Origin of the sequence: Streptomyces cyaneofuscatus, from assembly GCF_033109485.1 — a bacterium.
GTDB classification, from domain to species: Bacteria; Actinomycetota; Actinomycetes; order Streptomycetales; family Streptomycetaceae; genus Streptomyces; species Streptomyces cyaneofuscatus.
In genome coordinates, this window is the sequence record NZ_CP137002.1 from 115,344 (window position 1) to 171,558 (window position 56,215).

The 56,215-nt window shown below is 73.2% G+C and carries 50 protein-coding genes (2 of these 50 only partly in view); 30 read left to right on the top strand and 20 right to left on the bottom strand.

The genetic code is table 11. The annotated features are described in order from the left end of the window. The 6 genes from R2B67_RS00510 to R2B67_RS00535 all read left to right on the top strand — a co-directional run. Positions 1-1,134: the 3' end of a non-ribosomal peptide synthetase/type I polyketide synthase gene (locus R2B67_RS00510; RefSeq protein WP_317815838.1), read on the top strand. The gene continues 11,205 nt to the left of window position 1, outside the view; the window shows 1,134 of its 12,339 coding nt (coding positions 11,206-12,339); its start codon lies beyond the left edge, outside the window; it ends in the stop codon at positions 1,132-1,134. Positions 1,135-1,491: 357 nt separating this feature from the next. Then, positions 1,492-1,668, top strand: a complete 177-nt coding sequence (locus tag R2B67_RS00515) for a thiazolylpeptide-type bacteriocin (RefSeq protein ID WP_225994999.1) — start codon at positions 1,492-1,494, stop codon at positions 1,666-1,668. A 165-nt stretch (positions 1,669-1,833) separates the two neighbouring features. Continuing rightward, positions 1,834-4,629: a lantibiotic dehydratase family protein gene (locus R2B67_RS00520; RefSeq protein ID WP_317815839.1), complete on the top strand. Its 2,796-nt coding sequence runs from the start codon at positions 1,834-1,836 to the stop codon at positions 4,627-4,629. Continuing rightward, positions 4,626-6,545: a hypothetical protein gene (locus R2B67_RS00525; RefSeq protein WP_317815840.1), complete on the top strand. Its 1,920-nt coding sequence runs from the start codon at positions 4,626-4,628 to the stop codon at positions 6,543-6,545. The genes R2B67_RS00520 and R2B67_RS00525 overlap by 4 nt, the downstream gene beginning before the upstream one ends. Continuing rightward, positions 6,542-8,458, top strand: coding sequence for a TOMM precursor leader peptide-binding protein (locus R2B67_RS00530; protein ID WP_317815841.1), 1,917 nt, complete (start codon positions 6,542-6,544; stop codon positions 8,456-8,458). The genes R2B67_RS00525 and R2B67_RS00530 overlap by 4 nt, the downstream gene beginning before the upstream one ends. Positions 8,459-8,514: 56 nt before the next feature. Then, positions 8,515-10,257 carry a thiopeptide-type bacteriocin biosynthesis protein gene (locus R2B67_RS00535; RefSeq protein WP_317815842.1) on the top strand — a complete coding sequence of 581 codons (1,743 nt, stop codon included), beginning with the start codon at positions 8,515-8,517 and terminating at the stop codon, positions 10,255-10,257. A 13-nt stretch (positions 10,258-10,270) separates the two neighbouring features. Here R2B67_RS00535 and bla read toward each other — a convergent pair whose 3' ends face one another. After that, positions 10,271-11,227, bottom strand: coding sequence for a class A beta-lactamase (gene bla / locus R2B67_RS00540; protein ID WP_317815843.1), 957 nt, complete (start codon positions 11,225-11,227; stop codon positions 10,271-10,273). 208 nt (positions 11,228-11,435) lie between these two features. Between bla and R2B67_RS00545 the strand changes: the two genes are divergently transcribed. From R2B67_RS00545 to R2B67_RS00555, 3 genes are all read left to right on the top strand, one after another. Then, positions 11,436-12,332 carry a LysR family transcriptional regulator gene (locus tag R2B67_RS00545; protein WP_317815844.1) on the top strand — a complete coding sequence of 299 codons (897 nt, stop codon included), beginning with the start codon at positions 11,436-11,438 and terminating at the stop codon, positions 12,330-12,332. Beyond that, on the top strand, positions 12,329-13,243 hold the full coding sequence (locus R2B67_RS00550; protein ID WP_317815845.1) for a serine hydrolase: 915 nt from the start codon (positions 12,329-12,331) through the stop codon (positions 13,241-13,243). The genes R2B67_RS00545 and R2B67_RS00550 overlap by 4 nt, the downstream gene beginning before the upstream one ends. A gap of 64 nt (positions 13,244-13,307) precedes the next feature. Then, the gene (locus R2B67_RS00555) at positions 13,308-13,736 is read left to right on the top strand and encodes a pyridoxamine 5'-phosphate oxidase family protein (RefSeq protein WP_030565289.1); all 429 of its coding nucleotides are present in this window, start codon (positions 13,308-13,310) and stop codon (positions 13,734-13,736) included. Between the two features lie 72 nt (positions 13,737-13,808). Here R2B67_RS00555 and R2B67_RS00560 read toward each other — a convergent pair whose 3' ends face one another. Further along, positions 13,809-14,063, bottom strand: coding sequence for a hypothetical protein (locus R2B67_RS00560; protein ID WP_018512755.1), 255 nt, complete (start codon positions 14,061-14,063; stop codon positions 13,809-13,811). 309 nt (positions 14,064-14,372) lie between these two features. On the opposite strand from R2B67_RS00560, the gene R2B67_RS00565 reads away from it, so the two are divergent. The 3 genes from R2B67_RS00565 (at position 14,373) to R2B67_RS00575 (ending at position 18,537) form a co-directional block, all read left to right on the top strand. Further along, positions 14,373-16,583 (top strand): HelD family protein, encoded by a 2,211-nt coding sequence (locus R2B67_RS00565; protein WP_317824748.1) that lies wholly within the window; start codon positions 14,373-14,375, stop codon positions 16,581-16,583. A gap of 176 nt (positions 16,584-16,759) precedes the next feature. Continuing rightward, a complete protein-coding gene (locus tag R2B67_RS00570) occupies positions 16,760-17,641 on the top strand; it encodes an SIS domain-containing protein (protein WP_317815846.1) in 882 nt (293 codons plus the stop codon). A gap of 23 nt (positions 17,642-17,664) precedes the next feature. Continuing rightward, positions 17,665-18,537, top strand: a complete 873-nt coding sequence (locus R2B67_RS00575) for a class II fructose-bisphosphate aldolase (protein ID WP_317815847.1) — start codon at positions 17,665-17,667, stop codon at positions 18,535-18,537. On the opposite strand, the gene R2B67_RS00580 is transcribed toward R2B67_RS00575, so the two are convergent. From R2B67_RS00580 to R2B67_RS00605, 6 genes are all read right to left on the bottom strand, one after another. Continuing rightward, positions 18,534-20,000, bottom strand: coding sequence for an HAD-IA family hydrolase (locus R2B67_RS00580; protein WP_317815848.1), 1,467 nt, complete (start codon positions 19,998-20,000; stop codon positions 18,534-18,536). The genes R2B67_RS00575 and R2B67_RS00580 overlap by 4 nt on opposite strands. 21 nt (positions 20,001-20,021) lie before the next feature. After that, complete coding sequence (locus tag R2B67_RS00585) at positions 20,022-21,008, bottom strand: hydroxyacid dehydrogenase (protein ID WP_317824749.1); 987 nt, start codon at positions 21,006-21,008, stop codon at positions 20,022-20,024. A gap of 56 nt (positions 21,009-21,064) precedes the next feature. Continuing rightward, complete coding sequence (locus R2B67_RS00590; protein WP_317815849.1) at positions 21,065-21,985, bottom strand: carbohydrate ABC transporter permease; 921 nt, start codon at positions 21,983-21,985, stop codon at positions 21,065-21,067. Then, a complete protein-coding gene (locus tag R2B67_RS00595; RefSeq protein WP_398867774.1) occupies positions 21,982-22,968 on the bottom strand; it encodes a carbohydrate ABC transporter permease in 987 nt (328 codons plus the stop codon). The genes R2B67_RS00590 and R2B67_RS00595 overlap by 4 nt, the downstream gene beginning before the upstream one ends. Positions 22,969-23,074: 106 nt before the next feature. Beyond that, complete coding sequence (locus R2B67_RS00600) at positions 23,075-24,382, bottom strand: ABC transporter substrate-binding protein (RefSeq protein ID WP_317815850.1); 1,308 nt, start codon at positions 24,380-24,382, stop codon at positions 23,075-23,077. A 217-nt stretch (positions 24,383-24,599) separates the two neighbouring features. Next, entirely contained in the window at positions 24,600-25,700 is a 1,101-nt protein-coding gene (locus R2B67_RS00605) for a substrate-binding domain-containing protein (protein ID WP_317815851.1), read from the bottom strand. A gap of 286 nt (positions 25,701-25,986) precedes the next feature. Here R2B67_RS00605 and R2B67_RS00610 point away from each other — a divergent pair, with 286 nt between their 5' ends. The 3 genes from R2B67_RS00610 (at position 25,987) to R2B67_RS00620 (ending at position 29,902) form a co-directional block, all read left to right on the top strand. Then, complete coding sequence (locus R2B67_RS00610; protein WP_317815852.1) at positions 25,987-28,398, top strand: polysaccharide lyase 8 family protein; 2,412 nt, start codon at positions 25,987-25,989, stop codon at positions 28,396-28,398. A gap of 91 nt (positions 28,399-28,489) precedes the next feature. Then, on the top strand, positions 28,490-28,999 hold the full coding sequence (locus R2B67_RS00615) for a DinB family protein (protein ID WP_317815853.1): 510 nt from the start codon (positions 28,490-28,492) through the stop codon (positions 28,997-28,999). Positions 29,000-29,146: 147 nt separating this feature from the next. After that, positions 29,147-29,902, top strand: coding sequence for a transporter substrate-binding domain-containing protein (locus tag R2B67_RS00620; RefSeq protein WP_317815854.1), 756 nt, complete (start codon positions 29,147-29,149; stop codon positions 29,900-29,902). Positions 29,903-29,951: 49 nt separating this feature from the next. Here the strand turns inward: R2B67_RS00620 and R2B67_RS00625 are convergent, their stop codons facing one another. The 5 genes from R2B67_RS00625 to R2B67_RS00645 all read right to left on the bottom strand — a co-directional run bounded on the left by R2B67_RS00625 (position 29,952) and on the right by R2B67_RS00645 (position 32,665). Then, positions 29,952-30,119 (bottom strand): DUF6381 family protein, encoded by a 168-nt coding sequence (locus tag R2B67_RS00625; protein WP_202546251.1) that lies wholly within the window; start codon positions 30,117-30,119, stop codon positions 29,952-29,954. 145 nt (positions 30,120-30,264) lie between these two features. Next, a complete protein-coding gene (locus R2B67_RS00630) occupies positions 30,265-31,272 on the bottom strand; it encodes an iron-containing redox enzyme family protein (RefSeq protein WP_317815855.1) in 1,008 nt (335 codons plus the stop codon). Further along, a complete protein-coding gene (locus tag R2B67_RS00635) occupies positions 31,272-31,544 on the bottom strand; it encodes a CDGSH iron-sulfur domain-containing protein (protein ID WP_317815856.1) in 273 nt (90 codons plus the stop codon). The genes R2B67_RS00630 and R2B67_RS00635 overlap by 1 nt, the downstream gene beginning before the upstream one ends. Next, complete coding sequence (locus R2B67_RS00640; protein WP_317815857.1) at positions 31,528-32,217, bottom strand: HemK2/MTQ2 family protein methyltransferase; 690 nt, start codon at positions 32,215-32,217, stop codon at positions 31,528-31,530. The genes R2B67_RS00635 and R2B67_RS00640 overlap by 17 nt, the downstream gene beginning before the upstream one ends. 268 nt (positions 32,218-32,485) lie before the next feature. Beyond that, positions 32,486-32,665 carry a hypothetical protein gene (locus tag R2B67_RS00645; RefSeq protein WP_237329295.1) on the bottom strand — a complete coding sequence of 60 codons (180 nt, stop codon included), beginning with the start codon at positions 32,663-32,665 and terminating at the stop codon, positions 32,486-32,488. A 232-nt stretch (positions 32,666-32,897) separates the two neighbouring features. Between R2B67_RS00645 and R2B67_RS00650 the strand changes: the two genes are divergently transcribed. From R2B67_RS00650 to R2B67_RS00665, 4 genes are read left to right on the top strand one after another with little or no spacing between them, the layout of a single operon-like run. Then, positions 32,898-33,650 carry a (5-formylfuran-3-yl)methyl phosphate synthase gene (locus tag R2B67_RS00650; protein ID WP_018512775.1) on the top strand — a complete coding sequence of 251 codons (753 nt, stop codon included), beginning with the start codon at positions 32,898-32,900 and terminating at the stop codon, positions 33,648-33,650. Positions 33,651-33,658: 8 nt separating this feature from the next. Further along, positions 33,659-35,062, top strand: a complete 1,404-nt coding sequence (locus tag R2B67_RS00655) for an aldehyde dehydrogenase family protein (protein ID WP_317815858.1) — start codon at positions 33,659-33,661, stop codon at positions 35,060-35,062. Then, a complete protein-coding gene (locus R2B67_RS00660) occupies positions 35,059-36,147 on the top strand; it encodes an NAD(P)-dependent alcohol dehydrogenase (protein ID WP_317815859.1) in 1,089 nt (362 codons plus the stop codon). Before R2B67_RS00655 ends, R2B67_RS00660 begins: the two co-directional genes overlap by 4 nt. A 35-nt stretch (positions 36,148-36,182) precedes the next feature. Beyond that, positions 36,183-37,094 (top strand): class I SAM-dependent methyltransferase, encoded by a 912-nt coding sequence (locus R2B67_RS00665; RefSeq protein ID WP_109980778.1) that lies wholly within the window; start codon positions 36,183-36,185, stop codon positions 37,092-37,094. 33 nt (positions 37,095-37,127) lie between these two features. Here the strand turns inward: R2B67_RS00665 and R2B67_RS00670 are convergent, their stop codons facing one another. Further along, entirely contained in the window at positions 37,128-38,159 is a 1,032-nt protein-coding gene (locus R2B67_RS00670; protein WP_317815860.1) for a MerR family transcriptional regulator, read from the bottom strand. A gap of 3 nt (positions 38,160-38,162) precedes the next feature. Continuing rightward, entirely contained in the window at positions 38,163-38,834 is a 672-nt protein-coding gene (locus R2B67_RS00675; RefSeq protein WP_317815861.1) for a HEAT repeat domain-containing protein, read from the bottom strand. 231 nt (positions 38,835-39,065) lie between these two features. Here R2B67_RS00675 and R2B67_RS00680 point away from each other — a divergent pair, with 231 nt between their 5' ends. From R2B67_RS00680 to R2B67_RS00700, 5 genes are all read left to right on the top strand, one after another. Then, positions 39,066-40,994: an HtaA domain-containing protein gene (locus R2B67_RS00680; RefSeq protein WP_317815862.1), complete on the top strand. Its 1,929-nt coding sequence runs from the start codon at positions 39,066-39,068 to the stop codon at positions 40,992-40,994. A gap of 390 nt (positions 40,995-41,384) precedes the next feature. Then, on the top strand, positions 41,385-42,653 hold the full coding sequence (locus tag R2B67_RS00685; RefSeq protein ID WP_317815863.1) for a polyprenyl synthetase family protein: 1,269 nt from the start codon (positions 41,385-41,387) through the stop codon (positions 42,651-42,653). After that, positions 42,650-44,155: a phytoene desaturase gene (locus R2B67_RS00690; protein ID WP_317815864.1), complete on the top strand. Its 1,506-nt coding sequence runs from the start codon at positions 42,650-42,652 to the stop codon at positions 44,153-44,155. Before R2B67_RS00685 ends, R2B67_RS00690 begins: the two co-directional genes overlap by 4 nt. Further along, positions 44,152-45,198 carry a phytoene/squalene synthase family protein gene (locus tag R2B67_RS00695; protein WP_317815865.1) on the top strand — a complete coding sequence of 349 codons (1,047 nt, stop codon included), beginning with the start codon at positions 44,152-44,154 and terminating at the stop codon, positions 45,196-45,198. The genes R2B67_RS00690 and R2B67_RS00695 overlap by 4 nt, the downstream gene beginning before the upstream one ends. Beyond that, a complete protein-coding gene (locus R2B67_RS00700; RefSeq protein WP_317815866.1) occupies positions 45,195-46,229 on the top strand; it encodes a Rieske (2Fe-2S) protein in 1,035 nt (344 codons plus the stop codon). Before R2B67_RS00695 ends, R2B67_RS00700 begins: the two co-directional genes overlap by 4 nt. Positions 46,230-46,251: 22 nt before the next feature. On the opposite strand, the gene R2B67_RS00705 is transcribed toward R2B67_RS00700, so the two are convergent. The 4 genes from R2B67_RS00705 to R2B67_RS00720 all read right to left on the bottom strand — a co-directional run bounded on the left by R2B67_RS00705 (position 46,252) and on the right by R2B67_RS00720 (position 50,317). Beyond that, positions 46,252-47,841, bottom strand: coding sequence for an FAD-dependent oxidoreductase (locus R2B67_RS00705; protein WP_317815868.1), 1,590 nt, complete (start codon positions 47,839-47,841; stop codon positions 46,252-46,254). Next, a complete protein-coding gene (locus tag R2B67_RS00710; protein WP_317815869.1) occupies positions 47,841-48,557 on the bottom strand; it encodes a methyltransferase domain-containing protein in 717 nt (238 codons plus the stop codon). The genes R2B67_RS00705 and R2B67_RS00710 overlap by 1 nt, the downstream gene beginning before the upstream one ends. Further along, on the bottom strand, positions 48,554-49,774 hold the full coding sequence (locus tag R2B67_RS00715; RefSeq protein ID WP_317815870.1) for a lycopene cyclase family protein: 1,221 nt from the start codon (positions 49,772-49,774) through the stop codon (positions 48,554-48,556). The genes R2B67_RS00710 and R2B67_RS00715 overlap by 4 nt, the downstream gene beginning before the upstream one ends. 108 nt (positions 49,775-49,882) lie before the next feature. Continuing rightward, entirely contained in the window at positions 49,883-50,317 is a 435-nt protein-coding gene (locus tag R2B67_RS00720) for a hypothetical protein (protein WP_317815871.1), read from the bottom strand. Between the two features lie 171 nt (positions 50,318-50,488). Here R2B67_RS00720 and R2B67_RS00725 point away from each other — a divergent pair, with 171 nt between their 5' ends. Together R2B67_RS00725 and R2B67_RS00730 are read left to right on the top strand one after the other, a co-directional pair. Beyond that, positions 50,489-50,965, top strand: a complete 477-nt coding sequence (locus R2B67_RS00725) for a helix-turn-helix domain-containing protein (RefSeq protein WP_317815872.1) — start codon at positions 50,489-50,491, stop codon at positions 50,963-50,965. After that, a complete protein-coding gene (locus tag R2B67_RS00730; protein WP_317815873.1) occupies positions 50,958-51,323 on the top strand; it encodes a DUF4180 domain-containing protein in 366 nt (121 codons plus the stop codon). Before R2B67_RS00725 ends, R2B67_RS00730 begins: the two co-directional genes overlap by 8 nt. Positions 51,324-51,398: 75 nt before the next feature. On the opposite strand, the gene R2B67_RS00735 is transcribed toward R2B67_RS00730, so the two are convergent. Further along, positions 51,399-52,388, bottom strand: a complete 990-nt coding sequence (locus R2B67_RS00735) for a sporulation protein (protein ID WP_317815874.1) — start codon at positions 52,386-52,388, stop codon at positions 51,399-51,401. Between the two features lie 246 nt (positions 52,389-52,634). Here R2B67_RS00735 and R2B67_RS00740 point away from each other — a divergent pair, with 246 nt between their 5' ends. From R2B67_RS00740 to R2B67_RS00755, 4 genes are all read left to right on the top strand, one after another. After that, a complete protein-coding gene (locus R2B67_RS00740) occupies positions 52,635-53,972 on the top strand; it encodes a hemolysin family protein (RefSeq protein WP_317815875.1) in 1,338 nt (445 codons plus the stop codon). Beyond that, positions 53,969-54,985 carry a hemolysin family protein gene (locus R2B67_RS00745; RefSeq protein WP_109980764.1) on the top strand — a complete coding sequence of 339 codons (1,017 nt, stop codon included), beginning with the start codon at positions 53,969-53,971 and terminating at the stop codon, positions 54,983-54,985. Before R2B67_RS00740 ends, R2B67_RS00745 begins: the two co-directional genes overlap by 4 nt. A 106-nt stretch (positions 54,986-55,091) precedes the next feature. After that, complete coding sequence (locus tag R2B67_RS00750; protein WP_018512796.1) at positions 55,092-55,712, top strand: L-threonylcarbamoyladenylate synthase; 621 nt, start codon at positions 55,092-55,094, stop codon at positions 55,710-55,712. Positions 55,713-55,718: 6 nt separating this feature from the next. Then, on the top strand, positions 55,719-56,215 hold the 5' portion of the coding sequence (locus tag R2B67_RS00755) for a hypothetical protein (protein ID WP_317815876.1). Its footprint extends 136 nt past the window's final position; 497 of the gene's 633 nt are visible here — the first part of the coding sequence; the start codon lies at positions 55,719-55,721; its stop codon lies off the right edge, out of view.

The following is a 56,215-nucleotide window of genomic DNA, read 5'->3' on the forward strand; positions in this document are numbered from 1 at the left end:
GCCGCACTCGTCGGCTACCTGCCGTCCCCGTCCCACCTCGCCCGGCTGGCCCGCCTGCCGGAGGCGGCGCTGCCCCGCGAGGAGCTGCGGGCCCTGCTCTTCCCGGACGGGCGCCCACGGCTCCTCGAAACCCTGAGCACCCCGCTGGGGCGTTCGGGCTTCGTGTGCGCCCCCCTGTTCGCGGACGAACTGGCGCCAGGCTCCGGCCCTGCCCTCCTCCGGCACACCGCACGCGCCGTGGAACTCGCCTCGTCCTTCGGCGCCCGGTCCGTCTCGCTCGCCGGGATGATCCCTTCGCTCACCGGCTACGGCTTCGACGTCCTACGCGCCATCGGCGGCAGCGGAGCCACCACGGCCGTCACCACCGGCCATGCGGCGACCGTCGTCTCCGTCGTCAAGACCGTCCACGCCGCGCTCGACGCCACCGGGCAGGAACTGGAGTCCCTCACCGTCGCGTTCGTGGGGCTGGGCTCCATCGGTTCCTCCACCCTGGAGCTGCTGCTCGGCCAGGCGCAGACCCCGCCCGCCCGGCTCCTGCTGTGCGACGTGCCGGGCAGCGGGCCCCGCCTCAAGGAACTGGCCGAACGCCTCCGTGCACGCGGACTCGCCGACGACGTCGACGTACTCACATCGGACGAGGGGCTGCCCGACCCGGTGTACGGGGCACGCCTGATCGTCGCGGCGGTCAGCGGCGGCGGCACGCTCCTGGACGTCGACCGTCTCGAACCCGGTACGACGGTGGTCGACGACTCGTTCCCGCACTGCTTCGACACCGGGCGCGCCTTCGACCGGATGGACCGGGCGAGGGACGTCCTGGTCGTGGGCGGCGGCCTGCTGAGCATCGGGACCGTCGAACGGCGGGTGGCCGACGGCCTGCCGGCCGCCGCGGCGGCCGGGTACCTCGCCCAGCCCACGATCCCGGGCACCATCGCCTCCTGCCGGCTGGAGTCCCTGCTCCACGCGTCCGGAGCCGACGTGCCCCTCGTTCGCGGCACGGTCGACGCGGCCACCGGCCTGGCCTACTGGGCCGCGGCGGAAGCGGGCGGGACCGACGCGGCGCCGCTCCATCTGCTCACCCGCACCATCGACGCGGAGGTGGCCCGCCGGATCCGGCAAAGGGCATTCCCGGAATAAACGTAAGAAGTGTCTCTCCGCGCCCCTCCGGACGACAGAAAGATTCGGACGGAGGGGCTCCGGAAGGTCACCTTTGCCTTCCGGTATCGCCCGCTCCGGCGAGATCCGGCGCAGTCGCCGGTCCGTGCCCAGGCCGCAGTCTGGCCGGTTCCCGGAAGCAAACGCGCGGCCCACGCTCCAGCGGTCTACGCATGGTCATCCGTCGGTAATCGCGCTTTTGAGACATTTCTCTGCCGTCCCGATGGCTGAATACGGTGCTGCTCCGGGCTCCGCGCTCCGACCTACGCTGCCGAACCGGTGCACATCAGCACCATTTCTGCTCTCACAACCCCCGGAGCACCTATGTCACTTCCCGAGATGGCTACCTCATTCGATCTCGACGCGCTGGACCTCGGTGAGATCACCGTCACCGCGATGCGCGACACGGCGGGGATCGGCGAGTCCACGTACTCGCTGTCGTCCTCCTCCTCGACCTCGTGTCAGGGCTGCAGCGGTTGCAGCGTGCAGCCGCCGCTCCAGCTCGACACCGCGTGACACAGGAACTGTGAGGGCTTCCGCGGCACCGCCCGGCCCCGTTCGGCGGCGCGGTGCCGCGGAGGCCCGCTCGCATGCGAACCGGCGCGTCCCAACCGCCCGCCGGGCCCTGTCCACCGCCCATCCGACTGGAACGATGTGAAACCGCCCGTACCGGAACTCCTGATGCCCGTGACGCCCCTGGTCCCAGCGCATGACGGAACGCATGACGGGCACCCGGTCCCGCTCCCCCGGGTCGCCCCAGGCGCGCTGGTCCGTACAACCCTGCTGGGCCTGCCCGCCGAGCCCGCACCCGCCGCTGCCTTCCGGGCCGTGCTGGCCGAACTGGTGGTGCTGGAAGGCCGGCTCACGGCCCTGGCCCCCGCGCTCGGTGACGCCCTGTACGCGAGCCGGGCGGGCCATACGGAGGACTTCCACCGCGAGGTGGTGCTCCCGCTCCGGCGTGCGGTGCACAACGGGCGCGAGCCTCGGCCCGCCCTTCTCCGCCGTCTGGACGGCCTGGCCAGCCGGGTGCCCGAACTGCGCGCCTGGCTCGACGCACGCGGGCGCAGGGAGGACGTGCTCGCGGTCCTCCGGGCCGGTACGGACCCCGCCCTCGCCGCCGGCCGGTCGGTGCTCGCCGGGTTGTGCCGGGAGCCCTCGTTCCTCCGTGCCGCGTCGTTCACCAGCGCCGACCTGCTGCGGGCGGTGTTGCGGGCCGGGCACGGGCCGACGGACCGCAGGGCGCGGAAGGAGGAGGCCGGGGTGGCGCGGCACGCGGTGCGGGCGGTCGCCCGCACGACCCCGCTGTCCGCGTTCACGGCGGTCGGCTGGGGGGTGCTGCCGACCCCGTCGGCCGTGGACCGGGGTGACTTCTCCTGGAACGGGGCGGATCTGCCGGTCGGTTCGTCCCGCGCCGTGGTCCACGCCAACCGGACGCTGGTGGACACCCTGTTCGCGGCGCTGGCGGCGGACCCGCGCCGCCGCTCGACCCTGCCGCACCGCATGTGCAGCAGCCTGCGTGACTCCGGCGGGCGGGCCGCCTTCGCCCGCTCCCGTACGGCCTTCACCGCCTCGCGCTTCCTCGCGGTGGAGGACGACGAAGTCACCCTCGGTGCGGCGGAACCGCTTCGGCGGCTCGCCGCGCTGTGCGACCCCCCGGCGACGCTCGACACGCTGGCCGGGATGCTCGCGAGGGGAGGCTCCGCCGAACCGGACCCGGACCAGGTAGCCGCCGCCCCGGACCAGGTCGCCGCAGCACCGGACCAGGTCGCCGCCGCGACCGCCTTCCTCCGCCAGGTCTGCGACGCGGGGCTGCTCGTCCCGGTGGAGCCCTACGCCCCCCAGGACCCCGCCCCCCTCCCCCGGCTGGCCGGCTGGTTACGGAGCACCGGCGCACCGCATGACCGCGAACTGGCCCTCCGCATCGACGATCTCTCCGCCGCGACCGGTGAGTTCGGCACGGCGGAACCCGGCCGCCGCGCCGCCCTGCTCGCCACCCTCCGGGACCGCTGGGTGACGCTCCTCGCCGACCTGGGCCAGCCGGTGGGCCCCGACTCCACCCGTCTCACCGTCCTCAGCGAGGACGTCGTCATGCGGCAGCCGATCCGGCTGGACGGCTTCCTCGGCGCCGCCGACCACCGGGCACTGGGTGAACTGGCCTCCCTGTCCGAGGTGTTCGACCTCGGTCCGGCGGTACGCCGACAGGTACGGGACAGTTTCGTCGCCCGGTACGGGTCCGGCGGCGTCTGCCCGCACGTGTGGGACTTCGGCGCCGACGCCGACGAGGCCTGGCAGCGGGCCTCACGGGCCGCCGACGGGGGCGCTCCCGGCACGGACGGCGACGGGTCCACCGCCGCCGACGGCATCCGCCGACTCGCCGCGCTCCGGGCCGAGCTGGTGGAGGCCGTGCACCGGGCACACGCCGACAGCGGCGGCCCCGACGACGTCGTCCTGCCCGCCGGCCTGGTGGCTGGGCTCGGCTCCCGGATGCCGTCGTGGGCGACCCGGCGCCCGGTCTCGTACACCGGGTTCGTCCAGCGGGCGAGCAAGGGGGTGCTGTGCGTGAACCATGTGTACGGGGGGTGGGGGCGGTTCAGCAGCAGGTTCCTGGACTCCCTGGACCCCGGGGCCGCGCGGGTGGCGGCCACCGCCGTGTCCGACACGCTCGGCCCCGGTGCCGTGGTGGCTCAGGTGCGCCCGGTCAGCGGCTTCAACGCCAACCTGCATCCCCGGTTCGTCCCGGAGGAGATCGGACCGGACCGCTCGTACGCCTCCCTCGGCATGGACGACGTCGAACTCGTCCATGACCTGCACGGTGACGAGGTACGCGTCCGGGTCAAGGCCACCGGCGCGTGGGCCGATGTGCTCTACGCGGGGGTCTTCGCGCCGCTCCTGCTGCAGCCGAGGCTCGCACCTCTGCTGATGGACCATCCGCACGGCATCACCGATTTCGGCGCCCTGGTCCCCCGTCACCTCACCGCCGTACCGGGCGGAGACCTCGTACGCACCCCACGCCTGCGCCACCGACACCTCGTGCTGCGCCGGCGCCGGTGGGAGCTGGCGGGTCCCACGGTGACGGTGCTGCTCGCGGAGCTCGCGGCGGAGGGTGAGGTGCCGGTCGGGACGGTGGCGCGGTGGCGAGCTCTGCTCGGCGTCCCCGATCAGCTCTATCTGCATGCCGCGCCTCCGGCCCGGGGCGGGCGGGTGGACGAGGACCTCCTGAGCGCGCTCGACCGTCCCCGACCGCAGTACGTCGATCTCGGGGACGCGCTGCATCTGCGCTGCCTGGGCAAGTGGCTGGCCCGCCACCCCGGTGGGGCGGTCCTGGAGGAGGCGCTGCCCGCACCGGCCCGGGGCGAGGCGCACGCGGCGGTGGAGCTGGTGGTGGAGACCTACCGTGCCGGGCTCGGTGTGGGCGATGCCCGTGATGCCCAAGCCCATGCGACTGCCGGGTGGGCGAACCGAAGGGACGACCGATGACCGTCGATCAGGCGGGGCCGGACATGGCGACCTATCAGGAGGGTGAGCCGGACGCGCTGGATTCCCTGGGGCGGTGGACGTTACGCCCGGGGGTCTCGGTGACCGTCCTCCCCCACGGCGTACATCTGCGGGGCTGGATCACCAGCGTCACGCTGGAGGGCGGCGCCGGGCTGCCGGTGCTGTGGGGCCGTCTGGCCGAGGCGCTCGCGGGCGACGGGGGCGCGGAGCTGGTGCAGGCGGCCGTGGCGGGTTCGCCGCTGCGGGCCGCCCTGGTCACGGTGATCGGCCAGTTGCACGACCACGGTCTCCTGGTCGAGCGCCCGGCCGGGGAGAAGGGCGACGCGGCCGGTGAGAACGGCGATGCGGCCGGTCAGTGGCTCGGGGCGGTCGCCGACCGGCCCGAGGAAGCCGTGGCCGCCCTCATCCGCAGCCGGGTGCGGGTCCTTGCCGCGCGTCCGGACGGTCCGCTCGTCCGCGCCGCCGCACGGGCGCTGGACCGAGCCGGAGTCCGGGCGGCGACCGCAGAAGCGGCGGACCTGCCGGACGGGCAAGTCCTGCTCGTCGCCGCCGGGCCGGGCGAGCCCTCGCCCTTCGCGGCGGAACAGGACGCGGAGGAGAGGTCGGTGGTCGTCGGCCTGCGCCCGGGGGTCGGATTCGTCACCCCCGTGGGCAGCGCCAGGCAGGCACGGGCCGATGCCGACGGGCTGGCGGACAGGTTGCGCCGACGGGAGGCCCTTGGCGGGGCCGAGCATCCCGGTCTGCCCGCGCTCCTGGCCTCCTCGGCGGCGCAGCGGCTGGTGTGCGCGGTGGCCGGGCTCCGCGACCCGTCGGCCGAGGCGGGCGACGCGCGGCTGATCCCGGGGCTGCCGGCGGCACTGGTCGCGGAGCGGGAGCCGTTGCGGGGCGAGTACCGCACCTGGGTTGGCTCCGTGCTCGTGGACGCCGGCCGGGTCCGCCCGCGTGCTGACGTACGTACGCTGGCCGAGGCCCTGGCCCGTATTCCGGTGCTCACCGACCGCCTGGCCGGTGTCCTGGACGAGCCGGACCCCGGGGCGCTGCCCCAGCTCCCGGCGGCGTTGGTCCGCTCCTCGGTGGGGGGCGAGATCCTGGTGTCCGGTTCCGCCCGGGCGGACCTGGCCCGGCTGGAAGCGGTCTGCCGAGCGGCCGAACTCCTTCTGGGGAAGGGCGAATCGGGCCTGGAGGGGGAAGGGGGCCCGGTGGTCGGAGCGGGCGCCGTGCACGCGCGCGGGCGTGCGCTGCGGCGGGCGGGGGCGGTACAGCAGCAGGGCGCACGCTCCGGTGACACCGCAGGTCCGTTCGGTGGGGCCGCGCCCGTGCCCTGGAGCCCGGAGCCCGGACGCCATCCGCAGGCGCTGCACTGGTGGTCCGTCCTGGTCCGGCGGCTCGGGGTCGACGCGGACGTGGCGGTGTCGCGCCTCGATGCGGGCGGCGGCGGGGCCGTATTCCACGCAGAGGTCCAGGTCCAGGTCCAGGGACGTGCGGCAACGGGCGGCGTGCTCGGCACGGCCGTCGAGGCGTCGGCGGACGACGCCGTCGCCTTCGCCGCGCTCTCCGCCGTGGTCGAGGTCCAGGCGGCCGCCGACGCCCCGCAGGCCCGGCATCTGGTGACACCCAGCGGCGCGGTCGCCTCGCTCGCCCGGCCGGAGGCGACGGCCCCCTGGGAGGACGCGGGGTGGACGACGGCCTGGCTGGCGGAGTCGGCCGCCCGGGAACCGGAACTCCAGGAGGCCCTGGCCGCACTGACCGGGTGGTTCCCGCAGCCGTGGGAGCCGCCGGCCGACGCGCACGCCGACGTACGCGCGCTGTGGTCGGCGTTGCGTCAGTGCGGCTTCTCCGTGCTCTCCGCCCGGCCCGGTCACCGTACGCACCCCACCCTCACGGAAGGATCCCGGTGACCGCCGCAGACCCGCTCCGGCACGCCCTGGCCCAGGAGTTGCCCGCCACCACCGTGCTCGACGCTGCGGGCGCCCTGCGGCTCACCGAGGGCAGCGCCGTCGTCGTCCTGGACGCCTGGACCCTGGGGACGGCGGAGGAGCTGTCCCGGCACGGGCTGGCCCATCCGGTGACGCTCGTCCCCGTCCGGGGCGACGGGGCGCTGACGGTGGTGGGGCCGGTCCTGCGGCCCGGCGCACGGGGGTGTCTGGCGTGCGGCGAGTACCGGCGGCTGGCCACGATCGGCGGCCGGGTGCCGTGGCACAGCCCCAGCCTGCGGCTGGAGGGCCGCCCCTCCCCCGCGTTCACCGACGCGGTCGGTGTTCTGGCCGCCTCACTTCTGGACAGTGACGGGGCGGTCGTCCATGTCGTCCACAACGGCCGGGGCACCTGGTCGACGCACCGCTTCGAGCCCATCGGCGGGTGCGCGGTCTGCCTGCCACTGCCGCCCGACGGTGCCGAGGTCGCCGAGGCGGCCTTCGGCCCGGCCGCCCGCCGCGCCCCGAGACCGCCCGCCGACCCGGTGTCGCTGCGCGAGCCCAACTCCCGTACGGACGTGGCGGGTCTGCGGGAGGTGCTGTTCGACGAGCGGTTCGGCCCGGTCCACCAGATCCTGCGCACCGAGGAGTCCGTACACAGCCTGACCAGCGCGTATGTGACGTACGGCCGTCATATGCGAGACGGCGGCTACGGGCGGAGCAGCGACTTCGCGAGCAGTGAGCGCATCGCCCTGTTCGAGGGGGCGGAACGCCTGGCGTCGATGAGCCCCACCGGTCACCGGACCGTCCTGCGCGCCCCGTACGCCGAACTCGGCCCCGAACGGGCGGTGGACCCGGTGCGGCTGGGACTACCCGACCCCGCCCACCACGGTCACCCCGCATCGGCGACCGTGCCGTACACGCCGGACCTGGAACTGGACTGGGTGCACGGCTGGTCCCTGACCCGTGACCGGACGACGGCGGTGCCCGAGCACGTCGCCTACTGGGACGCGAGCCCGGGCCGGCCCCGGGTGGTGTACGAGTGCTCCAACGGGTGCGGGCTGGGCAACAGCCCGGCGGAGGCGGCGTTGTACGGGCTGTTCGAGGTCGCCGAGCGGGACGCGTTCCTGATGGCGTGGTACGCGCGCACCCCGCTGCGCCGGATCACCGTGCCGGCCGAGGACGCGGAGGTGGCGCACCTCGTGGACCGGGCGGCGCTCGCCGGCTACCGGGTGGCGCTGTTCGACGCGACGAACGACTTCCAGGTCCCTGCCGTCATCGCGGTCGCCCTGCACCGGGGCGAGCCGGCGACGGCGCCGGGGGCGTTCGTCGCCGCCGGGAGCCATCACCATCCGCTGGCCACGATCCGCTCCGCGCTCGCCGAGGTGGTGACCAATGTGATCAACGCCGTCCACCGGCACCGGGCCGAACCGGAGACGTTCGACCGGCGACGGCTGCTCCCGATGCTGGAGCGGCCCGAGCTGGTCACGACGCTCGCGGACCATGTGGCCGTCAACACCCTTCCGGAGGCCCGCCCCCGGCTGGACTTCCTGGACCCGGACGGCCCGGAGACGGACTGGCGGGACATCTGGCCCGGCGCGTCGGCACCACTTCCCGTACCGGATGTCACCGCCCTGCTGGAGCAGACCGTGACCCGGCTGGCCGGTCTCGGCCTGGAGGTCGTCGCCGTACCGCTGAGCGAGTCCGTGGTACGCGACCGGCTCGGGCTGCACACGGCGAAGATCGTGGTCCCGGGCTCGCTGCCGATGACGTTCGGTCATGTCAACCGGCGCACGCTCGGGCTCGACCGGCTGCTGGACGTGCCGCTCCGGCTGGGGCGCGTACCGCGCAGGGCCCGGCATGACGAACTGGCCCTGCATCCGCACCCGTTCCCGTGAGGAACTCCGCCTCCCCGCTGCCCGACCGACCGAACACCGGAACAGGAAGCCACCCCGTGACGACCGGATCCCCGGACACCTGGCTCAGCCTCCACTGCTTCCTGCGCTCCGCTCCCGAGGACGTCGACGCTTTCCTCACCGAGGACGTGGCCCCGCTCCTCGACGGGCTCGGGGCCGGCGACTGGTTCTTCATCCGCTACGACGAGGGCGGCCACCATCTGCGCCTCCGGGTGCGCGGGGCGCCGTCGGCTCGGGCCGCGTCCCTGCCGGAGGCTCTCGCGCGCCTGGCCGAGCGGGTGCCCGTCGCCGAGTCCGTACGTGGGCAGGACGTACGAGGGCAGGACGTGCGCGGGCACGACGCAAGCGGGCAGGCGGAGCACGCCGAGGTCCGCGTGGAGCCGTACGTTCCCGAAACCGCGCGCTACGGAGGGTCCGCGGCCCTGCCGGTGGCGGAAGAGGTGTTCATCCTGTCGAGCCGGGTGGCCGTGCGGGCCGTCCGGGACACTCCGCGCGGCAGTGCCCGGCTCGCCCTCGCCATCGATCTCGCGCATGCCACCGCTCTCGCCTGCGGCATGGACCGGCTGTCGGCGGCGCAGTGGCTACGGCGCCACGCCGCGAGCTGGCGGTGGGCGGAGGACGTGCCCTTGCTCGGCCCCCGGCACGTCCACGCGAAGGTCAACAGCGTCTACGCCCTGCAACGCGAGGTTCTCACGGGCCGGGCGCGGGACCTGCGGCGGGCGTTGGAGGAGGGCACGGCCCCCGGCGCGCCGGCCGACTGGTACGACGGTGTCCGCAAGGCCGACCGGGCGCTGCGCTCCGCCTCCCCGTCGGTGGGCCGCCCGTATGTCTGGGCGTCCCAGCTGCACATGCTCTTCAACCGGTTGGGCCTGGCGCCCGACGAGGAGCGGGCGGTCTGCCGGCTGGCCGCGCGCACGCTGCTGGACCGGGGGGAGCCGGCCTCGTACTTCCCGGACGACCACACCGCGCCCGACCGGCAGTACCTGGAGCGGAGCAAGTTCCACCTCGGGCGGGAGCAGGACTCGGCGCCACGTGACGTACGGGCCACCCGGACCGTCCGGGCCGTCCGGGCCGCCCCGGCCGAAGCGCCCGGCTCCTCGCGCGGCACCGAACTCCCGCTCCCCGCAGGCCCGTTCCCGGACACGGGTCTGCGGACGGTGATGAACAGCCGTGTCTCCCGGCGGGGTTCGCTCACCGGACCTCTGGACGCGGCCTCGCTCGGCACGCTGCTGTGGGGCGCGCACGCGTCCGGGCACGAGTCGGTGCACCGGTTCGCCGACGGTGGTGAACGGCTCATGCGCCACCGGCCGTATCCGAGCGCGGGCGCCCTCTACACCGCCGGGCTCCGGCTGATCGCGCTGGACGTCCACGGGCTGGCACCGGGCACCTACCAGTGCCTTCCGGACCGCCGGGCGCTGCGGTACATCGGCCCGGCGCCCGCCCTGGACGACATCAGGTCGTTGTCCTCGTACCTCTCGCGCGCCGACGACGACCCCGACGGCATCGTGCCGGACGCGCTGCCGGTTGTGCTCGGCCTCTACGTCGACCTGGGCCGGCTCCGGGAGCGCTACGGTCTCCGTGCTCTGCGCCTGGGCCTCCTGGAGGCGGGCCACCTGGCGCAGTCGCTCCTGCTCACCGCCACCGCGCTACGGCTGGGCACCACACCGCTCGGCGGGTTCCGGGACGACCTGGCCCACGAGATCTTCGGCCTCGACGACCTGGACCAGCCGCTCCAGTACGTCCTGCCGGTCGGCCGCCACCCGGAGATGCCCGTGCCGTAGAGCCCCGGGCCGCTCAGGCGAACGCGCCGAGGGCGACCTTCGCCGCTCCGGCGATCAGGGCGTCGTCGGTCTCGGCGTCCTTGGTGTCGCGGCGGGAGAGGACGGCGATCGCGATCGGGGCGGCGCGCGGCGGCCAGACGATGGCGATGTCGTTGCGGGTGCCGTAGGCGGCGGTGCCGGTCTTGTCGCCGACCACCCAGCCGCGCGGCGTGCCCGCGCGGATGGTGTGGTCGCCGGTGGTGTTGCGCTTGAGCCAGTCGGCGAGCACGGCCTGCTTCTCGGCCGGGAGCGCGGAGCCGAGGACGTACGCACGCAGGTCCGTGGCCAGGGCGCGGGGTGTGCTGGTGTCACGGGGGTCGCCCGGCGCGGTGTCGTTGAGGGCGACCTCGTAGCGGTCGCAGCGGGTGACGCGGTCGCCGATTCCGCGCAGGGCGTCCTGGAGGCCCCGGGGACCGCCCAGTTCGCGGAAGAGGAGGTTGGCGGCGGCGTTGTCGCTGTAGCGGATGGTGGCGTCGCACAGTTCCCCCAGGGTCATGCCGGTGGCGACATGCTTCTCGGTGATGGGCGAGTGGGGGACGATCTCCTCCTGGCCGTAGCGCACGAGGCGCTCCATCTGCGGCAGGGTCTTCCTGGCCAGGAGGGCACCGGCGATCAGGGCTTTGCAGGTGGAGGCGTAGGCGAACCGCTCGTCGGGGCGGTGGGTGACGGTCCGTCCGTCGCCGGTGTCGATCGCGTATACGCCCAGCCGGGCGTCGAACTTCCGCTCCAGCTCGGCGAAGGCGCGGTCGGTACGAGGCAGGGTCGAGGCGGACGGGGAGGGTCCGGAGCCGGAGCGGCTCGCCCCGCTCCTTCCGCCGGCGGCGGTATTCGCTCCGGCCGAGGAACAACCGGTGAGCGGGAGCAGGGCGGCGCCGGCCAGTGCGGCGAGCGCGGAGCGGCGGGAGGCAGGGGCGGGCGTACGGGAGGGCACAGCGGTGGACCTCTCTCTCGACGGTGTTCGTTCGTGGAGCGCGGGCTTGTCGCCCGGTCGCGGCCGTGCTGCTGCGCGAGGCGCGGGCCGCGTCGTCGGCCTCAGCGGAGTCAAACCCGCGGCCGGTCCGTATGTCGAATACGCTCTCGGCATCGGAGTGATTCATCCGCCGTATCACCGCATGCCAGGGAGAGGGAGTGCTGACGGAGTGCTGACGGAACGGCACCTGGAAATCTTCGTCGCGCTGGCGGAGGAGGAGCATTTCGGTGCCGCCGCCGGGCGGGTCGGGATCACCCAGCCGCCTCTCTCCCAGGGGCTGCGCCGGCTGGAGGCGTTGCTCGGTGTCCGGCTGTTCGAGCGGGAGCGCGGGGTGTTCCTCACCGAGGAGGGCGCCCTGCTGCTGCCGCACGCGCGGCGGGCTCTGGCCGCCCTGGCGGAGCTCCGGGAGACCGGTGCCCGTGAACACGCGGGCGGCCGCCGGCTGCGGCTGGGGCTGGCCCCCGAGGTACCGGCGCCGCTGGCGGCCGATGTGGCGGCGGCCCCGGTCCGGGCGGGCGACCGGGCGCGCATCAGCACGGTGACGGCTCCCACCGCGACCCTGCTCTCCGATGTCGCGTCGGGCCGCCTGGACCTCGCCGTGGTCCGGCACCCCTCCGTCCTGCACGGCCTCGCCGCCGGGCAGGTGATCCTGCTGCCGACCTGGATCCTCGCCCCGGCCCGCCCGGCGGAGTCCGGTGATGCGTCTGCGGGTCCGTCGCCACGACGGCTGCCCGTCGCGGTACGCCCCCGGGGCGAGGCGCCCGCCGCCCACGATCTGTTCGTCGACACGCTGGCGAGCCGGGGCCGCCGGGTGGAGACGGTGGTGGTCACCGACGAGCGGGCCGGGCTGGCGCTGGTGGCGGCGGGGCAAGCCGTCCTGGTCACGGCGGACGAAGCACTGACGGCTTCCCAGGTCGAGCGGCGGCCGGCGGTCGACCCGCCGCTCCCCCTGCGACTGCGGGTGGTTTGGAACCCCCGGCGTTCCGGTTCCGGTTCTGGTTCCGGTGATCCGGCCGGGACGGCCCAACTGCTGGAGGACGTCCTCGCCCGTAAGGCGGCACGGTGACCGGCCCCCGGCGCGGCGGCGGGGTGGAGCGGACCATCCGCTCCCTCTTCGACGACGCCGGCGTCCGGGGCTGGCTGCATGTGGCGGACCTGCACCGCCCCTCGGCCCGCGTGGTCGTCGACCCGGACGAGCAGGTGCCGATGGGCTCCGTCTACAAGGTGGCGCTCATGGCGGCCTTCTGCCGGCTGGCCGACGCGAGGCTGGTCGACCCACTCCACCGGCTCACGCTGGAGGCAGCGGACCGGGTCCCCGGCCCCACGGGCCTGTCCATCCTGCGCGACCCGGTCACGATGTCGCTGCGCGACCTGGTGGTGCAGATGATGAGCGTCTCCGACAACACGGCGGCCCACGCCGTGCTGCGTACGGTCGGCGCCGAGGCCGTCGACGGAATGTGCGCCGAACTCGGTCTGCCGCACACCCGGATCCACGGAGGGGTCGTCGGTACGTTCGACCGGCTGCTCGCCGATACGGGCGCCGGGTCGCTCGACGCGGCCATGGCCCATGTCGAGGACAACGACACCGTCGTACCGCCGGACGTGTACGACCCCGCGTACAAGGCGTCCTCCACCCCGGCCGAGACCGCCCGGCTGCTCCGGGCCATCTGGACGGACGAGGCCGCGTCGCCCGAGAGCTGCTCCTTCATGCGCGCGGCGATGCTCACCCAGCCGTGGACGCACCGCCTGGCCTCCGGATTCCCGTACGACGACATGACCGTCCACGGCAAGACCGGCACGTTCGGCTCGATGCGCCACGAGGCGGGGGTGGTGGAGCTCGCGGACGGCAGCGTCTACACGGCCGTGGTCTTCACCCAGGCCGCCCGTGCCGACCGGAAGCTGCCGCGCGCGGACGCCGTGATCGGCGCGGCGGCCAGGGCCGCGGTGGAGGATCTCCGCGCGGGCCAGGGTGTCTGACCGGGTACCGGGGTGCCGGGCGGCATCCTGGGCGCAGGACATCCGCGAGATGGAGGAAGCACCTGTGGCTCTGACCCGTGAAGAGCGTGAACAGTTCCTGGCCGAACCGCATGTCGCCGCGCTGGCCGTGGACGCGGCGGACGAGGGGCGCGCCCCGCTCACCGTGCCCATCTGGTACCAGTACGCGCCCGGCGGCGACCTCTGGATCATGACGGGGCGCGACTCCCGCAAGGGCCGGCTGATCGCCGGGGCGGGCCGGTTCTCCCTGATGGTGGACCGGGTCGAACCGACCGTCCGCTATGTGTCCGTGGAAGGCCCCGTCGTCGCGACGCTCCCCGCCACCCGTGAGCAGCTGGTGGAGATCTCGTCCCGCTATCTGCCCGCGGAGAAGGTCGACGGCTATGTCGACTTCGCCTGGAGGGAACACGGCGACCAGGTGGTCATCCACATGCGGCCCCAGCGCTGGCTGAGTTCGGACCTCGGCGGTTTCTGAGCCGCCGGCGGGACCGGTGACGCGGACAGGGCCCGCCCCCGAGGGGGGCGGGCCCTGTCAATGGTCGGACGATCAGCGGCGGCCCTGCAGGTACTGGGCGTAGAAGTAGCCGTGCTCCGCCGCGATGTGCTCCCGGCTCTCCGTGGCGTGGGTGATGCCGTACGGGCCACCGAGGTTGGTGTACTCGGCGGTGCCGCGGTGTCCTTCGACGGCCCCGTACTCGGCACCGGCCTTTCCGCCCTCCCACTCGTCGGCGACGGCGGGCGTGGCCGCCATGAGGCCGGCCGCGGCGACGGTCGCAAGAGTGACGGCGATACGACGAAGCATGGGTGCTCCTTCTCAGCAACTGCGTAACGGATGGTGCGGAGCCCAAACCATTACGCAGGAGGATCGCGGCGACCGGGCGGACACGCACATGCCAGGGGCAATACACCTGGACGGCCGCACGCCGCCCTCCCGGGCACCGAGCGGACCTCCTCGCCACACAAAGAATCCCCGGTCCGCAATTGCGTACCAGGGATTTTCCCGCGTATATTTGATTCTTCTGCGCTCATACAGAAAGGCCCCACGCGGAGGCCTTATAAGAAGAACCATATCCGTCAGGGAGCCGTTTTGTCAAACCGGGAAGCCGTCGAATTGCGGGAAGAGCAGGAATTCGTCGACCGCGTCCACGCGCGCGTCGACGAGCTGCGCGGGGTCACGGCCCGGCATGTCGAGGAGGCGCTGACGCCGGTCGGGACCGGGCTCCAGGCCAAGCTGGAGCGCGATGTGCTCGTCACGGAGCGGGCGGGGCTGCTGGCCGCGCTCAACGCGGTGGACGGTTCCCTGTGTTTCGGTCGCATCGACCTTTCCGACGGCACCGCGCACCATATCGGGCGTATCGGGATTCGTGAGGACGACACCGAGCACACGCCTCTTCTCATCGACTGGCGCGCGCCGGTCGCCCGGCCTTTCTATCTGGCCACCGGGCATGTGCCGATGGGGCTGCGGCGGCGTCGGCACATCACATCCGAGGGGCGTACGGTCACCGAGCTCCATGACGAGATCCTGGACCTCGGGGACGAGGACCGCACGGGTTTCGAGGACCGCAACGGCGACGCCGTTCTGCTGTCCGCGCTGAATTCCGCCCGCACCGGCCGTATGGGTGACATCGTGCGGACCATCCAGGCGGAGCAGGACCGCATCATCCGCGCCCCGCACCGCGGTGTCCTGGTCGTCGAGGGCGGGCCCGGCACGGGCAAGACGGCCGTCGCACTGCACCGGGCGGCCTTCCTGCTGTACGAGCACCGCGAGGTGCTGGCCAAGCGTGCCGTGCTGATCGTGGGGCCCAACCCGGCCTTCCTGCGGTACATCGCGGAGGTGCTGCCCGCCCTCGGTGAGACCGGGGTCCTGCTCGCCACGCAGGCCGAACTCTTTCCCGGCGTCCATGCCACCGGCACGGACACCCCCCGCGCGGCCGCCGTCAAGGGCAGCGCGCAGATGGCGGAGGCGCTCGCCCTCGCCGTACGCGACCGGCAGCAACTTCCCGAGCCCGGTGCGCCGTTGGTCATCCCGCACGACGACGGCGATCTCGTCCTGGACTGGGAGATCGCGTACGAGGCCCGGCAGGCGGCCCGGGACACCCTGCTGCCGCACAACCTCGCCCGCCCGCACTTCGCGTTCCGGATCATCGACGCCCTCACCGCCCAGCTCACCGAGCGCATCGGCGCCGACCCGTACGGCGGGCCCAACTTCCTCGGTCCGGACGACATCGCGCAGCTCGGCAAGGCCGTCGCGATGAGCGGCGAGGTCCACGAGGCCATCGAGTCGCTGTGGCCGGTGCTCACTCCGGAGGAGTTCCTCGCCGGATATCTGGCCGAGCCGGTGTACGTGGACGACGCGGACGCCGACGCCCTGCGGCGGGCGCCCGGCAGCGGGGCGTGGACCCCGGCGGACGTACCCCTGCTCGACGAGGCGGCCGAGCTGCTCGGCGCCGACGACAGCGCTGCGCGGGCCGCCGCCGAGGCCGAGCGGCAGGAACGGATCGCTTACGCGCAGGGGTTGTTGGAGCTGTCGCGGGGTTCGGAGACGTACGAGTTCGAGGACGAGGAGTCCGAGGTTCTCGCCGCCCACGACATCATCGACGCCGAGCGCATGGCGGAGCGGCACGAGGAGATCGACCACCGCAGCGCGGCCGAGCGGGCGGCCGCCGACCGCACCTGGGCGTTCGGGCACATCATCGTGGACGAGGCGCAGGAGCTGTCGCCGATGGCGTGGCGGCTGCTGATGCGGCGCTCGCCGACCCGTTCACTGACGCTGGTCGGCGACCCGGCCCAGACCTCGGAGGAGGCCGGCGTCGGTTCGTGGGAGAAGATCCTTCAGCCGTACGTCGGGGACCGCTTCGAGCATGTGACGCTCGCGGTCAACTACCGTACGCCCGCCGAGATCATGGAGCTGGCCGCCCGCGTCGTACGGGAGCGGAACCCCTCCTTCATGGCGCCCGGTTCGGTGCGGTCGACCGGCGAGGAGCCGTGGGTGCGGGACGCCGGGGAGGATCTGGCGGGTGCGGTGGCGAAGGCCGTCGCGGAGCTGACCCCCCAGGAGGGGCGTCTCGCGGTGATCGCTCCGCGCGCGCTGCACGAGGAGGTCGCCGCGCCGCTGGAGGAGCTCACCGCGGGGGCCGAGCCCGATCTCACGCAGCCGGTGGTGCTGCTCGACCCACGGCAGGCGAAGGGGCTGGAGTTCGACCATGTGCTGGTCGTGGAGCCCGGCCGGTACGGGACGAGCGATCTGTACGTGGCGCTGACCCGGGCCACCCAGCGGCTTGGCATCATCCACCGGGAGGCGCTGCCCTCGGCACTGCGCTGACCGCCGTCGCCCGTTCCCTCCTCCACACACCCCCTCCCGTCCGTCACGCCCCCCGGTCCGTACCGGGGGGCGTTTCTGTTCCTGTCGCGCACCCCCACACCCTGCACTGCTTGATAATGCTCGAAACGCGAGCCTAATATGCAGCTTCGAGCATGCACCGGACATGGGGAGATCAGATGACGCATGTGGCACGGGAGTTGGCCAGTCAGCCCGACTGCTGGCGGCGGGCGGCGGGGATGGCCGGCGGACTCGCGGGACAGCTCCCCGCGACCGGCGAGCGCATCGCCGTCGTCGGCTGCGGCACCTCGTACTTCATGGCCCAGGCCTACGCGGCCCTTCGCGAGGGCAGTGGCCAGGGCGAGACCGACGCCTTCGCCGCGTCGGAGTTCCCCGCCGGCCGCCGCTACGACCGGATCGTGGCGCTGAGCCGCTCCGGCACCACGACCGAAGTGCTCGGCCTGCTCACCCAGGCCAAGGGCGTGCGACGGACCGTGATCATCGGGGATCCCGACTCCCCCATGGCGACGATGGCCGACGACACCGTGGTCCTCGACTTCGCCGACGAGCGGTCGGTCGTGCAGACGCGGTTCGCGACCTCGGCACTGACCCTGCTCCGCGCCCAGCTGGGCCTGCACACCGACGCGGTGGTGGAGGACGCCCAGGTCGCGATCGCCGAACCGCTGCCGGCCGGGCTGGTGGAGTGCACCCAGTTCACCTTCCTCGGGCGGGGCTGGAGCGTGGGGCTCGCCAACGAGGGGGCGCTGAAGATGCGTGAGGCGGCGCTGTCCTGGAGCGAGGCATATCCGGCGATGGAGTACCGGCACGGCCCGATCAGCATCTCCACCCGCTCCACCGCCACCTGGATGCTCGGTGACGCACCGGCCGGCCTGTCCGACGAGGTTCACGCGACCGGCGCCCGGTGGGTGGCCGGCGGGCTCGACCCGCTCGCGGAGCTGGTCCGGGTGCAGCGGCTCGCGCTGGCGATCGCCCAGGCCCGCGGCCTCGATCCGGACCGGCCGCGCCACCTGACGCGCTCGGTCATCCTCAGCACGGCCTGACGGCCCCTCACCCCGGAGTTGCCATGCCCATCGCCGCCACCGGCGAGCTGATCGCCGATGCCGCAGCCCGGCGCGGTGCGGTCGCCGCGTTCAACGTCATCACCCTGGAGCACGCGGAAGCGATCGTGGAGGGAGCGGAGGCCGCCGGGTCGCCGGTGATCCTCCAGATCAGCGAGAACGCGGTCAAGTACCACGGCGGCCGGCTGCGCCCGCTGGCCCGCGCCGCGCACGAGAGCGCCCGGGCGGCCACGGTTCCGGTCGCCCTCCATCTCGACCACGTCCACTCCCCCGAGCTGCTGCACCAGGCGGCGGAGTGCGGGTTCAGCTCGGCGATGTTCGACGCCGCCCGGCTGCCGTACGCGGAGAACCTGGCGGCCACCCGCGCCGCCGTCGCCTGGGCGCACGGGGAGGGCCTCTGGCTGGAGGCCGAGCTGGGGCAGGTCGGCGGCAAGAACGGGGAGGCCGCGCTGGACGCCCACGCGCCCGGCGCCCGTACGGACCCGGAGGAGGCGCTCGCCTTCGTCGCCGCCACCGGGGTCGACGCGCTGGCCGTGGCGGTCGGCACCTCGCACGCCATGACCTCACGCGACGCCCGTATCGACCACGGCCTGCTGGCCCGGCTCCGTGAGGCCGTGCCGGTGCCGCTGGTGCTGCACGGTTCGTCCGGCGCCTGTGACGACGAGCTGGCGCGGGCCGTCGCCGGAGGGATCGCCAAGGTCAACATCGGCACCGCGCTGAACATCGCGATGACCGACGCGATACGGGAACGCCTCGCCCAGGACGAGCGGGGCGTCGATCCGCGCGCGTACCTTGCGCTGGGGCGGGACGCGATGGCGCGGACGGTGAGCCGGCTGATCTCCGTGCTGCCCGCGCCCGCGGTGAAGGCCACTGCCTAGAAGACCGTGAGGTGCGCAAGGCTCTCCAGCACCCTCCGGCCCGGGGCCGCGTCGACCGGGGTCGCGGAGGGCACGGCCGCCACCCGGCAGCCCGCCGCCTCGGCGGCCGCGATGCCGGTGGGACTGTCCTCGACCACCAGGCAGGCGCCGGGTGGGAGGTGGAGGCGGGCCGCCGCTTCGAGGTACGGGTCCGGGTACGGCTTGGAGCGGTCCGTCTCGCCGTCCGCCACCGTCGTACGGAACACCTCGGCGCCCAGCGTCCTGAGCACCGCGTCCACGACCCGGCGCGGGGAGGCCGAGACCAGGGCGGCGGGGATGTTCCCGTCGGCCAGGCGGTCGAGCAGGTCGCGGGCGCCGGGGCGTAGCCGTACCCCCTTCTCGACCGCCATGAGGAACGTGTCCTCCAAGTCGGATTCCAGGGTTTGGTCTGCGGCGGCCCCGGGGCTCAGCGTCGCCAGGTAGGCCGCCGTGTCGGCGCAGGTGCGGCCGAGGACGCCCGCTCCCTCCTCGTCGGTCAGGGTGTGGCCGTGGGCGGCGGCGACCTCGCGGGCGGCGTCGAGCCACAGGGGTTCGGTGTCCACCAACGTGCCGTCCATGTCCAGGAGGACGGCCTGCGGCAGGGTCGGTACGGCGGTGCCGTCGAGGGTCCAGTGCGAGTCGGGGGTGCGGTCGAGCGCGGCGTACACCTGGGCCGCGACGTCCTCGTGCCGGACCGGGCGCAGCGGTCGGGCGCCCGCCGTGATGTCCGGGCCCGCGCAGGCCAGCCATGCCGTGCGTTCGGCCTCGCTCGCCCCGCCGTGGCCGCCCTCGTCGCGGTGCCCGTGGTCGGTGACGACGAGGACGGTCCAGGCCTCGTCGGCGTACGTCGGGCGGGTGCGCAGGGCGGTGAGGAGGCGGCCCAGGCGGTGGTCGGCCGCGGCGATGGACTCCTCGTACGCCGTTCCGCAGCCGAGGTGGTGGGCGGTTTCGTCGGGGGCGCCGAGGTAGACGAAGGAGGCCTCGGGGTCCTCGTGGGCCAGGACGGCGACGGCGTCGCGCACGGTCGCCTCGTCGGCGTCCTCCCAGGCCTGCGGGGTGTCGGCGGCCGGGGCATGGTGGGTGAGCCGGGTGGGGCGGCGGAACACCGGGCCGCCGTCGGCCACGGTGACCAGGGGTTCCCAGGCCGCCGCGACATAGGTGCGGCGGCCGTCCTGGCGGGCCAGGCGGGTGGTGAAGTCCGGGAAGACGCCGAGGCGGTGGCCGCTGAAGTCGTTGGACCACACGGCGTGTTTGGTGACGCGGACGCCGGTGACGATCGTCGCCCAGCACGGGCCGGACATGGTGGGGGTCGACTCGGCGACGGTCACGGGGGCCAGGAATCCGGAGTCCGCGACCGTATCGAGGTGCGGTGTGGGGACACGGGCGAGCGTGTCGAGGCGTACGCCGTCGATGCCGACGACGAGCACCCGGCGGGCGCGGGGCATGGGGTGCCTTCCTGGAGGGGGTCAGGCCTGCTGGTGCAGGGTGCGGGGGTCCACCGCATGGGCGAACGGCAGCCCGTGGGCGTACCGTTCGAGCTCGTCGACCGCGGCGTCGGCCAGCCGGTGGAGCTCGCCGCCCTGGGAGCCGGCGATGTGCGGGGTGAGCAGCACGTTCGGCAGGTCGTACAACGGCGAGTCGGCGGGCAGCACTTCGGGTTCCGTGTGGTCGAGTACGGCGTCGATCCGGCCGGTGACCAGCTCCTTGACCAGCGCGTCGGTGTCGACCAGCGAGCCGCGTGCCGTGTTGACGAGGGTTGCCCCGTCCCGCATCAGCGCGAGGCGTCCGGCGTCGAACAGGTGGCGGGTCTGCGGGAGTTCGGGGGCGTGGAGGGTGACCACGTCGCTCTGCGCGACGAGCGCGTCCAGATAGGTCAGCTCGGCGCCGAGGGCTCGCGCGCTCTCCTCGTCCAGGTACGGGTCGTGCACGAGGACGCGCAGGTCGAAGGGGCGCAGCAGTTCGGCGACGCGGCGGCCGATGCGGGAGGCGCCGACGATGCCCACCGTACGGCGGTAGTTGCCGATGGACGGGAACTCACGCAGCAGGTTGACCCCGCTCCTCGACTCCCGGTAGACGCGGGCGCTCTCCAGGACGTGCTTGTTGGCGAAGAGGATCGCCGCCACCGTGTACTCCGCGACCGGGAGGGCGTTGGCCGTGGCGGCCGTGGAGACGGTGATGCCCCGGTCCCAGACGTCCTGGGTGATGTGGTGCTTGACCGAGCCGGCCGCGTGCACGACGGTCCGCAGGCGGGGCATGGCGTCCAGGGCGCCGGCGGTCAGGGGCGGGCAGCCCCAGCCGGTGAAGAGGGCCTCGGCCTCGCGCAACGCGGCGCGCTGGACCGGGTCGTCGGCGCCGAAGTCGGTCACCAGCAGGGCGGGTTGTACGTCCGCGATCCGGGCGAGCCGCTCCAGGGCGGCCGGGCGGAGGATCGCGTCGCGGGTCTCCCCGCTCATCGCCAGCACGGTTCGGGGGCGGGTGTGGAGCCGGCTGGCGGTGGGGGCGGGGCGGCTCACTTGACGGCTCCTGCGGTGAGGCCCGAGCGCCAGAAGCGCTGCAGGCAGAGGAAGGCGATGATCAGCGGAACGACGGCCACCAGGGAGCCGATGATGACCAGGGGGTACAGCTCCGGCTGCTGGTAGACGTTCTGGTTCCACATGAACAGGCCCAGGTTGACGGGGTAGAGGCGCTCGTCATTGAGCATCATCAGCGCGCCGTAGAAGTTGTTCCAGTTGGCGGTGAACGAGAACAGGAAGATGGTCACGAAGCCGGGCGCGAGCATGGGAAGGGCGACCTTGGTGAAGGTCCTGAGCTCCCCCGCCCCGTCCACCCGCGCCGCTTCCAGGACCTCGCCCGGTACGTACCCCTCGGAGAAGACGCGCGCCAGGTAGACGCCGAACGGGTTGACGAGGCTTGGGATGAGCACGGCCCAGTAGGTGTCGACGAGGCCGAGCTCCGAGGCCATCAGGTACAGCGGGAGCTGGACGACGGTGGACGGGATCAGGACGCCGACGAGCACGACGCCGAACAGCTTCTCCTTGCCCCGGAACACGTACTTGTCGAAGGCGTAGCCGCAGGCGACGGAGACCAGGGTGGAGAGGATCGCCGCGACCAGGGTGTAGAGGAGGCTGTTGAGCAGCCAGCGGCCGTACAGCCCGTCGTTGTACGCGAAGAGGGCGTCCAGGTTGGACAGGAGGTGGAAGTCGCCGAGGCTGAACGGGTTGGTGGCGAAGAGATCGCGATAGTTCTTGGTGGCGGCGATGAGCAGCCAGGTCAGCGGCATCAGGGTGTAGACGGCGACGACGGCCAGGACGGCGTTGACCGCGACCTTCGAGGTGAGTTGGCCTGTACGTCGCGGGCGCCGGGGCGGGGAGGGCCGGCGGGCGGGCGCGGGGCCGGGCGGTGCGTCGGGGGTGGCTGTCTGGGTGCTCATGAGGCCTTCCACCGGTTGCCGAGCTTGGTGACGACGAAGGACAGCAGGCCGGCGACGAGGGCGAGGATCAGGGAGCTCGCGGCGGCCAGGCCGTAGTCGTGGCCCTTGAAGGCCGCGGTGTAGATGAACATGGTCGGCGACCAGTCCTCGCCCATGGTGTTGGCCCGGAGCTGGACGAGTTTGGGGGCGTCGAAGAGCTGGATGGCGCCGACGCAGGTGAAGAGCAGGGTCAGCACGACGGTGGGCCGGATCATCGGGACCTTGACCTGGAGGGCGGTGCGCAGGGCGCCGGAGCCGTCGACGGTCGCGGCCTCCAGGACCTCGCGCGGGACGGCCTGGAGCCCGGCGTAGAAGATGATCATGTTGTAGCCGGTCCACTGCCAGGCGGAGATGTTGACGACGGAGTAGATCGCCTCGTCCTGGCCGAAGAAGTTCCAGTTGGCGCCGAGGGCGTCGAGCACGTCGGTGACCGGGCTGAGGCCCGGCGTGTAGAGGTAGAGCCAGATGAGCGAGGCGATCAGGCCCGGTACCGCGTGCGGCAGGAAGTAGGCGATCTGGAAGAAGCGGCGGGCGCGGGCCATCGCCGAGTCGACGAGCAGGGCGAGGATGAGCGCGCCGCCGACCATGGCGGGGATGTACAGCACGCAGTAGAACGCGATGTGGCCGAAGGAGCGGAGGAACGCCTCGTTGCCGAGGGCCTCGGTGAAGTTGCCGAATCCGGCGAAGACCCGTTCGGTGCCGCCGAATCCGAGGCCGGAGGACTCCTCGCGGAAGAGGCTCATCCAGGCCGCGTAGAACATCGGCAGCACGGTGACGGCGGTGAACAGGGCGAAGAACGGCACCATGAACAGGGCCACGGCCCGGCGCTGTCCGCGTCGCGCGCCCGGGCCGCCGGGGCTCTTCGGTACGGCGGGGCGCTCCGACGGCGGTGCGGCCCGGCGGGGTGGTGGGGCCGTGACCGGCCGGGTGAGGGGGGCTGCCACCTGGTGCTCCTTCGGCGTGATGGGCGGGGAGGGGAGATGCGGGCGGCCGGGGCGGGGCGGTGGGGCCTTGCGGCCCCGTTGCGCGCCCCGCCGGTCGGGGGCCCGGCTACTGGGCGAGCTTCAGGCCGCGGTCCGTGACCGCGCTCTCGCCCTTCGTCTGTCCGGCGCTCAGCATCTTGGTGTGGTCCCCGCCCGCGGCCATCTGCGCCGAGGTGACCTGCTGCTGGACCGGGCCCCAGGTCCAGCCGGGCACGATCGTGCCGGCGGCCTCGCCTGCCAGCTGGTAGACGTCCTGGTCGCCGAAGTAGGAGCTGTCGAACTCCTTGGCCGCGGCGGCGCGCATGGACTCGTTGGCGGGCAGGGCGCTGCTGGGGGTCTTGAGCGAGGAGAGGCGGGCGGTCATGGCCTTCGGGTCGGTGGTGACCCACTTGATGAACTCGGCCGCCGCTTCGGTGTGCTCGCTGCCCTTGGGGACGATGTAGGAGGTGCCGCCGTACATGCCGGTGCTCGGTGTGCCGTCCCAGGTCGGGAGCGGGGCTATGCCCCACTTGCCCTTGCTGTCGGGGTAGCTGACGGGGAAGTTCCCCGCGCTCCAGGCGGCGCCGATGATGGTGGCGACCTTGCCGGTGGCGCGCTCCTTGGTCTCGCCCTCGCCCCAGAGCGGGGTCCTGGAGGCGAGGCCGTCCTTGAGGAGGCCGTCCCAGTAGGCGGCGACCTTCTGTGACGCCGGTTCGTCGATGTTCACCTTCCAGGCGTCGTCCTTGGTGCCGTACCACTGGGCGCCGGCCTGCCAGGCGAGACCGGAGAGGAGGGCCGGGTCGCCGCCGCCGAAGTTGGTGATGGTGAGGTCCGGGTCGCCCTGGTGGATCTTCTCGGCGGCCTTGCGGTACTCGGCCCAGGTCTTGGGGACCTCGACGCCGAACTTCTTGAAGAGGTCCTTGCGGTAGTAGAGCTGGATGGGCGTCACGTCGAAGGGGACGGCCCAGGTGGAGCCGCCGAGGTTGACCAGCGACTGGACCGCCTCGGGGAACTCCTTTTTCACCAGCTCGCCGGAGCTGGGGGTGAGGTCCTCCAGGTTGCCCTCGCTGGCGTACTCGGGGAGGGCGGAGTAGTCCATGGTGGCGATGTCGGGGGCGTTGCCGCCCTTGACCGCGTTGGAGAGCTTGGTGACGCCCTCGGGGCCCGCCGGGACGAGCGAGAACTTCACCTTGATGCCGGAGTGCGTCTTGTTGAACGCCTCGGCCGTCTCCTTGGCGCCCGCGGTGGCCGACCAGAAGGTGAGCGTGACGGGCTTGCCGTCGCCGGGGCCCGAGGCGTCCGAGCCCGAGCCGCCACCGCAGGCGGTGGTGAGCAGGGCCAGTGAGGCGGCGGACGCCACGAGGGCGAGGCGGGTGGTGCGGTGCGTACAGGACATGGACCGGCTCCTACGGGACCTCGAACTGCGGGAGATGAGGCGAACGCCACACATCATTTTGCGCAGAACCGATCACCGTCAAGAGGAAATGACCAATTCAATCGAATCGATCACGGGGCGGTGTGCGCACGCGCCACCCGTACGGTGCGTCCGGGCATGCGAAAAGCCGTACCCGCAAGGCCTGTTGACGCCCGGGGTACGGCTGGAGCGCGTCGGATCAGGCGCCGGCAGCGGCCGCCCCGCACGAGACCCGGACGCGCAGGGTGGGCAGGATGTCGAGGTGACGGCGGGCGGCCGGGCCCTCGTCGGACACGCCCAGCCGGGAGAGCAGGAGCTTCGCCGCCGCCGCGCCGACCGCGTGCTTGTCCGGCGCCACGGCGGTGAGCGGCAGATCGGCCAGGCTCGCCACCTCGTCGTCGTACGCGATCACCGCGAGGTCCTCCGGGACCCGCACGCCCCGGGCCTGGAGGCGCGGGATGAGCACGATCGCGTCCGCGTCGCTGTGCACGATCGCGGCGGTGACGTCGCCGCCCGCCACCCCCTCGCACAGGTACTCCAGCGTCCGCTCGAAACGGTCGGTCTCCGAGCGTGACGGCGTGTCCTGAAGGGGCGAGGCGGCGACCGGACTCAGTCCGAGGGCCGCCACGGCGGCCGCGTAACCCGCCCTGAGCCGGGGGGCGGTGGGGCTCTCCTGCACGGCGAGCGCGATGGACCGGTGGCCGAGCCCGGCCAGGTGCGCGACCGCCTCCGCGGCGCCGTGGGCGTGGTCGGAACGGACCCGGTCGAGCCCCGCCAGCGGGTGGCCGAGGGGGGCCCAGCGCTCCACCAGCACGACCGGGGTCTCCTGCTCGGCCGCCCATAGCCCCTCGCCGGGCTCCGGGTGGCCCCGCTCCCAGCTGGGCGTCAGGAGGAGGCCGTCGGCGCCGGTGGAGAGCAGGCGGCGGGCCTGGGCCTCGTCCTCGTCGGGGAGGTACCGCGAGAGCCCGATCGTCAGGCGTGCGCCCGCCGCCTCCACCGCTTCCCGGGCGCCGCGCACGACATCCGCGTAGTAGTACTCGGTGGTCGGGACGACCATGCCCACCACGAGACCTTCGGCCGTGGGTGCGGCGGCGGGGGCCGGCCCGGACGCCCCGGAGGGCCAGACCACCGCGCCGTGCAGCCGTTCCACCAGCCCCTGGGCCGCGAGCGCCTCGACGTCCCGGCGCAGGGTGACCGCGGACATGCCGAGCTCCTCGGCGAGTTCGGCGACCCGGAGGCTGCCTCGTTCGCGGACGAGCTGGAGCACCCGCTCGTGGCGCTGGTCGACATGGAGTCGCATGGATCCCCTTGGTCTCTTTAGACGGCTGTGACAGCTGACTGCGGTGGTGGCGGCTGCTCTCGCTCACCCCCCTCAACCATATCGATCACATCCGCTCGAAACGATCCCACCGGCGGTTTTGCCTCTGCCGGGCGCAGGAGCGGCCGTGCACCCGAGGCAGCGCCATACACTCCCATCGAACCGATCGACACGATCAATTCAGTCAGAGTTGTTGAGCGGATTGCCGGACGGCTGTTAGAAAGTGCCTGCCCGCTCAGAACAGTCGGATCCAGCCCGGAGCTCCCCCATGACATCTGCCTGGTCCCGCCGTACGTTCCTCGCCACCTCCGCCGTGCTCACCGCGGCGGGCGGCAGCGCCCTCGTGCTGGCCGCGCCCCGCACGGCCACCGCCGCGGACGACGATCCGTACGCCGCGCTGCGCGCCACCTGGAGCGCCCTGATCCTCGGCGAGGGGTTCAGTCCGACCGCCGAACCCTTCAGGACGCGGCTCGCGACGCTCGGCACCCAGGCCCGGCAGTGGCTGGACACCATGGCTCCGGCCAACGGGTCGCTGTGGCCGGACGCGGTGTACGCCGACCCCGACCCGGACACCGACCCCGAGTCGTACGGCTTCTCCGCGAAGATGGCCGACAGTTTCATCCGCCTCAACGCGATGGCCCAGGCCTACCGGCAACAGGGCACCGGCCTGACCGGCAACACCGGTCTGCGCGACGCGATCGTCACCGGCCTCGAACACCTCAACAGCCAGGTCTACAAGGCCGGGCAGGTGCGGTACGGGAACTGGTACAGCTGGCAGATCGGCGCGCCCCAGGCCCTGCTGGACGTGTGCGTGCTGATGTACGACGCCCTGACCCCGGCGCAGCTCGGGCGCTACTGCGCCGCCGTCGACCACTTCGTACCGGCCTCCGCCGTCGCCTCGTACACGGGCACGAGCACCGGGGCGAACCGGGTCGACCTGTGCCGGGTGCTGGCCCTGCGCGGGGTCGTCGGCGGGACGGCCGCCAAGATCGCGCTCGCCCGGGACGCCCTCTCCCCCGTCTTCCCGCTGGTCAGCAAGGGCGACGGGCTCTACGCCGACGGCTCGTTCATCCAGCACACCACCGTGCCCTACACCGGCAGCTACGGCTCGGTGATGCTCGGCGGGCTCGGGCTGCTGTTCGCCCTGCTGAAGGGGACGACGTGGGAGGTGACCGACCCGAAGCGGCAGGTGGTGTTCGACGCGGTGGAGAACGCCTGGGCGCCGTTCCTCTACAACGGGCTCGTCATGGACTCCGTCGCGGGCCGCGCGATCAGCCGCGGCGAGGTCGACGACCACCGGCGCGGCCACCCCGTCCTCGCCTCGATCGTGCTGCTCGGCCGGGGCGCGTCGGCCGCCGAGAACGCCCGGTGGCGGGCGCTCGTCAAGGGCTGGGCCCAGCGCGACTACTACAGCCCGCCGCTGAGCAACCCCTCCCTCAACCTCACCGCCCTCTCCCGCCTCAAGTCCGTCCTGGACGACACCTCGCTCACCCCGCTCCCCGAGCCGGAGGGCCACCGCCTCTTCCCCGACATGGCCCGGGCAACCCACCGCCGCCCCGGCTGGGCCGCCGCCCTGTCCATGGCCGACAAGCGGATCACGTACTACGAGACCGGCAACGGCGAGAACCTGCGCGGCTGGCACACCGGGTCCGGGATGCTCTACTGGTGGGGCGACACCTTCGCCAACGGCCAGTACAGCGACGCGTTCTGGCCCACCGTCGACCCGTACCGCCTCCCCGGCACCACCGCCTCGCGCAAGCCGCTGGCCGACGGGGCGGGCGGCGACTGGGGGGTGGCGCTCCCGGAAGTGAACTGGGTCGGCGGGGTAACGGACAAGAAGCGGGCAGCCGTGGGGCAATACCTCAAGGGGCTGTCCAGCACGCTGCTGGCGAAGAAGTCGTGGTTCTTCCTGGACGACACCGTGGTCTGTCTCGGCGCGGGGATCCGCAGCCAGGACGGGGCGGCGGTGGAGACCACGGTGGACAACCGCAACCTGGGCCCGACGGGGAACGCCCCCTTCACCGTCGACGGCTCGGTGAAACCCGTCACCCGCCCGTGGTCGGCGACCCTGACCGACGCCTCCTGGGCCCATCTCGGCGGGCACGGCGGCTATGTCTTCCCGGGCAGGGCGACCGTCAAGGCGCTGCGCGAGAACCGGTCCGGGCGGTGGCGCGACATCAACACCGGGGGCTCCACGGACACGGTGACACGCACCTATCTCACCCTCTGGGTCGACCACGGCCAGAACCCGGCAGGCGCCTCGTACGCCTACCAGCTGCTCCCCGGCGCCTCCGAGCAGCGGACCGCCGCCCGGGCCGCCGACCCCGGCTGGCTGCGGGTGCTCGCCAACACCGATGACCAGCAGGGCGTGTCGGTGGCCTCGCTCGGGCTGACCGCCGTCAACTTCTGGTTCGGCGGGAGCGTCGGACCGCTCACCGCGGACGCCCCCTGCTCCGTCATGGTCACCGAGCACCCGGACGGCACGGCGACGCTCTGCGTCAGCGACCCCATGCGGATGCGGACGAACCTGACCCTGACCTGGAACCGGGCCGTCGCCTCCGTCGTCTCGAAGCCGTCGACCGTGACATCGGCGACCACCGGGGCGTCGCTGCGGCTGGTGTTCGGCGATCTCTCGGGGACGCGCGGGGCCACGCAGACGGTGAAGGTGCGGCTGGCCTGACGGCCGGAGCCGGGGGTCCGGCCCGACGGCCGGAGCCGGGGGTTGGGGATACTGACCGTCGGTACAGTACGACGGAACGAGGGATGCGGCCATGACAGACGATCACCGAGTGGGACCCCCGTCCTTCGGGACCGAGCGCGAGACCCTCCGGTCCTTCCTCGACTACCACCGGGCGACCCTCGCCATGAAGTGCGAGGGGCTGACCGACGAGCAGCTGCGCGAGAAGTCGATGGAGCCGTCGGCCCTGTCGCTGCTCGGCCTGGTCCGTCATATGGCGGAGGTGGAACGGGCCTGGTTCCGCCGGACGTTCGAGGACCGGGACGCCCCGATGGTCTGGTCCGAGAAGATCGACTTCCAGGCGGCGTACGACGCGAGCGCGTCGACCCGGGCGGAGGCGTTCACCGCGTGGGAGGCCGAGGTCGAGACCTCGCGGCGCATCGAGCGGGAGGCCGGCTCCCTGGACCTGGCGGGCTACCAGCCACGGTGGGGCGAGGAGGTGTCGCTCCGGATGGTCATGGTGCACGTCCTCCTGGAGTACGGGCGTCACAACGGGCACGCGGACCTGCTGCGCGAAGGGGTGGACGGGACGGTGGGGGCGTAAGGCCGTACGGACGGCGGGACGGTGGGCGCGTAAAGCCGTACGGAGGCGGAGGGTGGGCGCGTCAGGCCGTACGGAGGCGGTCGCGGGCCTGGTCGGCGGGTTTCGGGCCTCGTCGTCGCCCGGCACCGGGCTCATAGACTCGCCCGCATGACCCAGCAGCAGATAGCTCCGGCCCTTGTTCCCGCGTTCGCGCCCGACGGCACACTGCGCGCGTCCATCAACCTCGGCAACCCGATCCTGGCCCAGCGAGGGCCGGCGGGCGGCGAGCCGGTGGGGGTGTCGGTCGACCTCGCGTACGCGTTCGGGCAGCGGCTCGGGGTGCCGGTGGAGCTCGTGGTCTTCGAGAAGGCGGCCGCTTCCGTGGAGGCGGTGAGGGCGGAGAAGGCGGACCTCGGCTTCTTCGCCGTGGACCCCGCGCGGAGCGAGGGGCTGCTGTTCACCGCTCCCTATGTACTGATCGAGGGCAGCTATCTCGTACGCGAGTCGTCCGCGCTGGCCGGCAACGGGGAGGTGGACGTCGAGGGGACCCGTATCTCGGTCGGCTCGGGCAGCGCCTACGACCTCTTCCTCACCCGGGCGATCGAGGCCGCCGAGATCGTGCGGCTGCAGGGCGCGCCCGCCGCGCTCGCCGCCCTGCGGGACGGTGAGGTCGAAGTGGCCGCCGGGATCCGCCAGTTGCTGGAGGAAGAGGCCCGGCGCGCTCCCGGCGTACGGGTGCTGCCGGGGCGCTTCATGGTGATCCAGCAGGCCATGGGCATCCCGGCCGCCCGGGGTACGGCGGCGCAGGAGGTGCTGGCGTCGTTCGTGGAGGAGATGAAGGCGAGCGGGTTCGTCGCCGACGCGCTGGAGCGGCACGGCATCGGGGGGGCGCTCGTGGCACCGGCCGCCCCGCTCCCCGTCTGACCCGCACGGCTCCCCCTCCGGCCCGCATCCCGCCGCGGCGAGGTGCGGGTCAGCTCCTCTCCTGGCCCGCCGCCTCCTCGCCGAGCAGGCGGCGGGCCTTCTCCCGCAGGCGCTGCCGGTGCTCGGGGTCGGTCGCCCGGTCGGCGGCGCGGCCCAGTTCCTCGGCGCGTTCGCGGGTGCGGCGGGCTCGTTCCAGCGGGGTGTCGGGCAGGTTCATGGGGTGTCCTCCGTCGTGGTTCCTCCGTCGGCAACGTGGTGTTGCGTGCGCGGTCGGAGCCCCAGCGTCACCGGAGTCCGGCCGGATCGCATCTCCTGGGGTCACGTACGGTGACCCCGCACGTGGCCTCTGGTGTCGCCGCCGGTCAGTCCAGCGGGCCGCGCAGCGCTGTGGAGTTGCTCCGCCAGGCGGCGAGCAGACGCGTGGCGAGGCGGTCCTCCAGGAGTCCGGTGGCCTCGATGCCGAAGGCGATGTCGGGTTCCAGGTGAGGCTCGTCGGCGAGCAGCCCGCCGATGACATCGCGGCGTACCACCTGTTCGTGCACCGCGTCGGCCTCCACGTGTTCGTCGTAGAACCGCTGGGCCGCCGGTCCCGCGCCGACGCGTTTCAACGCCGCGGCGAGCCGGCGCGAGCCGGGTGAGGAGGTGACCTCGACGGCGGCGAAGTGGCCGACGAGAGCGCCCCTGAGGGAGCGGTGCAGCCCGAACAGGGACATCAGGTTGACGGTGGCGAGCACGTCGGCGGGGGCGGCGTCGAGGTAGTGCCCGTACGCCGTCTCCAGGGACAGGTCGTCCATCAGGTCGGCGTACAGGCGGGCGTGAATGTCCGCCTCCCGTCCGGCGCCGAACTCGTCGAATTCGACCGCCACCATGGCGGCCTTGGCCCGTCCGTACAGCCGCGGGATCACCCAGGCGTGCGGATCGGCCTCCTTGAGGTGGTAGAGCGAGCGCAGGGCGGCGTACTCGCGCAGGTGCCACAGCTCGCCATCGTTCTGGAGGAAGTGGCTGACGCTGTGGCCGTCGTCGCCGACGGGCTCGACGAGCAGACCGGCCAGGGCCGTTTCCACGTCCCCGTCCGTGCCCGTTCCCTCGCGGAGGGCGGCGAGGAAGGGCTGCTCCAGGGAGCGGCGCAGTCCGAGCAGGGCGGGGTCCCACTCGTGCTCCTCGTCCACGTTCTCGAAGCCCTGGTAGTGCAGCTCGTACAGGACGTAGAGGGCGAGCTGGAGGTCGTCCCCGAAGGGGTCCGCGTCCCCGGCCGCGTGGGCCCGGGGGCCCTCGCCCGTGCGCAGAGCCGCGATGACGTCGCCCGACAGCGGTCCGCGCGGGGCGGGCAGCGGGGGGCTCAGGCGCCTCGGCTCACGGTGGGCGGGCATCAGGCGGCTCCATCGGTACGGTCGGCTCCGTCGGTACGGTCGGCCGCGTCGTCCGGGTGCGGTTCCGGCTTCACCCGGCGGCGGTGGCTGGTGTCGCACCACGGGTACGTACGGGTCTTGCGGCAGGTGCAGATCGCGGCGGTGAAGCGGCGGGAGGTGTACAGGGTGCCGTCGTCGCCGACCACCTCGACGGGCCCCTCCACCAGGAGCGGCCCGTCTCCACCGAGGGTGACGCGGGCGGGCCGTCCGGACCGTTCAGGGCTGCTCGGCACGGATGACCACCAGCTTCTCCTCGTCGGTGTGCTCGTCCAGCAGGCCCCGGCCCCGCAGCCACGGGAGCCGGGAGCGCAGCACGGGCCCGAACGGCACGCTCGCCGTGTCGCTCACCTCGGCCTTCAGGCCTCCGCGTGACAGGTGCCGCAGGGTCGCCTCCGTACCGGTCAGGTCGGAGTGGACCATGAGCAGGACGCCTCCCCTGTGCAGGAGGTAGGGGGCCGCGTCGCAGATGCGGTCCACCACCGCGCGCCCGTCGTGCCCCGCGTCCCAGGCGCGGGCGCTCCCGCGCCTGGGCGGCGGGCCCAGCGGCGAGGGGACGTACGGCGGATTGCTGAGCACCAGGTCGTACATCCGGCCCGGCACCGGGTCGGCGAGGTCGCCGCGGTGGACGGTCACCCGTTGCCCGGCGAGCCGGGCGTTCAGGCGGGCGGTGAGGACGGCGCGGCGGCCGACGTCGACGGCGGTCACGTGGCCGCCCCGGCGGGCGGCGGCCACCGCGAGGAGGCCGCTGCCGGTGCCGAGGTCGATCACCTGGGAACCGGGGCGGACGGTCTCGCGGGCCAAGGCCCGCAGCAGCAGGTGGGTGTCGTGCTGAGGCGCGTAGACACCGGGCAGGGTGCGGACACCCTGCCGCCGGAAAGCGGCCGACGTGTTCACAGTGGCGGTCACGGATACCTCCTGCACGCGTCGGACGCGTGAATCGTGGGTCTTTCCACCCGTCAAGGCTCCGCTCCTTCGGTCCGGGGCGCCAATCGTGGGTTCGCACAGGGTGACCGTTCTTGGGACCCGGCTGACGAACCGAGTTCCCCTGCCCTGTCCGTTCACACCTGCGAAAGCTGGTGGGTGGCAGGGTGGCGGCGGAGCGGGCGGCGCGTGACAGGGCGGGGCCCCGCACACAGCTGTGCGGGGCCCCGCCCTGTCAGGCATTTCGTGTACGTCAGCGCCTGCGCGACGACCCGGTGCGCAGGCCGGAGCCGATCCCTGCCACGTGCAGGGCGAGCAGCGTCAGGCCGATGAGCATGACGTTCGTCGATGCGAACACATCGTTCGTCGAGATGTCCGCCGCGTTGATCAGGAAGGCGATGAAGAACAGAACGGCCGCGGCTATACCGAGCATGATGGTTTCCCTTCCGGAGTGTGGTGAGAGCCATGTGCCCATGAATCGCGGATTCAGACAGCCGAGGGCGCACCAGGGGGGCGTGAGCACGTCACGGCAGTGATCCGTTCGCCATCCCTCGCGCCCTGCCGGGGCTCTCGGGGCGCGGCGAGGATGAGCCGACCGCACAAGATCCCGGCGAATCCGCGCACCCGTCCTTCGGCGGGTGGCCCTGCGGTGGAAGGAATCCACGTTGCTGCTTCTCATCTCCCCCGACGGTGTCGAAGAGGCCCTCGAGTGCGCGAAGGCGGCGGAGCACCTGGACATCGTCGACGTCAAGAAGCCCGACGAGGGCTCGCTCGGCGCGAACTACCCGTGGGTGATCAGGGAGATCCGCGGGGCGGTCCCGGCGGACAAGCCGGTCTCCGCGACCGTGGGGGACGTACCGTACAAGCCCGGCACGGTGGCCCAGGCGGCGCTCGGCGCGGCCGTCTCGGGTGCCACGTACATCAAGGTCGGCCTCTACGGGTGCACGACGCCCGAGCAGGCCATCGAGGTCATGAGCGGGGTCGTGCGGGCCGTGAAGGAGTACCGGCCGGACGCGTTCGTCGTCGCCTCGGGGTATGCCGACGCCCACCGGATCGGCTGCGTCAGCCCGCTCGCGCTGCCCGACATCGCCCGCCGCTCCGGCTCCGACGCGGCGATGCTCGACACCGCGATCAAGGACGGGACCCGGCTGTTCGACCACGTCTCCCCGGCCGCGTGCGCGGAGTTCGTCCGGCTGGCCCACGAGGCGGGGCTGCTCGCCGCCCTGGCGGGCAGCGTGAAGGCGGAGGACCTCGCGACGCTGACCCGCATCGGGACGGACATCGTGGGCGTGCGCGGGGCGGTCTGCGAGGGGGGCGATCGCAACGCCGGCCGGATCCAGCCACGGCTGGTGGCCGCCTTCCGGGCGGAGATGGACCGGCACGCCCAGGAGCACGCGACCACCGTGGCCGCGCTCTGACCGCCGGCGTGCGCCACCGTGAACCGGGCGCCGGAGCCCCCGGTGAGCGCTTCGCCGTGCTCGATCCGGCGACGGGCGAGGCCTTCGGCGAGGCGCCCGACCAGCGGCCGGACGAGCTGGACGATGTCGTCGCCCGGGCCCATGAGGCGTGGCGGGGGTGGCGGTCCGACCCCGCCGCCCGGGCCACCGCCCTGCTCGCCTCGGCCGACGCCGTGGAGGCGGCCGGGGCGGAGCTCGCTCCCCTGCTCACCCGGGAACAGGGCAAGCCCCTGACCGAGTCGTACGCGGAGGTCGCCCGTACGGCGGCCCGGCTGCGCCACTTCGCCGGTATGGCACCCGAGCTGCGGACGATCGCCGACGGGAGGCCGGTGCACAGCGAGATCCGCTGGCGGTCGCTCGGGCCGGTCGCCGCCATCGTCCCGTGGAACTTTCCCCTCCAGCTCGCCTCGGCGAAGTTCGTGCCCGCGCTCGCGGCGGGCAACACGGTGGTGCTCAAGCCCTCCCCCTTCACGCCGCTCGCCACCCGGCTGCTGGCGTCCGTCCTCTCCGCCGCCCTTCCCGAGGGCGTGCTGACCGTGATCACCGGCCGCGAGCCCCTCGGCGCCCTCCTGGCCTCACACCCGGGGATCCGCCATGTGACGTTCACGGGTTCGGTGCCCACCGGGCGGGCCGTCGCGCAGGCCGCGGCGCCCGGCCTCGCCCGGGTCACCCTGGAGCTGGGCGGTAACGACGCCGCCGTCCTGCTGGACGATGTGGATGTGGAGCGGATCGCGGACCGGCTGTTCTGGGCGGCGTTCCGCAACTGCGGGCAGGTGTGCATGGCGGTCAAGCGCGTGTACGCCCCGGCCCGCCTGCACTCCCAGGTGGTCGAGGCCCTGGCGGAACGGGCGAAGACCGTCGTCGTCGGGGCCGGTCTCGACCCGGGCACGGAGCTGGGGCCGCTCAACAACGCCGCCCAGCTGGCCCGGGTGGAGCGGTGCACGGACCGGGCCCTGGCGGACGGGGCCCGTGCCGTGGCCGGTGGTCACCGGCTGGACCGGCCGGGCTACTTCTACGCCCCGACCGTCCTGGCCGATGTGCCTACCGACAGCCAGGTGGTGACGGAGGAGCAGTTCGGCCCGGTCCTGCCGGTGCTGCCGTACCGGAGCCTCGACGAAGCCGTCGAGGCGGCCAACGCCACCCGCTTCGGTCTTGGCGGTTCGGTGTGGGGGACCGATCTGGACCGGGCCGCGGCGGTGGCCGACCGGCTGGAGTGCGGGACGGCGTGGATCAACCACCACGCCGAACTTTCCCTCGCCCAGCCCTTCGCCGGCATCAAGGACAGCGGTGTCGGCGTCGCGGGCGGGGCGTGGGGGCTGTACGGCAACCTCAGGCCGTTCGTCGTCCACCGCCCGAAGGAGGTCCGGCCATGAGGTTCGGTGCGGCGGTACTGCGTTCGTACGAGGACCCGTTCGCCGTGGAGGAGGTGATGCTGAACGCGGGGCCGGCCGAGGGCGAGATCCTGGTCCGGATCGCGGGGTGCGGGATGTGCCGGACCGATCTGGCGGTACGGCGTTCGGCGGGCCGCTCACCGCTGCCGGCGGTGCTCGGCCATGAGGGGTCCGGGGTGGTGGTGGAGACGGGCGGACCGGACACCGGGCTCGCCGTCGGCGACCATGTCGTGCTGAGCTTCGACTCCTGCGGGCGGTGCCGGAGCTGTCTGGGGGCGGCCCCCGCCTACTGCGACCGGTTCGCCGCGCTCAACCTCTTCGGCGGGCGCCCGGAGCACGCGGCCCGGTTCACCGACGTGGCCGGTGGCGCCCTGGCCCCCCGGTGGTTCGGCCAGTCCTCGTTCGCCGCGTTCGCGGTGGTCCCGGCCCGCAACGCCGTACGGGTCGATCCCTCGCTTCCCCTGGCCCTGCTCGGGCCGCTCGGCTGCGGCTTCCTCACCGGTGCCGGAGCGGTTCTCAACTCCTTCGGCGCGGGCCCCGGCGACACCGTCGCGGTCTTCGGCGCGGGGGCGGTGGGGCTGGCCGCGGTGATGGCGGCGACCGCAGCGGGAGCGGTGGCCGTGGCGGTCGACCGGCACCCGGAACGGCTGGCGCTCGCCGAGAAGCTGGACGCGGTCCCGGTGCACGCGGACTCCGCCGATCTGCCGGGGCTCATCCGGCGGCTGACGGACGGCGGCGCGCAGTACGCGCTGGACACCACGGGCTCCGCGCGGCTGATCAACGACGCGCTGCGGGCCCTGCGCCCCACCGGCCATCTCGGCCTGGTGGCCAGGCTGCACACCGCGCTGCCGCTGGAGGTGGGGGCCTTGGACCGGGGCCGGAAGATCTCCCACATCTGCGAGGGGGACGCGGTTCCTGGGCTGCTCGTCCCACGGCTGACCGGGCTGTGGCAGGCCGGGCGGTTCCCCTTCGACCAGCTGATCCGTACGTATCCGCTCGCCGACATCAACGAGGCCGAACGCGACTGCGAGGCGGGCCTGGTGGTCAAGCCGGTGCTGATTCCGTGAGGCCCGCGAATTCCACGTACCGAGGGAGTGCACACATGGTCGACACAGCGCGCCGGAACACCGGCGCGGAAGGCGGCGTGGCCGGAGGGGTCGGCGTGACGGCCCTGCTGGTCGCCGCGGCACGGGCGATCGAGACCCACCGCCCCGACAGCCTGGCCCAGGACGCCTACGCGGAGCACTTCGTGCTCGCCGCCCCGGCGTCCGAGGGCTGGCCGGTCCGTCCGAGGGAGGTCCCGGGCGGGGACCGGGACCCGTTGTGGGGCCGGTTCGCCCGGTACTTCGGGCTGCGGACACGCGTCCTCGACGACTTCCTGCTCCAGTCCGTGCACGCGGGGAACGTCCGCCAGGTGGTGCTGCTCGGGGCGGGGCTGGACGCGCGTGCGTTCCGGCTGGACTGGCCTCCCGGGTGTGTGATCTTCGAGATCGACCGGGGGGAGGTGCTGGCGTTCAAGCACCAGGTGCTCGACGGTCTTTCGGCCGTCCCGAAGGCGGCGCGCGTGCCGGTCCCGATGGATCTGCGCGCCGACTGGGCGGGGGCCCTGCCCGGTGCGGGCTTCGACCCGGCCGCGCCGAGCGTCTGGCTGGTCGAGGGGCTGCTGTTCTACCTGCCTCCGGCCGCCGAGACGTATCTCATCGACACCGTCGACCGGCTCAGCGCCGGAGGAAGCGCGCTGGCCTTCGAGGTCAAGCTGGAGAAGGACCTCCTGGCGTACCGCGACAGCCCGCTCTACACGTCCACGAGGGAACAGATCGGCATCGACCTGCTCGACCTCTTCGACCTGGCTCCCCGCCCCGACTCCGCAGGCCGTCTGGCGGACGGGGGCTGGTCCACCGCCGTCCACACCCCGTTCGACTTCACCCGCCTGCACGGGCGCGGACCGCTGCCCGAGGAGAACGACGCACTGGCGGGCAACCGCTGGGTGTTCGCGGACAAGCCTCGGCCGTAGCCGGCGATCCACCCGGCATCCCGAGGTGAGCCGTCAGCGTGCGTCGCGCAGGTGGAGGAGGTACGTGGCGGTCAGGGCGACAGCCCGGTCCGTGTCGTGCGACAGCTCCGCGAGGGCCTGTGACGCGCGTGTGCCCGGAATGCCTGCCAGCGCCTGGGTGAGCCGTCCGCGTGCGGGCGCTCGGGTGGTGGTGCGGGCAAGGCGCTCGATGAGCCGGTGCGCGATCCGGTCCGCCGTGGCGGTGTCGCTCGCCAGCACGCTCAGTGTGTCGGCCGCGTCGGTGTCGTTCCGGCCCTCCTCCAGCAGGTCGACGAGGGCCGGGACGGCGTCGGTGTCGCCCCGGGCCCCGATCGCCAGAGCCGCGTGGCCCCGGACCACGGGGTCGGGGTGGGCGAGGGCGTCCCGCAGATGCCCGGCGGCCTCACCGCCGGGCAGCACGGCGAGGGAGCGGACGGCGCGTTCGCGCACCGCGGCCACCGGGGAGCCGATCCCCTCCGCCAGCAGGGCCGGGGCGCCGTCGCCCGATCGTGCCAGCGCCCAGCGGAGGGCCCCGGCGACGTTCGGATCGCTCTCGCCGAGCGCCGCCTCGACGAGGGCCTCCACCGGCACCGGAACCTCATCGGCCGAGGAGCCCGGGAAGGCCGATGAGGCCGAGGCGAGCGCCGCACGCTGGCGCACGTCGGCGCTCTTGGACCCCAGCGCCTGGAGGAGCGTGACGACCTGGAGGGCGTCCTCCCAGCCGGCGGGGTCGGCGGCGTGGATCCGGCGCAGCCGCGTGAGCAGCTCGGTCTCCGCCGCGATGCGTTCGCGTGTCCGGCGGATCAGGTCGTCGACGAGCGTGGACGGCGTGAAGTCCGCGTCGTCGAGCGCGCGTTTGACCTCACGCAGCGAAAGGCCCAGCGCCCGCAGGCTCTCGATGTGGAAGATCCGCCGGATGTCCTCCTCGGAGTACTCCCGGTAGCCGGAGCCGGTGCGGCCCGAGGGGTGCACCAGGCCGAGCGACTCGTAGTGCCGGAGCATGCGGGCACTGACCCCGGACCGTCGCGCCACCTCACCGATCAGCACGCCCTACTGTCCCTCCTGGCCGGTGCCACCGAGGGCGACGACGCGCTTCGCCTCCTCGATCGCGAAGGTGAACCCGGCGTCCGGGTCGCGCAGCAGCCGTTGCGTGGCGAGCGCGTGGACGCGGACGCGCGGGTCGGGAGAGCTCGTCGCGGCGAGCAGCAGTGGCTCCACCGTCTCCCCCAGCGCGACGAGTGCCCGGCTCAGGCTCAGCTGTGTCTCGCGTTCACCGCGCCCGAGCTGCGTCGTCAGCACGGTGGCCAGCGCGGCCTCCTCGCCTTCCGGTACGAGCACGGCCGCGGCCCGCCAGGCGCTCCGGGCCACCTCGTCGTCGGCGTCGGTCAGCAGCGACCGGGTGATCGCCGGCCACGCCCGCCGGTCCCCGACCTTCGACAGCGTGTGCAGGGCCTGGCTCCGTGCCTGCGCGCACTCGGATCGGAGTTCGCGGAGCAGCGCCGGGAGGGTCAGGTGGACCGGGTAGCGGGTGAGCGCCCAGGTCAGCATGTCGCGTACGAAGAACTCACCCTCGACCGCACAGCGCCCGACGAGCCGGTCGACGTAACGCGGGTCGGGCGCCGCCCCGATCGCCAGGGCGGCTCGCAGCCGTACGGACGCACGGTCGTCCTCCAGTGCCCTGACCGCCCGTGCCGCGTCGGTGTCCTGTCCTGTGACCGTCATCGCGACCACCTCCTCTCCCCGGAGTGAAGAGCCTGTCACGGTGTCAAGGTCAAGCCGGAGCGGACATCGGACACCCGGCGGTGACATTTAGGTAAGCCTCACCTAATATGACGACTGTCGTCTTCGGGTCCCCACGCGAGAAGCCGGTATCCCCCCTTCTTTGTCATTCGTCCAGGCACGGCTGCCCCCAACCGCTGTGCCGTGCCCTCCCCCGAAGGAGACATGCAGCGCATGTCCATGCCCCGCCGCGGCCACCTCGCCGCTCTCGCCGCACTCACCGTCGTCTCCCTGGGCACCGGTGTCCTCGCCGTTCCCGCCGCCGCTGCCGCTCCGGGCACCGTCGTCGCAGCCCAGGCCGCGCAGGCCGGGACCACGTCGGCGGCCGCCCCGATCCTGGTGTCCGGTGGGTCCTCCTGGGGCCTGAAGAAGTCCTGGTTCGATTACGTCACGCGCTTCGGCGGCTCGGTGACGGTGGCCGACGGCGCCACCAAGGACGCCGCCGGGGTGATCGGTTACCCCGTCAAGCACGGTGCGGTGGACCCCGCCAAGCGCAACGCCGATGTCCGCTTCGGCGGCTCGGTCACCTACGCGGTGCCGGCCCACGACATCACCGCCATCACCCTCGCCAACCCCCGGATCGTCCTCAAGAAGGGCGTGGGGTCGCTCTTCGTGGACGTGACGAGCGACCTGACCGAAGGCCAGGATCCGGTCACCACGGCCGGAGTGGAGCTCGCCGAGCTGAAGGCGTCGGCCGGCGCCCTGAACGGGGCCGTGCTCGACTGGACCGGGATCACGTCGAAGCTCACCGCCAAGGGCGCGCAGATCTTCGCCAACAAGGGCCAGCCGATGTACGAGCCCGGCTCCGCGCTGGACCCCGTCGCCATCGCCGGCACCACCAGCGTCCCCACCCTGACCGTCAGCCAGGTCACCAAGCTCGGCGCGGAGACAGAGGTCACGGTCGAGGGCAAGGGCTACCAGCCCGGCCGCGGCGTCTACCTGGCGCAGTCCGTGGCCCTGGACGGCACCACGTACCCCAGCCTCTACGGCAACGCCGCCTGGATACGCAGCGTCGGCGTCGACGGCACCTTCACCGTGACGGCGAAGCTCACCGAGACGTTCACCTCCGGCACCACCACCGTCGACTGCCGGACCACCGCCTGCTTCGTCACCACCTTCAACTCGCACGACCGCACCGACCCGACCTGGATGCCCTCGCGCGCCCAGGACGTGTCCCAGCAGCTGTACTTCGGCGACGCCGTCCCGGCCGCCGTCGTGACGCAGCAGCCGACCGCCCGTACCGCCCGCTCGGGTGCCGACGCCGTCTTCACCGCCGCCGCGACCGGGTACGACTCGGTCCGCTGGGAGCGCAGCGCGGACGCCGGCAAGACCTGGAGCACCGTCTCCGGCGCCACTTCCACCAAGCTGACGGTCAAGGCGAGCGCCGCGGTGAACAAGCACCGCTACCGCGCCGTGTTCGTCAACGCTTCCGGCGAGACCGCCACCTCGGCCGCCACGCTCACCGTGTCCGCGGTGCCCGCCCGGATCATCTCCTTCAACGCCTCCCCCGAGCCGATCGGCAAGGGGAGCAAGCTGAAGATCGCCGCCACCCTCCAGACCGCCGGTGCCACGAGCAACGCCTGGACCCCGCTGGCCAAGGCGTCCGTCGTCATCGAGTTCCAGGCGAAGGGCGCCAAGACCTGGAGCAAGGCCGCCACGGTCACCACCAGTGCCAAGGGCGCCATCGCGACCTCGGTCACCGCCAAGACGGACGGCACCTGGCGCGCCCGCTACGCCGGGACCGCCGACCGCGCCGCGGCCGTCAGCGGCGCCGACTTCGTGGACGTCAAGCTGCGGACCGCCATCTCCGGCTTCAACGCCTCCCCGGAGCCGGTCCGCAAGGGCCGCACCATCACGGCCAAGGGCACCCTGCGCAGCCTGGACGGCACCTGGAAGAACACCTCGGGCCAGTCCGTGAACATCCTGTTCCAGGCCAAGGGCTCCAAGAAGTGGACCAAGCTGGCCACCGTGCGCACGAACGGCAAGGGCGTCTTCAGCAAGGGCTTCACCGCCAAGAAGGACGGCACCTGGAAGGCCGAGTTCAAGGCCACGGCCGCCCGTCTGGGCACCACGGGCCCGGGCGACTACGTCGACGTCCGCTGACCCGCACCCGCCCGTACGCCCTTCCCGTACGCCCTCCCCGGACGGCCGGTCACCGCAGGCAACTCGCCCGCAGGTGACCGGCCGTCCGGCCGTTCGCCCAGCCCCGCGCCGCCGCCGCGCCGCCGGGCCAGTACGGGACCACGAGCCCGCTCCGCCGCCTCCCGCAGGCCACTTCCCGTAGGCCGAACGGGCGGGCCGTCGCCTCCCGGGGCGCCTCCCCGGGTGTTTCTCCGCCGGGAGCGTGCCGCTGTCGTGATCGTCTCTGACCACCGCCTCCTTCCTCGCGCGGCCGACGCGCCCGATCAGTCCTGCCTCACCGCATCCGAACGGGGTACGTGTGCGGAAGGAGTGGCGAACGGTTCGCCGCCCACCTGACCGGAAGGACGTGAGATGGCCCGCATCCCGGCCGTGGAGCACTCCTTCGCCGCCTGCCCGCTGCCGCCGTCCCCGGACCCCTCGGCCACGGCGTCCACCGCGGCCGGGGCCGTCGACGCGGACGTGGCCGGCGCCGTCCTGCGTACCGCGCGGGCGGTGCTCGCGGAACGGGTCGCCCAGGCGTCCGAGATCGACGCCTCGTTCGCCGGGGAGCTGGCCGGGCGGGTCGCCGACTTCACGCTGCACGGGGGCAAGCGGATGCGCCCCCGGCTCCTGTGGTGGGGGATGCGGGCCTGCGGTGCGGCGGACGCCGGGTCCACGGCGGCCGCGCTGCGCCTGGGGGTCGCGCTGGAGCTCATCCAGACCTGCGCGCTGATCCACGACGACGTGATGGACCGGTCACGGCTGCGCCGGGGGAAGCCCGCCGTGCACATCGGCATCGCCGCCCGGGCGGGCCTGTCCCCGGACTCGGAGCGGGGCTCCGCATTCGGCACCTCCGCCGCCGTGCTGGCCGGGGACCTCGCGCTGGCCTGGGCCGACGACACCGTGGCGGAGACGGCGCTGCCCGCTCCCGTACGACGGCGGATCGGGGTCATCTGGCGCTCCCTGCGGACCGAGATGGTCGCGGGTCAGTACCTTGACCTGCACGGCCAGGCCACCGGGGGCTCCTCGGCGGCGCGGGCGATACGGACCGCCTGCCTCAAAAGCGCCCTGTACTCCGTCGAGCGGCCCCTGGCGATCGGGGCCGCCCTGGCCGACGCCGATGAGCACACCACGGCCGCACTGCGTTCGGCCGGCCGGTGCGCCGGGATCGCCTTCCAGCTCCGGGACGATCTGCTCGGGGTCTTCGGCGACCCGGCGCGGACCGGGAAGCCGTCCGGCGACGACATCCGCGAAGGCAAGCCGACCTACCTCCTCGCCGTCGCCCGGGAACGTGCCGAGGCCGCGGGTGACGAAGGGGCACTGGCCGTCCTCGGCCACGCCGTGGGCAACGCCGATGTCACCGAGAGGGATCTCGCCGATGTACGCGGGGTCTTCGAGGCGACCGGCGCGCGCGCCCATGTGGAGCGCAAGGCGGAGCGCCTCCGCGACCACGCCGTACGCCGGCTGGGCGAGGCCGTCGACCTGGACGCGCACGGCGGCCGGCAGCTGCTCGGCCTGCTGCGCACGGTCTCCGGGGACCCGTCCGGGTTCGGCCCGGCCACCCCCGACGACACGGGCGGGCACCACAGCCCGGCAGCAGCAGGCGTTCTGTCCGTGGCCGAAGGGGGACATGTCCGGTGATCACGGTGAAGGGGCCCGTCGACCATGTGGTGGTGGTCGGTGCCGGTCTGGCGGGGCTCGCCGCCACGCTCCACCTCCTCGGCGCGGGCCGCCGGGTGACGGTGGTCGAGCGGGACTCCGGGCCCGGCGGCCGGGCCGGGCTGCTGGAGTCGGGCGGTTTCCGCATCGACACCGGTCCGACCGTGCTGACCATGCCGGACCTGGTTGAGGAGGCCTTCGCCGCGGTCGGGGACAAGCTGGCCGACCGGCTGGAGCTGATCCCGCTGGACCCGGCCTACCGGGCCAGGTTCGCCGACGGGTCCCAGCTCGACGTGCACACCGACGGGGCCGCGATGGAGGCCGCGGTCGAACAGTTCGCGGGGGCCCGGCAGGCGGTCGGCTACCGTCGGCTGCGGCGGTGGCTGGAACGCCTCTACCGGGTGCAGATGCGCCGGTTCATCGACGCCAACTTCGACTCGCCGCTCCAGCTCGCCCACCCCGATCTCGCGCGGCTCGCCGCCCTCGGCGGTTTCGGCCGGCTCGACGCGCGGATCGGGAGCTTCGTCTCGGACGAACGGCTGCGCAGGGTCTTCTCGTTCCAGGCTCTGTACGCCGGTGTCCCGCCGGCCCGGGCGCTCGCCGCGTACGCCGTCATCGCCTACATGGACACGATCGCCGGGGTGTACTTCCCCAAGGGCGGAATGCACGCGCTGCCCCGGGCGATGGCGGACTCGGCCGCCGAGGCGGGGGCCGCGTTCCGGTACGGGCAGACCGTGACCCGGCTGGAGCGTTCGGGTGAACGGGTCACCGCCGTCGTCACCGACCGGGAGCGCATCCCCTGCGACGCGGTGGTCCTCACCCCCGACCTCCCCGTCACCTACCGGCTGCTCGGCCGCAGCCCCCACCGGCCGCTCCGCCTGCGCCATTCGCCGTCCGCGGTGATCCTGCACGCGGGAACGGACCGCACCTGGCCGGATCTGGCGCACCACACCATCTCGTTCGGCGCGGCCTGGAAGAGCACCTTCCGTGAACTCACCCGCACCGGGGAGCTGATGTCGGACCCCTCCCTCCTCATCACCCGGCCCACCGCCACCGACCCCTCCCTCGCCCCGCCGGGCAAGCACCTCCACTACGTGCTGGCGCCCTGCCCGAACACCGAGGTCGGTCCCGGCGTACGGAAGTGGCGGGAGCTGGGCCCCCGCTACCGGGACGAGCTCCTGGCCGAGCTGGAGCGCCGCGAGATGCCCGGGCTCGGCGCGGCGATCGAGGAGGAGGGGCTGGTCACGCCGGTCGACTGGACCGCCCAAGGCCATGCGGCGGGCACCCCGTTCTCCGTGGCCCACACGTTCCCGCAGACCGGCCCGTTCCGGCCGCGCAACCTGGTGCGGGGCACGGTCAACGCCGTCCTCGCGGGGTGCGGCACCACGCCCGGCGTCGGCGTGCCGACCGTCCTGATCTCCGGAAAGCTGGCCGCTCAGAGGATCACCGGCCCCCGTACCGACTGGAGAGGCACTGCTGCATGACCGTCCGTGAACTCGACGCCGCCGGCATCCACGATCCCGCCCTCCGGGCGGCGTACACCCACTGCCGAGGGCTCAACGCCCGCCACGGCAAGACGTACTTCCTCGCGACGCGGCTGCTGCCCGTCGACCGGCGCCCGGCCGTCCACGCCCTGTACGGCTTCGCCCGCTGGGCCGACGACATCGTGGACGATCTCGACTCCTCGGCCACCCCCGCCGAGCGTGGCCGCGCCCTGCTCGCCCTGGAGGCCCAGTTGGAAGCAGGGCTGGAGGCAGGCTTGGAGGCAGGGCTGCGGCGGGAGGGGGCCACCGAGCCGGTGATCAGCGCGCTCGCCGACACCGCTCGGCGGTACGGCATCGACCGCGTCCACTTCACCGACTTCCTGGCCTCCATGCGCAGCGATCTGACAGTCGGCGGGTACGCCACGTACGAGGAGCTCGGCCGGTACATGCACGGCTCCGCCGCCGTGATCGGCCTCCAGATGCTTCCGGTGCTCGGGACGGTGACGCCGCGCGAGGAGGCCGCTCCGCACGCGGCCGCGCTCGGGGTCGCCTTCCAGCTGACGAACTTCCTGCGGGACGTGGGCGAGGACCTGGACCGGGGCAGGCTCTATCTGCCGGCGGAGCTGCTGGCCGCGCACGGGGTGGACCGGGAGCGCTTCGAGTGGAGCCGGAGGACGAGGGCGCGGGATACGCGGATCACCGACGTCCTGCGGGCCGCCGCCGCCCACAACCGGGCCGTGTACCGGGACGCCCTGCCCGGGATCGCGATGCTCGCCCCGGTGTCGCGGCCCTGTATCCGTACGGCGTTCGTGCTGTACAGCGGCATCCTGGACGCGATCGCGGCCGACGGGTACGCGGTCCTGCACCGCCGGTCGGTGGTCCCGCGCCGACGGCGTGCGGTGGTGGCGCTGGACGGGCTGGTACGGGCTGTCGCCGCACGGGCAGGGAGCCGCCGTGGTGAGGAGGCACCGGTGGTGGGGCCCTCCTGCGCCTCCCCCTCGCCCCGGCCGCGGGTGGCCCCCGTACGCGAGGAGGCGCTATGAGCCCGGCGGCAGGACGCCCGAGCCGCATCCCGTTGCGGCTGCGGCGCACGCCCGTCCCGTGGGACCGGCAGGAGCCCACCTGGCGGGAGGCGAAACCGGGGCTGATCGCGGACGCCCTGAAGCGGGCGCAGAGCCGCCCGTCCGGCAACTGGTACGTCATCGGCGCCTCCCGCGACCTTCCTCCGGGTCGGACGCTCGGCACCACGGTCGGCTCCACCGAGGTGGTGGCCTGGCGGGACGCCGAGGGGAGGCTCCGCACCGGACCGGGGGCCTGCCCGCACCTCGGGGCGCCGCTGCGCGACAGCCCGGTCCGCTGCGGCACGCTGGTCTGCCACTGGCACGGACTGGCCCTGGACGGCGGGCCGTTCGCCGGGTGGGAGCCCTTCCCGGCTTTCGACGACGGGGTCCTGCTCTGGGTGCGGCTGGACCGGGTGGGCGGCGAGACGCCTTCGGAGCGGCCGTACGTTCCGGTCCGGCCGAGGGTCCGGGACGCGGTGGAGGCGGTCTACACGGGCGTGGGCCGCTGCGAGCCGGAGGACGTGGTGGCCAACCGGCTCGACCCGTGGCACGGGGCGTGGTTCCACCCGTACTCCTTCGTGGATCTGACGGTGACCGGAACGCCCGCCGACTCCCCGGGCGACTCCCGGGGTGACTCCCCGGACGACGATGACGGGTTCCTGGTCGACGTGTCCTTCAAGGTGGCCGGGCGGCTGGTGGTCCCGGTGCGGGCCCGGTTCACGGCGCCCGAGCCCCGTACGGTCGTCATGCACATCGTCGAGGGTGAGGGCGCGGGGTCCGTGGTGGAGACGCACGCCACTCCCCTGGCCCCGGACGAGCGGGGGCTGCCGCGTACCGCCGTGACGGAGGCGCTGGTCGCGGCGTCGGACCGGCGCGGTTTCGCGGTGGCCCGCGCGGTCGCGCCGCTGCTGCGCCCGCTGATGCGGGCCTCGGCCGGCCGGTTGTGGCGGGACGACCTGGCGTACGCGGAGAGGCGTTGGGAGCTGCGGGACAGCGGGCGGTTCCCGGGCTGAGCCCGGCGATCGCCCCCGTCCCTCAGTCGGCCCCCAGTGCCGCGAGTCGGCGCAGTGCCGCCGACCGTCCCGCGCGCGGGACGGTCCAGAGTGTCTGCCCGCGTACGCCCCACCGCTCCAACAGGGCGTTCGCGGCGAGGAATCCGCTGGTGGCCGCGCGTTCCATCAGCGCCACCGGCAGCCCGGTGCGGACCATGTCCCCGGCCACCATGACTGCGGGGTCGGGGCTGCGCACGCCGGGCCGGTCCCGGTAGCCGCCGACGGGGAACATCGGGCAGTCCGCCCGCCACTCGTGCCGTTCGTCGACGATGCGGGCGCTCTGCGTCTCCGGGTAGATCCGGTGCAGTTGCCGCAGCGCCTCGGCCTGTACGGCCCCCCGGTCGGCGTCCGGTGCGACGGCGTATGCGTGCAGTTCGACGACGGAGCCCCTGGTGCGCCGGGCCCAGCGGGCCGCCTCGCCCTCCCAGCGGTCCAGGACGCTGACGTTGTCCAGGGGCCCGTAGCCGCTGGTGCCCAGGAAGCCCGGCCGGTCGTACGCCACCGGCCGGTCGAGCCAGAGCCGGGAGACCAGGAACGGCGGTGCGGTGCGCAGCCGTTCGATCCCGGCCCGCCACTCGGCGTCGCCCAGCTCCGGGGAGGCGCCGACGACGCGGCGCAGGCCGCCGCTGTCCAGGGCGAGGACGAGGGCGTCGTAACGCGTGGTGCCCCCGTCCGTGGTGACGTCGAGCCCGCCGTCAGGCAGCGGCCGCACCTGCCGGACCGGTGTCCGGGTCCGTACGTCGACGCCATGTCCGGTCAGATAGCGGTGCAGGGGGTCCCACAGGGCGGTGGGGAACGGCTCGTCGGGGACGTCGAAGAGCAGACCCTCGCTGGAGCCGAGGAAGTAGATGTGGAACATCAGCACCAGTTCCGCCGCCGACAGTTCGCGCGGGTCGGCGAAGAAGCTACGGGAGAACACCTCGAACGCCAGGTGGTGGGCGGCTTCGGGGAAGCGGATGCGGGTGAGGAAGTCATGGGCGCTGATCCCGTCGAGCCGGTCGTAGACCTCGGGGACCCGGACGTCCAGCAACGGCAGGGCGGCGCGCGGGTTCATCCGGGCCAGGTCGCGCACGCCGAAGGTGGGGCTGAGGGCGACGAAGCCCAGGGCACTGAGCGGAGGGGTGCGCGGCACCCGGGCGAAGCTGTCGTGCAGGCCGGAGCTGTGCCGCAGGGGGTAGTCGGGGAGCCGGGTCAGCGCGTCGAGGCCCGCGTCGACCCGGCGCAGCAGGCCGCGCAGGTTGTAGTACTGGCGGAAGAAGGCGTGGAAGCCCCGGCTCATGGTGACGTCCGTGCCGTCGGCCAGCTCGGTGGGCCAGCCGGACAGCCGTCCGCCGAGGCCCGGTTCGCGCTCGTGGAGGGTGACGCGTACGCCGCGCTCCGCCAGGAGGGTGGCCGCTGCGAGACCGGCGATGCCGCCGCCGACGACCGCCGCGGTGGGGGCGTCCTGTGAGGTGAAGCGGGCCCGGCCGTCGGGGGCGGGCACCACGGCCGCCCGGCGGTCGCGGCCGCGCCGGTGGCCCGTGCCGCTGTGGCTGCGGCTGTGGCTGTCGCTGTCGCTGTCGCGCAGGAACATCACGCCCCCTCCCCCGCGCGGCCGACGAAGGTGTGGGTGATGCCGGTCTGCCAGCCGGGCAGCGGGAGGACGCGTACGTCGGTGAACCCGGCCCGGCGCAGCCGCCGGGCGAACGCGGGTGCCGTGTCGAACTCCAGGACACTGCGCCGGAGATGGCGGTAGAGCCCGGCGTCCCCGGTGAGGCGCCCGGCGGGCTGGATGACCGTGGCGCAGACCGTGTTCCACACGGCACGGTGGACGGGTGATCCGCCGAGCGTGTACTCGTGCACGGCGAGGCGGCCGTCCGGGGCGAGCAGACCGCGTACGAGGTCGAGGGCCTTGTCGGGGTCGGCGAGGTTGCGGAAGAGGTACCCGGCGAACACCGCGTCGAAGGAGGCGGGCCGCAGCCTGCCCGCCAGCTCCTCGACCGGGACGTGCACGAAGTCGACGCCCTCCGGCCAGCTCTTGGCCGCCGCCCGGTCCAGCATGCCGGCGGAGGCGTCGACGCCGGTGATACGGGCGTACGGGGCGGCGGCGAGGAGCGCGGCCGTCGAGGCACCCGTACCGCACCCCAGGTCCAGCACGCGCAGCCCGCGTCCGCCGTCGGGCAGCCCCAGCCGGCGGGCGGAGCGGCGCAGATGGCCGTGGTAGCCGGGGCTGGCCGCGACCAGCCGGTCGTAGGCGGCGGAGCCGTGGTCGAAGGCCGCGGACAGGTCGTCGTCGCGCAACAGGGTCATGGGGTGCTCTTCTCGTGGCCGGTCGGTGGAGGCAGGGGGTGGGGTGGTTGGCGTCTGGTCAGGAAGGGGAGTTCGGCGACGGTCCGCAGCATGGGGGCGACCGGGGTCCGGAGGCCGATCAGCAGGTCCTCGTGGAGGTGTGAGCTGCCGTCCAGGAAGCGGAGCAGCCGGGCGGCCGGGACACCGCGGAAGAGGCGGGTGAAGAAGTCGGAGCCGTCCACCCGGCCGCTGTCCAGCGCCCGCAGCATGACCGCGTCCATCGCGCGGGGCCGGGCCCCGTACGGCGCGGGCATCCGCAGCTCGCGGCCGGCGCGGAGCCGGTCGGCGACGGATCGGCTCTGCCGTTGCACGGCCGCGAAGGTGTACCCGGTGGAGGGGCGGGTCGCGCCTCCGGCGGTGCCGATGCGGTGCACGGAGCGCCCGTCGCGGCGCGGGAAGTGTCCGTCCGTCATGGGGATGACGCCGCGCTCCTGTGCGGTGACCCGGAACTCCCCCAGTTTCAGGACCTCCTGGGTGTAGTGGCCGAGGGCACGCCGGTAGGCCTCGGTGGACAGCGGGGCGGGCGAGAACTCGGTGTACTCGACCAGGGCGGTCTGCGGGTCGAGCGGCAGGACGTAGCCGAAGGAGAGTCCCCGCGCGGGCTGTGGCGTACGGAAGTCCATGAGGTCGGCGGTCGTCGGGTCGAAGGCGGGGCGCTCGGTGCGGACGAACCAGCCCATGAAGTGCTGGAGCAGGGTGGTGCGGGCGGGCGGCAGACGGCCGGGTGGGCGGGAGTCGAAGACCCGGCGGCCGCGTACGAGAACCCGTCCGTCCTGGGCCAGGACTTCGCCGCCGCCGTCGGGTGCGTCGCGTACGGCGGTGACCGTGGCCTCGATCCGGCGGAAGCCCGGCGCGTCGGACAGCCGCCGGCCGACCAGGGCCTCGAAGGCGTCCGACCGGAGCATCTTGTAGCGGTAGGGGGACGGTTCGGTGACCGTGGCCGCCCCGTCGGCCGCCCGCACCCGCAGCCAAGGCCAGGAGGCGGCGAGCGCGGAGTCGTAGGCGCCGCCGGGCGGTTCCCAGTAGCACCAGGTGCGCGGCGGCGGCCTCAAGGGCCCCGGCGGGGCGTCGACGAGGACGACCGACAGCGGCACGGCGCCGCCCGGTGCGCACAGGTGGTACGCCAGGCTCAGCCCGGCCGCTCCGGCGCCCACGATGACGACGTCGGGGTCAGGCACGGCTCCCCTCTCGGTTGGGCGGGTACGGATCCCCGCGGCCTGCCAGGTACGGAAATCCTTCCGCACCAGGGGGCCGGACGGATGCGTGCGACGCGCCGTGACACGGCCTCAGGTGGCGCTGTGGTCCGGGTGCCCTCGTGTGCGACGGGCTTCCTTCATCTCGGCTTCGTACAGGTGGTCACGGCCCCCGGCCAGTTCGCCCCGGATCTCCCGCTCGACCGTCCGGAACACGTCGTAGTACGTGGCGTTGTACTCCTCGACGATCTGGAAGGTCCAGTGGCCGGGGATGACGTTGCGGCCGAGGATCTCCCGCTGGACCCGGTCGGCCTGCTCCCCGTGCCCCGCCTCACGGAGCAGCCGTACGGCGTCGTCGAGGCTGAGGTCAGCGCCGCCGGTGAGCTGGTGGAACGCGTAGAGGGCACCGCGGGCCCGTTCGGTGGTCTCCAGCGCCTTCGAGAGGGCGCCGAGCGCCTCGACGGTCGCGTCGGTGACTCCGTCGGGGCGCTGGTGCGACGGGTCGGAAGGCCGGGTCTGCGCGTTCATGGATCTCCTCGTCGACGTCGACGCGTCCGTGCGGCGGTTCACACCCTCCACCTTCCTCGTCAGCGGGCCGGCACACCTGCTGTGACCCCCACCCGGAGCAACGGGTGTCATTTTCCCCTATCACTCCCTATCTTCCCCTCCAGAGGGAATATTGAAGTAATATTCATTCCCATGGAGAGCGGTGAACCTGAGCTTTACTCGATCGGCGAAGTGGCCGAACGGCTGGGTCTGCATGTGCGGACCGTCCGGAACTACGTGCGTGACGGGCGGCTCAAGGCCGTCCGGATCGGCAAGCAGTACCGGATCAGCCGAGCGGACTTCGAGGCGCTGACCGGCAGTTCGAGCACCGCGCCGGCGGACGCGGGGCGGGGACACCTGGAGGTGTCGAGCATCGTGCAGATCGACGCGATCGGCCCCGAGGCCGCGCACCGGCTGAGCACCTTCGTCACCGCGAGCGCGCAGTCCCCCCGGGACGCACCGGATTCCCTGCGCATCCAGACCGTCCACGACAGGGAACGAGCCCGGATGAAGATCGTGATTCTCGGCGGCGCCGCGGCCACCGCCGAGCTGCTGCACCTGATCGACGGCGTGCTCGGCCCGGAGAACGGGCTGCTCGACCTCGGACCGGAGGCGGCGCACCGTGCCTGACCTCCTGGTGGACCACCACGGCACAGCGGTGCTGGCCTGCTCTACGGACGGCCCCTCGATCGCCACCGTGCAGGACGCGCTCGACCAGCTGATCGGACCCGCCTTTCAGGGCGCCGAGGTGGTCGCGGTCCCGGCGGAGCGGCTGAACGACCGCTTCTTCGACCTGAGCACCGGGGTGGCCGGCGCGATCCTCCAGAAGTTCTCCAACTACCGTCTCCGGCTGGTCGTCGTCGGGGACATCACCCGTCATCTGGCGGCGAGCTCGGCCCTGCCCGATCTGGTGCGCGAGGCCAATCAGGGGCGGGACATCTGGTTCGTGGCCGACCTGGACGCTCTGGCCGCCCGTCTGGCCGGGTAGCGCGCCCTGCCGGTGCGGCGGCCCCGCGCGGACGGGCACCCTTGCGGGGCCGTCGGCGCGGGGCCGCACCGTGAACTACTCCTCCTCGCCGCCCTCCCCCTCGTCGTCGCCCTCGAAGGCGTCTCCGATCTCGTCGATCACCTCGGCGGCGACCATTCCGCCGACGACACCGACGGCGGCGCCCGCCGCGACTCCGGCCACCACCGCCCCGGTGCCGGGACCGGACCGGTGGTGGTCGTCGTGGTGGTGGTGGCCGCCGCCCTGTGCGTACGGGTACGGCGCGGCGTGGGCCGCGTGGGCGCCGATCACCTGCTGCAGCCAGGCGTCGACCTCGGCGTTGCGGTCGGCCTGCGGCAGGGCGTGGTGCGAGGTGGTGAAGCGGTGCACGGTGTCATGACTCTCCGAGAAGAGCCCGGCCCGCTTGTCCGCCTCGATCACGACCTCCAGGCCGTCCGGCGCGGCGAGGAACGTCACCTCGATCTCGTTCACCGCGTGGGCCTGGCCGGCGGGCGGCACGATCTCGATCTCCTGGTAGCAAGGCAGCCGCTGACCGGTCCCCCGGATGTGACCGAGCTCCAGATCGGCCGACTTGAAGCCGTATCCGAGCTGCCCGAACGCCTCCAGGATCGCCTCCTGGGCGGGCAGCGGGCCCACCGCGAGCGCGTCGAGGTCGCCCTTGTCCCGTGCTCCGGCCACCTCCAGTTCCGTACGGATCCCGAGGACGGGGCCCAGCGGCTGGCCGTGGAGCTGTGTGACCGGGGTCTCCCAGGGCAGGGTGACGGTGAACGGCACGGTGTGCTCGGCGTCCTCCGCGAGCCGGAATCCGCCGCCGACGGTGAACCGTTCGAGGACGACCGTGGAGTCGTGCTCCTCGTCGTTACCCTCCACCTCGACCCGGGCGACCAGGAGGAGGGAGATCTGTTCCACCGTCACATCCGTTCCGCCGCCGCGCAGCCGGACCTCACCGGAGAGCGGTCCGCCGGGAAGGGCGGGGTCGGGCTGCAGGACGGTGTCGACCGAGGGACCGCCGACTCCGAGGGCTCCGAGCAACTTCTTGAACACCATGTCCGGCGTCCACTCCTTCTTCGTGTGGTGAAAACACCTGCCTACCCATCCGACCACACCTGTGATGCGTGCCACTCCCCTTTGCTTTGCGCCCCCTTTACTATCTACAAAGCGGGTTTCCACCCGCCGCCAGACGTCGAACCCGACGACCGAACAGAGAAGGAGCTGCGGTACCGCAATGGGTGAGCCTCCCAGTACGAACCGTGTCATCCCCACCCCTGCTCACCAGGGGACGGAGGTGACACGGTGAGCGAAGTACTCCTGCTCCTTCTCGCCCTCGGTCTGACTCTGGCGTGCGCGGTGTTCGTCGCAGCCGAGTTCTCGCTGACCACCATCGAGCGCGGTGAGCTCGAACGAGCCGCGCAGGCCGGTGAGCGCGGAGCCGAAAGCGCACTCAAGGCCGCCAAGCGGCTGACCTTCCAGCTGTCCGGCGCCCAGCTCGGCATCACCGTGACGTCTCTGGTCATCGGCATGCTGGCCGAGCCGGCCCTCGCCGGGCTCCTGCGCTCCCCGCTGGAGTCCGCCGGTGTTCCGGCCGGAGCCGTCTCCACGGTCGCGACCCTGCTCGGTGTGGCGCTGTCCACCGTCGTCCTCATGGTCGTCGGTGAGCTCGTCCCGAAGAACTGGGCGATCTCCAGCCCGCTCGCCGTCGCCAAGGTCGTGTCCGGCCCGCAGCGCGCGTTCACGGCCTGCTTCGCCCCGCTGATCCGCCACCTCAACAACACGGCCAACCGCGCCCTGCGCCGGTTCGGCCTGGAGCCGGCGGAGGAGCTGGCCTCGGCCCGTACCCCGCAGGAGCTCATCGCCCTCGCCGAGCACTCGGCCCGCCAGGGCGCCATCGAGCAGGACTCGGCGGAGCTCTTCGTCCGCACCCTGAACCTGGCGGAGCTGTCCGCCGAGAACGTGATGACGCCCCGGGTGGACGTGCGGGCCCTGGAGTCCCACGCCACCGCGGCCGACGCCGCCAACCTCACGCTGGCCACCGGCCTGTCCCGCTTCCCGGTCTACCGCGACAGCCTGGACCACGTCATCGGGACGATCCACATCCGCGACGTGCTGGCCCTGGAGGAGTCGAAGCGCGCCCGGACCCCGGTCACCGCGCTGGCCACCGAGCCCCTCCTCGTACCGGACTCGCTGCCCGTGGACCGGCTGCTGGCGCAGATGCGCCGGCACCGGACCATGGCCGTCGTCATCGACGAGTACGGCGGTACGGCGGGCGTCGCCACGGTGGAGGACATCGTGGAGGAGGTCGTCGGAGAGGTCCGCGACGAGCACGACCCGCACGAGCGCCCCGACCTGGCACCGGCCGAGCCGCTCGGCGACGGCCGTCAGGTCTGGGCGGCCGAGGGCAGCATCCGGCTGGACCAGCTCGACCGGATCGGCTTCTCCGCGCCGGACGGCCCGTACGAGACGCTCGCCGGGCTGCTCGCCAACCAGCTCGCCCGCATCCCCGTCCGCACGGACCGGGTGGAGGTCGACGGCTGGCAGTTCGACGTCCTCGACATCGAACACCACCGGGCCGACCGGGTGCGGATCACCGCGCCCGCCCCGGCCCTGACCCTCGTGGAGGAGGACGCCCGATGACCACCGTTCAGCTTCTCATCGGCGCGTTCACGCTCCTCACGAACGCGTTCTTCGTCGGCGCGGAGTTCGCCCTGATCTCCGTGCGCCGCAGCCAGATCGAGCCGGATGCCCTGCGCGGCAGCCGGCGGGCGAAGAGCACCCTGTGGGGTATCGAGCACCTGTCGGCCGCCATGGCCACGGCCCAGCTCGGCATCACGATCTCCTCGCTGGTGCTGGGCGCGGTCGCCGAACCGGCCATCGCCCATCTGCTGGAGCCGCCGTTCGACGCGATCGGCGTGCCGGACGCGCTGGTACACCCGATCGCCTTCGTCATCGCGCTGACCCTGGCGACCTATCTCCACATGCTCATCGGCGAGATGATCCCGAAGAACATCGCGCTCGCCGCGCCCGTCGCGACAGCCCTGGCGCTGGGTCCGTCCCTGGTGGCGCTGACCCGGGCGCTGCGCCCGGTCATCTTCGGTATCAACGCGTTCGCCAACATGCTGCTGCGGCTGCTGAAGGTGGAGCCGAAGGACGAGGTCGCCTCGGTCTTCACCGACGACGAGCTGGTCCGTCTGGTGAAGGACTCGTCCGACGCCGGTCTCCTCGCCCCGGCCGACGGCGAGCGGCTGCGGGACGCCCTGGAGCTGGGCACCCGGCCGGTCGGCGAGGTGCTGGTCCCGCTGAACCGGACCGTCACCGTCGACCTCGGCATCACCCCGCAGCAGCTGGAGCGGGCCGCGGTCGCCTCGGGCTTCTCCCGGCTGCCGGTGACCGGGCCGGACGACGGGGTGCTGGGCTATCTGCACATCAAGGACGCCCTGGGGGTCGCGGAGCGCACCAAGCCGCTGCCCACGAGCGCGATCCACCCGGTCATCCGGGTCGAGATCGACACTCCGCTAGACGACACCCTGACGGCGATGCGTGCCGCCGGTACGCACCTCGCCGCCGTCGCCGGGGACAAGGGGACGGTCATCGGCTTCGTGACGATGGAGGACGTCCTGGAGGAGCTGGTCGGCCCCGCCACGGTCTGACCGTACGAGATGCTCGCAGGGGAGGCGGTCCGGTGTTCCGGGCCGCCTCCCCCTCGTCGTGCCCACTGTCCGGACGGGCCGCTTGTCGAGCACGTAAGCTCGGCGGATGGCCAAGTACTTCGACGTGCACCCCGAGAATCCCCAGCCGCGCACCATCAGCACGGTGGTCGACAGCATCCGTTCCGGTGCGCTCGTCGCGTATCCGACCGATTCCTGTTACGCGCTGGGCTGTCAGCTGGGCAACCGCGACGGCATCGCCCGGATCAGGTCCATCCGCAACCTCGACGACCGCCACCACTTCACGCTGGTGTGCCACGACTTCGCGCAGCTCGCGCAGTTCGTCCGCGTCGACAACGACGTGTTCCGCGCCGTCAAGGCGGCCACGCCCGGCAGCTACACCTTCATCCTCCCGGCGACGAAGGAGGTGCCCCGCCAGCTGCTGCACCCGAAGAAGAAGACGGTCGGCGTCCGTATCCCCGACCACGTCGTGACCCAGGCACTGGTCGCCGAGCTGGGCGAGCCGCTGCTGTCCAGCACCCTGCTGCTGCCGGACGAGGAGGAGCCGCTGACGCAGGGCTGGGAGATCAAGGAGCGGCTCGACCACGAGGTGGACGCCGTGATCGACTCGGGCGACTGCGGCACCGAGCCGACCACGGTGATCGACTTCTCCGGTGACGAGCCGGAGATCGTACGGCGGGGCGCCGGCGACCCGTCGCGTTTCGAGTAGGCGGCCGTGGCGGGCGAGCGGTTGCGGTTCGACGGCTGGATCGCCGGTGTGGGGACCTCTTCGGGGACCCGGCTGGTGGTCGGGCACTGGCCGCGTTCGCCGTTCGGGGCGTTCAGCGACGTCATGGTCGAGCATCCCGACGGCGAGCGGGTCCTGCTGGCCCCGTCCCGGACGGTCGCGGACTTCGTCGCCGCCACGTACCGCTTCGACCGGACCGAGGTGGTCCCGGTCTCCGTCACCGGTTCCGTCTCCCGCAGCGGGCACGTCTGGGTCGTCGAGGCGGGGCCGCTGCACCTGCGGCTGCGGGCCGGACGGCGGACCGCCCTCGGCCGGCTGCTGTCCGCCGTACCGGCCCCGCTCGTCCACAGCCCGCTCTGGGCCGCACTGTGCGACGTACCGGCCCGGCTCCTCATGCCCGGCGTCCGCACCCTGGGCCGGGCGGGCCCGGGGCGGCGGGAGTGGTACGGGGCACGGGACCTGCGGCCGGTCCTGGCCGCCGACGC

Bases quoted from the DNA above. Each gene is read 5' to 3' on its own strand.
- R2B67_RS00585 (WP_317824749.1), bottom strand. From the start codon at position 21,008: ATGAGCGGGGAGACCCGCGACGCGATCCTCCGCCCGGCCGCCCTGGAG.
- R2B67_RS00645 (WP_237329295.1), bottom strand. From the start codon at position 32,665: ATGCTCGGTATAGCCGCGGCCGTTCTGTTCTTCATCGCCTTCCTGATC.
- R2B67_RS00580 (WP_317815848.1), bottom strand. From the start codon at position 20,000: ATGCCCCGCGCCCGCCGGGTGCTCGTCGTCGGCATCGACGGCGTACGC.
- R2B67_RS00700 (WP_317815866.1), top strand. From the start codon at position 45,195: ATGAGCCCGGCGGCAGGACGCCCGAGCCGCATCCCGTTGCGGCTGCGG.
- R2B67_RS00605 (WP_317815851.1), bottom strand. From the start codon at position 25,700: ATGCGACTCCATGTCGACCAGCGCCACGAGCGGGTGCTCCAGCTCGTC.
- R2B67_RS00625 (WP_202546251.1), bottom strand. From the start codon at position 30,119: ATGAACCTGCCCGACACCCCGCTGGAACGAGCCCGCCGCACCCGCGAA.
- R2B67_RS00725 (WP_317815872.1), top strand. From the start codon at position 50,489: ATGGAGAGCGGTGAACCTGAGCTTTACTCGATCGGCGAAGTGGCCGAA.
- R2B67_RS00570 (WP_317815846.1), top strand. From the start codon at position 16,760: ATGACGCATGTGGCACGGGAGTTGGCCAGTCAGCCCGACTGCTGGCGG.
- R2B67_RS00750 (WP_018512796.1), top strand. From the start codon at position 55,092: ATGGCCAAGTACTTCGACGTGCACCCCGAGAATCCCCAGCCGCGCACC.
- R2B67_RS00745 (WP_109980764.1), top strand. From the start codon at position 53,969: ATGACCACCGTTCAGCTTCTCATCGGCGCGTTCACGCTCCTCACGAAC.
- R2B67_RS00680 (WP_317815862.1), top strand. From the start codon at position 39,066: ATGTCCATGCCCCGCCGCGGCCACCTCGCCGCTCTCGCCGCACTCACC.
- R2B67_RS00600 (WP_317815850.1), bottom strand. From the start codon at position 24,382: ATGTCCTGTACGCACCGCACCACCCGCCTCGCCCTCGTGGCGTCCGCC.
- R2B67_RS00735 (WP_317815874.1), bottom strand. From the start codon at position 52,388: ATGGTGTTCAAGAAGTTGCTCGGAGCCCTCGGAGTCGGCGGTCCCTCG.
- R2B67_RS00675 (WP_317815861.1), bottom strand. From the start codon at position 38,834: ATGACGGTCACAGGACAGGACACCGACGCGGCACGGGCGGTCAGGGCA.
- R2B67_RS00615 (WP_317815853.1), top strand. From the start codon at position 28,490: ATGACAGACGATCACCGAGTGGGACCCCCGTCCTTCGGGACCGAGCGC.
- R2B67_RS00660 (WP_317815859.1), top strand. From the start codon at position 35,059: ATGAGGTTCGGTGCGGCGGTACTGCGTTCGTACGAGGACCCGTTCGCC.
- R2B67_RS00665 (WP_109980778.1), top strand. From the start codon at position 36,183: ATGGTCGACACAGCGCGCCGGAACACCGGCGCGGAAGGCGGCGTGGCC.
- R2B67_RS00525 (WP_317815840.1), top strand. From the start codon at position 4,626: ATGACCGTCGATCAGGCGGGGCCGGACATGGCGACCTATCAGGAGGGT.
- R2B67_RS00720 (WP_317815871.1), bottom strand. From the start codon at position 50,317: ATGAACGCGCAGACCCGGCCTTCCGACCCGTCGCACCAGCGCCCCGAC.
- R2B67_RS00695 (WP_317815865.1), top strand. From the start codon at position 44,152: ATGACCGTCCGTGAACTCGACGCCGCCGGCATCCACGATCCCGCCCTC.
- R2B67_RS00705 (WP_317815868.1), bottom strand. From the start codon at position 47,841: ATGTTCCTGCGCGACAGCGACAGCGACAGCCACAGCCGCAGCCACAGC.
- R2B67_RS00520 (WP_317815839.1), top strand. From the start codon at position 1,834: ATGCCCGTGACGCCCCTGGTCCCAGCGCATGACGGAACGCATGACGGG.
- R2B67_RS00710 (WP_317815869.1), bottom strand. From the start codon at position 48,557: ATGACCCTGTTGCGCGACGACGACCTGTCCGCGGCCTTCGACCACGGC.
- R2B67_RS00590 (WP_317815849.1), bottom strand. From the start codon at position 21,985: ATGAGCACCCAGACAGCCACCCCCGACGCACCGCCCGGCCCCGCGCCC.
- R2B67_RS00685 (WP_317815863.1), top strand. From the start codon at position 41,385: ATGGCCCGCATCCCGGCCGTGGAGCACTCCTTCGCCGCCTGCCCGCTG.
- R2B67_RS00560 (WP_018512755.1), bottom strand. From the start codon at position 14,063: ATGCTTCGTCGTATCGCCGTCACTCTTGCGACCGTCGCCGCGGCCGGC.
- R2B67_RS00610 (WP_317815852.1), top strand. From the start codon at position 25,987: ATGACATCTGCCTGGTCCCGCCGTACGTTCCTCGCCACCTCCGCCGTG.
- R2B67_RS00575 (WP_317815847.1), top strand. From the start codon at position 17,665: ATGCCCATCGCCGCCACCGGCGAGCTGATCGCCGATGCCGCAGCCCGG.
- R2B67_RS00620 (WP_317815854.1), top strand. From the start codon at position 29,147: ATGACCCAGCAGCAGATAGCTCCGGCCCTTGTTCCCGCGTTCGCGCCC.
- R2B67_RS00515 (WP_225994999.1), top strand. From the start codon at position 1,492: ATGGCTACCTCATTCGATCTCGACGCGCTGGACCTCGGTGAGATCACC.
- R2B67_RS00630 (WP_317815855.1), bottom strand. From the start codon at position 31,272: ATGCCCGCCCACCGTGAGCCGAGGCGCCTGAGCCCCCCGCTGCCCGCC.